Origin of the sequence: Sphingobacterium sp. UBA5670 (genome assembly GCF_002420705.1) — a bacterium.
Taxonomy (GTDB): domain Bacteria; phylum Bacteroidota; class Bacteroidia; order Sphingobacteriales; family Sphingobacteriaceae; genus Sphingobacterium.
On sequence record NZ_DIIM01000020.1, the window covers coordinates 131816 to 189486 of the forward strand.

49 protein-coding genes and 1 tRNA gene (1 of these 50 cut by a window edge) are annotated in these 57671 nt (G+C 38.9%); 29 read left to right on the top strand and 21 right to left on the bottom strand.

The features are described 5' to 3' along the window. The first annotated feature begins 66 nt into the window (after window positions 1-66). Window positions 67-678, top strand: coding sequence for an HAD family hydrolase (locus B3C94_RS17355; RefSeq protein ID WP_293905948.1), 612 nt, complete (start codon window positions 67-69; stop codon window positions 676-678). A gap of 111 nt (window positions 679-789) precedes the next feature. Here the strand turns inward: B3C94_RS17355 and B3C94_RS17360 are convergent, their stop codons facing one another. After that, a complete protein-coding gene (locus B3C94_RS17360; RefSeq protein ID WP_293905951.1) occupies window positions 790-2139 on the bottom strand; it encodes a hypothetical protein in 1350 nt (449 codons plus the stop codon). A 14-nt stretch (window positions 2140-2153) separates the two neighbouring features. Further along, on the bottom strand, window positions 2154-2759 hold the full coding sequence (locus B3C94_RS17365) for an RNA polymerase sigma factor (RefSeq protein ID WP_293905953.1): 606 nt from the start codon (window positions 2757-2759) through the stop codon (window positions 2154-2156). A 326-nt stretch (window positions 2760-3085) separates the two neighbouring features. Here B3C94_RS17365 and lysS point away from each other — a divergent pair, with 326 nt between their 5' ends. The 7 genes from lysS (at window position 3086) to coaA (ending at window position 9273) form a co-directional block, all read left to right on the top strand. Beyond that, window positions 3086-4804 carry a lysine--tRNA ligase gene (gene lysS, locus B3C94_RS17370; RefSeq protein WP_293905956.1) on the top strand — a complete coding sequence of 573 codons (1719 nt, stop codon included), beginning with the start codon at window positions 3086-3088 and terminating at the stop codon, window positions 4802-4804. 191 nt (window positions 4805-4995) lie between these two features. Continuing rightward, window positions 4996-5229: a patatin-like phospholipase family protein gene (locus tag B3C94_RS17375; protein WP_293905958.1), complete on the top strand. Its 234-nt coding sequence runs from the start codon at window positions 4996-4998 to the stop codon at window positions 5227-5229. A 71-nt stretch (window positions 5230-5300) separates the two neighbouring features. Continuing rightward, a complete protein-coding gene (locus B3C94_RS17380) occupies window positions 5301-6050 on the top strand; it encodes a patatin-like phospholipase family protein (RefSeq protein WP_349679144.1) in 750 nt (249 codons plus the stop codon). A gap of 31 nt (window positions 6051-6081) precedes the next feature. Beyond that, the gene (locus B3C94_RS17385) at window positions 6082-7314 is read left to right on the top strand and encodes a nucleoside recognition domain-containing protein (RefSeq protein WP_293905962.1); all 1233 of its coding nucleotides are present in this window, start codon (window positions 6082-6084) and stop codon (window positions 7312-7314) included. Between the two features lie 68 nt (window positions 7315-7382). After that, window positions 7383-7763 carry a methylglyoxal synthase gene (locus B3C94_RS17390; protein ID WP_293905964.1) on the top strand — a complete coding sequence of 127 codons (381 nt, stop codon included), beginning with the start codon at window positions 7383-7385 and terminating at the stop codon, window positions 7761-7763. A 12-nt stretch (window positions 7764-7775) separates the two neighbouring features. Next, window positions 7776-8177: an OsmC family protein gene (locus tag B3C94_RS17395; protein WP_293905966.1), complete on the top strand. Its 402-nt coding sequence runs from the start codon at window positions 7776-7778 to the stop codon at window positions 8175-8177. Window positions 8178-8313: 136 nt separating this feature from the next. Continuing rightward, on the top strand, window positions 8314-9273 hold the full coding sequence (gene coaA / locus B3C94_RS17400) for a type I pantothenate kinase (protein ID WP_293905969.1): 960 nt from the start codon (window positions 8314-8316) through the stop codon (window positions 9271-9273). Here coaA and B3C94_RS17405 read toward each other — a convergent pair. Next, window positions 9270-10118, bottom strand: coding sequence for a mechanosensitive ion channel family protein (locus B3C94_RS17405; RefSeq protein WP_293905971.1), 849 nt, complete (start codon window positions 10116-10118; stop codon window positions 9270-9272). The two genes, coaA and B3C94_RS17405, sit on opposite strands and share 4 nt — an antisense overlap. Before the next feature lie 177 nt (window positions 10119-10295). On the opposite strand from B3C94_RS17405, the gene B3C94_RS17410 reads away from it, so the two are divergent. From B3C94_RS17410 to B3C94_RS17425, 4 genes are all read left to right on the top strand, one after another. Next, window positions 10296-12395: a heavy metal translocating P-type ATPase gene (locus B3C94_RS17410; RefSeq protein WP_293905973.1), complete on the top strand. Its 2100-nt coding sequence runs from the start codon at window positions 10296-10298 to the stop codon at window positions 12393-12395. A 163-nt stretch (window positions 12396-12558) separates the two neighbouring features. Then, window positions 12559-15123: a DNA gyrase subunit A gene (gene gyrA / locus B3C94_RS17415; RefSeq protein WP_293905975.1), complete on the top strand. Its 2565-nt coding sequence runs from the start codon at window positions 12559-12561 to the stop codon at window positions 15121-15123. An 8-nt stretch (window positions 15124-15131) separates the two neighbouring features. Then, entirely contained in the window at window positions 15132-16232 is a 1101-nt protein-coding gene (locus B3C94_RS17420; RefSeq protein ID WP_293905977.1) for a tetratricopeptide repeat protein, read from the top strand. Between the two features lie 2 nt (window positions 16233-16234). After that, window positions 16235-17407 (top strand): tetratricopeptide repeat protein, encoded by a 1173-nt coding sequence (locus tag B3C94_RS17425; RefSeq protein WP_293905979.1) that lies wholly within the window; start codon window positions 16235-16237, stop codon window positions 17405-17407. Between the two features lie 72 nt (window positions 17408-17479). Here B3C94_RS17425 and B3C94_RS17430 read toward each other — a convergent pair whose 3' ends face one another. Continuing rightward, complete coding sequence (locus tag B3C94_RS17430) at window positions 17480-17917, bottom strand: FKBP-type peptidyl-prolyl cis-trans isomerase (protein WP_293905981.1); 438 nt, start codon at window positions 17915-17917, stop codon at window positions 17480-17482. 116 nt (window positions 17918-18033) lie between these two features. Further along, complete coding sequence (locus tag B3C94_RS17435; protein WP_293905983.1) at window positions 18034-18444, bottom strand: OsmC family protein; 411 nt, start codon at window positions 18442-18444, stop codon at window positions 18034-18036. A gap of 171 nt (window positions 18445-18615) precedes the next feature. Between B3C94_RS17435 and B3C94_RS17440 the strand changes: the two genes are divergently transcribed. Next, entirely contained in the window at window positions 18616-18867 is a 252-nt protein-coding gene (locus B3C94_RS17440) for a hypothetical protein (RefSeq protein WP_293905985.1), read from the top strand. A 53-nt stretch (window positions 18868-18920) separates the two neighbouring features. Next, a complete protein-coding gene (locus B3C94_RS17445; protein WP_293905987.1) occupies window positions 18921-20108 on the top strand; it encodes an MFS transporter in 1188 nt (395 codons plus the stop codon). Window positions 20109-20206: 98 nt separating this feature from the next. Here the strand turns inward: B3C94_RS17445 and fabV are convergent, their stop codons facing one another. Next, window positions 20207-21409: an enoyl-ACP reductase FabV gene (gene fabV, locus B3C94_RS17450; RefSeq protein WP_293905990.1), complete on the bottom strand. Its 1203-nt coding sequence runs from the start codon at window positions 21407-21409 to the stop codon at window positions 20207-20209. A 161-nt stretch (window positions 21410-21570) separates the two neighbouring features. Between fabV and B3C94_RS17455 the strand changes: the two genes are divergently transcribed. After that, window positions 21571-22509: a multidrug resistance efflux transporter family protein gene (locus B3C94_RS17455; RefSeq protein WP_293905992.1), complete on the top strand. Its 939-nt coding sequence runs from the start codon at window positions 21571-21573 to the stop codon at window positions 22507-22509. Window positions 22510-22518: 9 nt separating this feature from the next. Here the strand turns inward: B3C94_RS17455 and B3C94_RS17460 are convergent, their stop codons facing one another. The 3 genes from B3C94_RS17460 to B3C94_RS17470 all read right to left on the bottom strand — a co-directional run bounded on the left by B3C94_RS17460 (window position 22519) and on the right by B3C94_RS17470 (window position 25840). After that, window positions 22519-24309 carry an ABC transporter ATP-binding protein gene (locus tag B3C94_RS17460; protein WP_293905994.1) on the bottom strand — a complete coding sequence of 597 codons (1791 nt, stop codon included), beginning with the start codon at window positions 24307-24309 and terminating at the stop codon, window positions 22519-22521. A 152-nt stretch (window positions 24310-24461) separates the two neighbouring features. Next, window positions 24462-25256, bottom strand: a complete 795-nt coding sequence (locus B3C94_RS17465) for a S1/P1 nuclease (protein ID WP_293905996.1) — start codon at window positions 25254-25256, stop codon at window positions 24462-24464. Window positions 25257-25378: 122 nt separating this feature from the next. Then, the gene (locus tag B3C94_RS17470; RefSeq protein ID WP_293905998.1) at window positions 25379-25840 is read right to left on the bottom strand and encodes a DUF4268 domain-containing protein; all 462 of its coding nucleotides are present in this window, start codon (window positions 25838-25840) and stop codon (window positions 25379-25381) included. Between the two features lie 100 nt (window positions 25841-25940). Here B3C94_RS17470 and B3C94_RS17475 point away from each other — a divergent pair, with 100 nt between their 5' ends. Then, on the top strand, window positions 25941-26477 hold the full coding sequence (locus B3C94_RS17475; protein WP_293906000.1) for a lipocalin family protein: 537 nt from the start codon (window positions 25941-25943) through the stop codon (window positions 26475-26477). Here the strand turns inward: B3C94_RS17475 and B3C94_RS17480 are convergent. After that, the gene (locus B3C94_RS17480; RefSeq protein ID WP_293906002.1) at window positions 26474-26779 is read right to left on the bottom strand and encodes a hypothetical protein; all 306 of its coding nucleotides are present in this window, start codon (window positions 26777-26779) and stop codon (window positions 26474-26476) included. The two genes, B3C94_RS17475 and B3C94_RS17480, sit on opposite strands and share 4 nt — an antisense overlap. A gap of 151 nt (window positions 26780-26930) precedes the next feature. Further along, window positions 26931-28235: an ammonium transporter gene (locus B3C94_RS17485; RefSeq protein WP_293906004.1), complete on the bottom strand. Its 1305-nt coding sequence runs from the start codon at window positions 28233-28235 to the stop codon at window positions 26931-26933. A gap of 290 nt (window positions 28236-28525) precedes the next feature. On the opposite strand from B3C94_RS17485, the gene B3C94_RS17490 reads away from it, so the two are divergent. Next, window positions 28526-29578, top strand: a complete 1053-nt coding sequence (locus B3C94_RS17490) for an outer membrane beta-barrel protein (RefSeq protein WP_293906006.1) — start codon at window positions 28526-28528, stop codon at window positions 29576-29578. A 99-nt stretch (window positions 29579-29677) separates the two neighbouring features. On the opposite strand, the gene B3C94_RS17495 is transcribed toward B3C94_RS17490, so the two are convergent. Both B3C94_RS17495 and B3C94_RS17500 read right to left on the bottom strand, forming a co-directional pair. After that, window positions 29678-30997 (bottom strand): OmpA family protein, encoded by a 1320-nt coding sequence (locus tag B3C94_RS17495; protein WP_293906008.1) that lies wholly within the window; start codon window positions 30995-30997, stop codon window positions 29678-29680. Window positions 30998-31067: 70 nt separating this feature from the next. Continuing rightward, the gene (locus B3C94_RS17500; protein ID WP_293906010.1) at window positions 31068-31481 is read right to left on the bottom strand and encodes an NUDIX hydrolase; all 414 of its coding nucleotides are present in this window, start codon (window positions 31479-31481) and stop codon (window positions 31068-31070) included. 230 nt (window positions 31482-31711) lie between these two features. On the opposite strand from B3C94_RS17500, the gene B3C94_RS17505 reads away from it, so the two are divergent. Then, window positions 31712-32734, top strand: coding sequence for a L,D-transpeptidase (locus B3C94_RS17505; protein WP_293906012.1), 1023 nt, complete (start codon window positions 31712-31714; stop codon window positions 32732-32734). 82 nt (window positions 32735-32816) lie between these two features. Continuing rightward, window positions 32817-33578: a murein L,D-transpeptidase catalytic domain family protein gene (locus tag B3C94_RS17510; RefSeq protein ID WP_293906014.1), complete on the top strand. Its 762-nt coding sequence runs from the start codon at window positions 32817-32819 to the stop codon at window positions 33576-33578. A 66-nt stretch (window positions 33579-33644) separates the two neighbouring features. On the opposite strand, the gene B3C94_RS17515 is transcribed toward B3C94_RS17510, so the two are convergent. Further along, the gene (locus tag B3C94_RS17515) at window positions 33645-34343 is read right to left on the bottom strand and encodes a prolyl oligopeptidase family serine peptidase (protein WP_293906016.1); all 699 of its coding nucleotides are present in this window, start codon (window positions 34341-34343) and stop codon (window positions 33645-33647) included. Window positions 34344-34562: 219 nt separating this feature from the next. Between B3C94_RS17515 and B3C94_RS17520 the strand changes: the two genes are divergently transcribed. The 6 genes from B3C94_RS17520 to gap all read left to right on the top strand — a co-directional run bounded on the left by B3C94_RS17520 (window position 34563) and on the right by gap (window position 42379). Beyond that, window positions 34563-35768: a metallophosphoesterase family protein gene (locus tag B3C94_RS17520; protein WP_293906018.1), complete on the top strand. Its 1206-nt coding sequence runs from the start codon at window positions 34563-34565 to the stop codon at window positions 35766-35768. 4 nt (window positions 35769-35772) lie between these two features. Continuing rightward, window positions 35773-38811, top strand: a complete 3039-nt coding sequence (locus B3C94_RS17525; protein ID WP_293906020.1) for an AAA family ATPase — start codon at window positions 35773-35775, stop codon at window positions 38809-38811. Window positions 38812-38889: 78 nt separating this feature from the next. After that, window positions 38890-39087 carry a hypothetical protein gene (locus B3C94_RS17530; RefSeq protein WP_293906023.1) on the top strand — a complete coding sequence of 66 codons (198 nt, stop codon included), beginning with the start codon at window positions 38890-38892 and terminating at the stop codon, window positions 39085-39087. A 365-nt stretch (window positions 39088-39452) separates the two neighbouring features. Further along, entirely contained in the window at window positions 39453-40547 is a 1095-nt protein-coding gene (locus B3C94_RS17535; protein ID WP_293906025.1) for an AI-2E family transporter, read from the top strand. Between the two features lie 212 nt (window positions 40548-40759). Beyond that, complete coding sequence (locus B3C94_RS17540) at window positions 40760-41365, top strand: TlpA family protein disulfide reductase (protein WP_293906027.1); 606 nt, start codon at window positions 40760-40762, stop codon at window positions 41363-41365. Between the two features lie 6 nt (window positions 41366-41371). Further along, window positions 41372-42379, top strand: a complete 1008-nt coding sequence (gene gap, locus B3C94_RS17545) for a type I glyceraldehyde-3-phosphate dehydrogenase (protein ID WP_293906029.1) — start codon at window positions 41372-41374, stop codon at window positions 42377-42379. Window positions 42380-42761: 382 nt separating this feature from the next. Here the strand turns inward: gap and B3C94_RS17550 are convergent, their stop codons facing one another. Together B3C94_RS17550 and B3C94_RS17555 are read right to left on the bottom strand one after the other, a co-directional pair. After that, a complete protein-coding gene (locus tag B3C94_RS17550; RefSeq protein WP_293906031.1) occupies window positions 42762-43541 on the bottom strand; it encodes a TIGR02757 family protein in 780 nt (259 codons plus the stop codon). A gap of 8 nt (window positions 43542-43549) precedes the next feature. Beyond that, complete coding sequence (locus B3C94_RS17555) at window positions 43550-44584, bottom strand: quinone-dependent dihydroorotate dehydrogenase (RefSeq protein ID WP_293906033.1); 1035 nt, start codon at window positions 44582-44584, stop codon at window positions 43550-43552. A gap of 60 nt (window positions 44585-44644) precedes the next feature. Here B3C94_RS17555 and B3C94_RS17560 point away from each other — a divergent pair, with 60 nt between their 5' ends. From B3C94_RS17560 to B3C94_RS17575, 4 genes are all read left to right on the top strand, one after another. After that, a complete protein-coding gene (locus B3C94_RS17560) occupies window positions 44645-46564 on the top strand; it encodes an ABC-F family ATP-binding cassette domain-containing protein (protein ID WP_293906035.1) in 1920 nt (639 codons plus the stop codon). A gap of 131 nt (window positions 46565-46695) precedes the next feature. Then, a tRNA-Lys gene (locus B3C94_RS17565) sits at window positions 46696-46768 on the top strand. A gap of 216 nt (window positions 46769-46984) precedes the next feature. Next, window positions 46985-48388: a site-specific integrase gene (locus tag B3C94_RS17570; protein ID WP_293906037.1), complete on the top strand. Its 1404-nt coding sequence runs from the start codon at window positions 46985-46987 to the stop codon at window positions 48386-48388. Between the two features lie 3 nt (window positions 48389-48391). Next, window positions 48392-49144 (top strand): metallophosphoesterase, encoded by a 753-nt coding sequence (locus B3C94_RS17575; protein WP_293906040.1) that lies wholly within the window; start codon window positions 48392-48394, stop codon window positions 49142-49144. A 105-nt stretch (window positions 49145-49249) separates the two neighbouring features. Here B3C94_RS17575 and B3C94_RS17580 read toward each other — a convergent pair whose 3' ends face one another. The 5 genes from B3C94_RS17580 to B3C94_RS17600 all read right to left on the bottom strand — a co-directional run. Next, window positions 49250-50464 (bottom strand): GIY-YIG nuclease family protein, encoded by a 1215-nt coding sequence (locus B3C94_RS17580; protein ID WP_293906042.1) that lies wholly within the window; start codon window positions 50462-50464, stop codon window positions 49250-49252. Continuing rightward, window positions 50457-52424 (bottom strand): DEAD/DEAH box helicase, encoded by a 1968-nt coding sequence (locus B3C94_RS17585; RefSeq protein WP_293906044.1) that lies wholly within the window; start codon window positions 52422-52424, stop codon window positions 50457-50459. The genes B3C94_RS17580 and B3C94_RS17585 overlap by 8 nt, the downstream gene beginning before the upstream one ends. 90 nt (window positions 52425-52514) lie before the next feature. Further along, window positions 52515-55223 (bottom strand): class I SAM-dependent DNA methyltransferase, encoded by a 2709-nt coding sequence (locus tag B3C94_RS17590; RefSeq protein WP_293906047.1) that lies wholly within the window; start codon window positions 55221-55223, stop codon window positions 52515-52517. Window positions 55224-55648: 425 nt separating this feature from the next. Beyond that, window positions 55649-57592 (bottom strand): conjugal transfer protein MobC, encoded by a 1944-nt coding sequence (mobC, locus tag B3C94_RS17595; protein ID WP_293906050.1) that lies wholly within the window; start codon window positions 57590-57592, stop codon window positions 55649-55651. Between the two features lie 45 nt (window positions 57593-57637). After that, window positions 57638-57671 carry the final stretch of a relaxase/mobilization nuclease domain-containing protein gene (locus tag B3C94_RS17600; protein WP_293906052.1) on the bottom strand. Its footprint extends 1226 nt past the window's final position, so 34 of the gene's 1260 nt are visible here — the last part of the coding sequence; its start codon lies off the right edge, out of view — the gene reads right to left on this strand; the stop codon is at window positions 57638-57640.

The window sequence follows — 57671 nt, forward strand, 5'->3', positions numbered from 1 at the left end:
AAGGCTTCTTGCTTTTTGCTCTTCCAATTATATTTCTTTAATTTTACAGCTCACTATTAAACACATATGTCACCTGAATCACAACGCAAATTTGAACTTTTAAATCTTCTTGCCGAATCCTACGATGCGCTATTATTTGACGTCGATGGCACTTTGGCGGACAATATGGATGCCCACAAACAATCTTATAAAGCTGCTGCCAAACAATATGGTGTGGAACTGGATGTCAATCTGATTGATGAAACTGCTGGATGGCCAACGGTTGCTGTCGCGGAGGAGATCAGTAAACGTTATGGCGTGGATTTTGACTTCCAAGAATTCTCTACACTCAAATCCACCATATTTCGAGATGAATATGTTTTCAAGACCAAACCTGTGGATTACGTTGTTGAACATCTAAAATATCAAAAAGGAAAAAAGCATATTGCAGCGGTATCGGGAGGTACCCGCACAACCTTATCGATGACCTTAAACACCATTGGGGTATGGGATGATTTAGAAACATTAGTATGCGCAGGAGATACTGCAGAGGGCAAACCTTCACCTCAGCCTTTCCTTTTGGCGGCCTCTCAATTGAATATTGCCCCAGAAAGATGTTTGGTCTATGAAGATGGTATCCCAGGAGTAGAGGGTGCAAAAGCAGCTGGAATGGGCTGGGTTCGTATAGATGAACTATAATAGCAAACTGAAGGCTCTCTCGGACCAATACGATCAGACACTTTCATAAAAAAAGCCGCAATGCATGCTAACATCAATTGCGGCTTTTTTTGCGGTAAATATTTACCTGATTTAAAAACTGGTAATTATTTTCACCCCGCCATTGCTATAATTTAAATCGGATGATTTTAATCCGCCGATTGGAGCTTTGTAATAAGGTTCTACAGAAATGGACAATTTCCCAACTTTCTGTTTCCGTCCAACTGAAAAATTAATAAAACCGTTTACCCCCTTATCATCAACATTTTTATCCGTAGACTTCTGTTTATACTCCGTATTGTTTGTTTCATAAATCGTTGCACGTTCCTGATCCAAGACACCAACATAAGATACACCAACGGAGGTATAGAAATTCCTACTGATCGCATATCTCACATCTACTGGAATATCTACCGTTAAGATTTTACCCGAGACTCTTTCGTTGCTCTTCGCATCTTTTGCGTCCGCCGTCCGCATCACAAATGAATTGCTGACACTTGATTGTGAAATATAATTTGGAGCATCTGCACTAAAGGAATTCGATCCCATCGCCGGAGTGATAGGCGTACTTCCTGAAACAGCGCCATAATGTTGAATTGAGGCACCCGAACGAAGACTGACTTTGCTCGAAAGATTATAGGCAAGCGCCACACCCCCACCTAATGTGATACTCTCCGATGTCGAAGCAGGAGATACAAAAGCCCCCATCTCCCATTTCTTCTCTTGGCTTGTCTTATTGATGACAACACTATTTTTAACGTTTCCCTGCTGCGCTGCATATAGCTGTGAAAGCTTCGCCGCTTCGCGTTGGGTCTGCGTGCTGGAAGAAATATTGAATGGATTGGATTGAGCTCCAGCAATACGGCTTGCAGGAGCAACCGCTGCTTCCTCCGTTTCGTTTTCATTTAAGCTAATATGTGCAGAAAAGTTGGTATTTTTCAATTGCATCGACCTTAACTGTCCAACATCATTCGAAACACTTACATCATGTCCTTGCATCAATTGTCCAGAATTTAATGCGAGTTGATGCTTGTCCATCGCCTCACTGGAAGAAGTCTCCACGGTTGAATAGGTAAAGGGCTTTTTCAGGGATAGTATCTCTGAAGCGGCGCCATTATCCTGTGTAATCGCTGATAACGAACGCTGAATAGATTCTTTTAAGTCTTTATTATTTCCTAAGACCTCTGCACTTTCATGACGATGTTCCTTGACCACTGAAGGTGAATCAGTCTGTACATTATTTTTTAAACCCCAATATCCTGCACCAAAACATAATAATACAGCCGCCGCAGCACTCCAATACTTCCAATTGGAAGAACCACGGGACGCTACCCCATAATTTGAAGCAAACTTCTCCCAGGAACCTTCTTTATAAGGTAGTTCATGGTTTTTTAATTGTCCAATGATCTCTTCTATCAATTCCTTTTTCTTATTGTCTTTCATCGTAACAACAATATTTATCTTATTTCTTGAACAATACCTGTATAGTCCAAGTATAACTTTCTAAGCTTATGTTTCGCTCTTGTCAGATAAGTACGCGAAGTGCTATCCGGTATATTAAGCATCTCGGCTATTTCGTCATGCGAATACCCCTCGATTTCATAAAGATTAAAAATAGTTTTTTGAATCTCAGGAAGCAGGTCCAGCAAACGCATAATTTCATTGACTTCAAGATGACTGTCCAACTGAACAGCAGGTGTATGCGTATCCCCTTCTCCTAGATCTTCAAGCGAATAAAACTGCTTCTTACTTCGTAAAAAATCTATGGAAATATTTGCTGCAATACGCCCTATCCAGGATCTAAAAGATTTTTCTAGATTTTCATCGTCAATATCTTTGTTAAACGAATCCAATTTGCGAAATACCCGAACAAAGCTCTCATTCACCAGCTCTTCCGCATCCACATCCTGTTTTACATAACGTATGATAATAGCCATGAGGTAACCATAATACTTCTTATAAACAAAGGCCTTACCATCCTCACGATCACGCAAGCAAAGTTCTAAGGCATCATGTAAAGATGATAGCTTTCTGTTATAAAAATATGACTGAATTATACCCACTTAAACTATTTAATTATCAAGTTTCAAACTTAGACAAATTGCTTTTTATATGCAATAAATTGCAGCAGCTACGAAAACAACCTATCGAACGCTCCGCTTGCATTGTGAACCATTTTTTGTCGCGGAGATAACGAAATTAAAGTTATAAAACTTAAAATCAAATAGCCGAATGTCCCCTTGTAATATCACTATTTAACTATTTTTACTCCTTTAACGGAATACATTGTGTTTTTGCTACAGTGATTTCGAAAAAAATCCATAAAAAGAATTGAAAAAAAATGGCTATTTTTGCGTGATTTTCACATTTTAAATATTATTCATACCGAATGAGTACTGTATTATCCGAACAGGAACAACTTAGAAGACAAGCGATGCAATCGTTGTTGGATATGGGAATTGACCCTTTTCCAGCAAACGAATTTGTCGTCAATGCACATGCTGCTGATATTTTAGAAAATTACGATAGAGATAAATTGAATTATAAGAACATTACTCTTGCTGGACGGATCATGAGCCGTCGCGTGATGGGCAGTGCTTCTTTTTTTGAAATTCAAGATTCTACCGGACGTATTCAAGCCTATATTAAGCGCGATGACGTCTGTCCTGATGAAAATAAGGATCTTTACAACGTCGTTTTCAAAAAGCTCTTGGATATTGGGGATATCGTTGGTATCAAAGGCTATGTCTTCACGACCCAAACCGAGGCTATTGCAGTACACGTAGAAGAACTTACCGTTTTATCCAAATCACTTCGCCCCCTACCTGTCGTTAAATCTGCTGAAGGTAAAACTTTTGATGCCTTTACGGATCCGGAGCAACGCTATAGAATGCGTTATGTAGATTTGATCGTAAATCCAAGTAACAAAGATAAATTTATCAAGCGTACGAAGCTTTTCAATGCGATGCGTCAGTTCTTTAATGACGCCGGCTATATGGAAGTCGAAACACCTGTGCTACAATCCATTCCAGGCGGTGCTGCGGCACGTCCGTTTATCACACACCATAATGCGTTGGATATTCCATTATATCTTCGTATCGCCAATGAGCTTTATTTAAAAAGATTAATCGTTGGTGGATTTGATGGTGTATACGAGTTTTCTAAAAACTTCCGCAACGAAGGCATGGACCGCACCCACAATCCAGAATTCACCGTAATGGAAATTTATGTAGCTTATAAAGACTACAACTGGATGATGGAGTTTACAGAACGTCTGTTAGAACATTGTGCACTTGCTGTAAACGGTACGACTGAAGCTACCTTCGGTGAACATAAAATTAATTTTAGAGCGCCATTTAAACGAATTTCGATGACAGATTCCATTAAGGAATTCACTGGATTTGATATCACTGGGAAATCTGAAGAAGAAATCCGCATTGCGGCGAAAGGAATGGGCATCGATGTAAACGAAACCATGGGTAAAGGCAAACTGATTGATGAAATTTTCGGCGCAAAATGTGAAGGAAATTACATCCAGCCAACATTCATCACCGATTATCCCAAAGAAATGTCTCCTTTAACCAAGAAACATAGAGACAATCCGGATTTAACGGAACGCTTTGAACTGATGGTTTGCGGTAAGGAGATTGCCAATGCTTACTCTGAGCTGAATGACCCTATTGATCAGCGTGAACGATTTGAAGATCAATTGCGCCTTTCTGAAAAGGGTGACGACGAAGCGATGTTTATCGATCAGGATTTCCTACGCGCATTGGAATATGGTATGCCACCAACGTCGGGCCTTGGTATCGGAATGGATCGTTTAATCATGTTCCTGACAGATACTGCCTCGATTCAGGAAGTTCTTTTCTTCCCGCAAATGAGACCTGAAAAAGTCGCTAAAGTAGCGGAAGTAAAAGATTATGAAGAACAAGGCATTCCAGCTGCATGGGTTCCTGCCTTACAAAAAATGGGCTTCACAACGATTGAAACTTTAAAAGAAGCAAATCCGAACAAGGTTTTTAATGACCTTGGTGGTATGCGTAAAAAATTGAAGTTAGATATCAACATGCCAACCAAAGACGAAGTATTGGCTTGGTTCAATTAAATCGGCATCGACACTAGATAAAAAAAGCTGTCTCAGTAAAATCTGAGACAGCTTTTTTTGTTTAAACGTATTTGCAGCTAGCTGTCGAATTGCAAATCATAGCTCTATCCAATTGTCACCAATATATGACTCCTGCCAATTGTAGACATTTATTATATTTACATATTACAAACTAAATCAGCTTTCAGCATATGAAGAATATTCTTGCGCTTGACGGTGGTGGTATCCGCGGTATCATTCCGGCCATGGTTCTTGTGGCTTTGGAAGAGAAATTACAAAAGCAGACCATGGATCCCAATGCACGAATTGCCTCCTATTTTGACTTTATTGCGGGCACAAGTAGCGGTGGAATTCTGACAAGTATTCTTTTATATCCAGAAGAAGGCAATCCCTCCCATCCCAAATTTCTGCCCGGGATGCGTTAAACTTATTTGTCAATCATGGAACTGAAATCTTCACGGCCTCCAAATGGCGACGTTTTCTGAGTGGATTTGGGCTGGTCAGTGAACTCTATTCGTCCAACCCCTTGTCGAATGTGCTGGACCAATACTTCCAGAATGCACGACTGAGCCACCTGATCAAGCCCTGTATTATTACTGCTTACAACATCGAATTACGAAAAAATCACTTTTTCAGACAGCAAAAAGCAATTACCCATGGCGAAGCGCGGGATTTCTACCTCAAAGATGTCTGCAAGGCAACTTCGGCAGCACCAACTTTTTTTCCTGTTGCTGAGATCTATTCACTTTCAAAAACGAGATACCCTTTGATTGATGGCGGTGTATTCGCACAGAACCCTTCGATATGCGGTTTACTTGAAGTATTAAAGGCATTTAACAGCACACAGATAAACGATATGTTTATGGTGTCTTTGGGTACCGGTATGTCAAAAACGGCTTATAATTATGAACATTTCAAGAAAAAACTCGCCATTCAGATCGGTCCGGCTTTGGTCGACATCATGACGAGTGCATCGTCAGAAAGTACAGAGTTCTTTATTCGGCAACTGTTTCAAAATAATGGCAAGCAGCAAAATTATCTACGCATAGAACCGGCTAACCTTTCCAGTATCAATGCTTCACTCGATGCGGCTTCCCCCAATAATATACAGAAGCTCATCTCCTTATCGGATAAAATGATCAGCGAGCATGAGGATACACTAGATTATATCGTTGCACATTTAATTAAGGAAAAGAATCAGAATAAGAAGAAAAATCCATGGAGCAAGTTGATGGATAAGTTCTAAAAGATTACTTTTACGCATATTTTAAATCTATATGGCATTAAACTACGTTTGGGTTGCATTTTTCTTAATCACATTTGCCGTAGCCCTTGTAAAACTAATCTTTTTCGGAGATACAGAAATCTTCCAACAAATTGTAAATTCAATCTTTGACAGCGCAAAAACCGGGGCAGAAATCTCTTTAGGGCTGATCGGCATGATGAGTTTTGCGCTTGGGATTATGAAAATTGGTGAAAAAGGTGGTATGATCAATATTTTTGCAAAAATCGTAGGTCCTTTTTTCCATAAATTATTCCCAGAGATTCCCAAAAACCACCCCGCGCTCGGCTCTATTCTGATGAATTTCTCAGCTAATGCACTGGGCCTGGATAACGCCGCGACCCCATTGGGACTCAAAGCCATGAAAGAACTCCAGGAGCTTAATCCAGATAAGGAAACCGCGACCAATGCACAAATCATGTTTATTGTGCTCAATGCTTCCAGCTTAACCCTCTTGCCTATTTCCATAATGGCCTATCGAAAGGAAGCTGGTGCACCAGACCCCTCAGACGTATTTCTGCCAATTCTAATAGCGACGTTCTTTTCTACATTGGTTGCCTTAATCCTTGTTTCCATCTATCAAAAAATCAATCTGTTTAACCGTGTAATTCTAGGATATCTAGGTGCAATGGGATTATTTATTGGTGGACTGCTTTTTTACTTCTCGGGATTGCAGCAGGCCGAAATTGAAATATTCAGCAAGGTATTCGGTAACGTTATTTTATTTAGTTTATTCACCTCATTCATAGGTTTGGCTCTTTTACGTAAGGTAAATGTGTACGACTCTTTTATCGAAGGCGCCAAAGAGGGTTTCGAAGTCTCTGTAAAAATAATCCCTTACCTCGTCGCTATGCTGGTCGGTATTGCGGTATTTAGAGCCTCCGGCACAATGGATTATATGGTCGCTGGTATATCCAAGGGAATCGCACTCTGCGGTTTAGACACCTCCTTTGTAGACGCTTTGCCTGTAGCTTTTATGAAACCACTTAGCGGTTCGGGTGCGCGTGGATTAATGGTTGATCTGATGAATGCAAAAGGTCCGATGGACTTCGCGGCACGCGTTGCCTGTGTAATTCAGGGATCGACAGAAACTACCTTTTATGTCCTCGCAGTGTATTTTGGAGCAGTGGGTATCAAACGTACTAGGCATGCATTGCCCTGTGCATTATTAGCGGAATTGGCAGGTGTTATTGCAGCAATTATTATCTCCTACATATTCTTTAAATAACATACATATATTGCAGAAAAGGCCTGCGTTTATAACAGTGCCAAGGTATTTACAAATATTATATCGTGATGAAAAAAACAATTGCACTCATAGCCCACGACGGCAAAAAACCTGAAATGGTTGCCTTTGTCAAAGACCACCAAGAATTATTGGAACGCGCCAATATCATTGCCACAGGTACAACAGGCTCTTATGTCAGACAGACAGGTTTACCCGTCGAATTGAAATTGAGTGGACCAATGGGCGGAGATGCACAGATCGCGGCTTTAGCGGCCGAAAGAAAAGTAGATGGTATTATTTTCTTTCGCGACCCACTGGGAAAACATGCCCATGAACCGGACATCCAAATGCTTATGCGCGTGTGTGATCTTTACAATGTACCATTAGCGACAAATCCGGCTACGGGAAGCCTCATCATTGAAGGATTATTGGAAGATATTACCGAATAATTTAAACAGACCATGGACAATGAAGTAATCGTTTCAATAGGAAAAACACCTTATACTACGACGGTACAATACGGTAAACATCAAATAATTGTTGATGAGCCGGAGGATCTAGGCGGCAAGGATGAAGGCATAAATCCTACTCCCTTATTGCTTTCTTCTTTAGGCAGCTGTAAAGCAATTACAGTAAAAATGTATGCGGACCGCAAAAACTGGCCCCTGGAAGAAGTGGTGGTACGCTTGACACATGAGGTGCAGCAAAGTGAACAGCAGCAAACGACCTATATCCAATGCTTCCTAAGTTTTAAAGGGGATTTAGATGATATTCAAAAACAGCGGCTCTTTAAAATTGCTGAGAAATGCCCTGTGCACAAGATATTATCAAATCCTATTGTAATAACTTCAAATCATTTGTAATGTTTCTTGGGATAACGGACAACACTATTTATATTTGTCCGCGCAAAAAAGACCTTTAATAATCGTTATAACCGACGCGTAAAGGTTTGCTTGTCCCAGAGGAATACAGATACTTGAAATAAAAATAAAGCAAACGATGCAATTGGATCCACAAATAGCAATAGACTCGCCTTTTAGATCGATCAGACGGGAAGACTGGAAAAATCTAAATGGAAAAATATTGCACAACTTCAGTGTCGAAGATCTCGAAAATCTGCATGCCCTGAACGAGCCATTGACAAATCAGGAAATCGAAGAAGTCTATTTCCCACTAAGTCACTTACTCGAAATTCATATCGATCGTTTTCAAAGCCTTCATCAACGGACAAACCGCTTCTTTGGAAAGGAAGAAAGCAAACTGCCCTATATCATTGGGATTGCAGGTTCGGTTGCTGTAGGAAAAAGTACCACAGCCAGGGTATTGCAACGTGTACTGAGTCTGCTCCCATCCAAACCGAAGGTCGATTTGGTGACGACAGATGGCTTTCTTTACCCGAATCAACAGCTTATCGAACGTGGTATTCTAAACCGAAAAGGCTTTCCTGAAAGTTATGATGCCAAAAGATTGATCCATTTTCTTTCAGCCGTAAAATCAGGTGCTCCAAAAATCTCCGTTCCGGTATACAGCCACTTGGTATACGACGTATTACCCGACGAGCAGCAACAAGTGATCGAACAGCCAGATATTCTAATCGTAGAAGGGATTAATGTCTTACAGGTGAATTCTCAGCGGCCACGGAAAGGACACAGTGTATTCGTCTCCGATTTTTTTGATTATTCCATTTATGTACATGCCAGTGAAAAAAACCTGATTGAATGGTATACCAATCGATTTGAGTCACTCCGTGCAACAGCTTTTCAGAATTCAGCTTCTTTTTTCCATAAATATGCAAATATGACCGCTGACGAAAGCCAGGCTATGGCTGTAAATATCTGGAATGAGATCAATAAACCCAACTTAATCAAGAATATCTTGCCGACGAGGTATCGAGCCGATCTTATTCTTGAAAAAGGAAGCCACCATTTTGTTAAAAATGTAAAAGTAAGAAAGATTTAACCCCTTGCTCGCGTAAACTGCAAAACCTCATTTAATATCGTACTCTGCACTTGCTGATGAATTTTGTTACTGGAAGAAATCGTGCTTATCTCCACTTTATACTTGATATAATCTTTTGCAACATCGGCAACTTTAACCGTAAATCCCTGGGAGTGATCTAAATTTGGATTTTTTTGGAGTAATGGGCTTAAATACTGCTCCAATTCTGTCACAGCAACGGAGTGATCAATAGGCATTTCAAACTTCACGACAATTTTATTCGACTTTTGCGAGGTCTTATTCACTAAGGTCGCCGTAAACACCAAGTTGTTTGGAATCATTACGGCATCATCATCTTCATCCCGAACCACAAGATTGGCCAGTGTGATATCCACAATTTTCCCCTGATATTCACCTATTTTTATGCGATCTCCCACGGAGAACTGATCCGAAAACATAATAATTAAACCGGATATCATATTCGTGATATATTCTCTAAAAATCACGGCAATAGCCATAGCAACTATTGTCATGCTGGTGATAAAATCCTTTGGATTAATGCCCACAGCTATCATGAGACTGACAATAATGAAAAAGACATTCCCTACGGTAGCTACGCGGGTAATGCCCAGTACAAAATTTCCGCGGACAACCTGTTGCTCGTTTCTGCTATTGTATAATTTGACAAGGATAAAATGACCAATTGAGATCAAGACACTGGCTGTAAGAAAAGTGTTTAAGCCGTATGCCATATTTCGGATGATCTCGCGCTGCTGATAAAAGGTTTCAAATTGAACAAAGGATGCTGTTAATGCAATCAATAGTATTATCCGTACAATAAATGAAATTGAAATTGGTTTTGTCATATTTTACACAAGCTTAAGCTCTTTATCTAATCAAATTTAATGTTCTCCTATTCGCTATTCGTGATATTTAATATAAAATGGCTACAAACAGGCTTGCTAAACTAAACAATTTTACTTTACGTAAAAAGCATTATCAGGAAATACCTATCTTTGTCTAAAGATATTACATGCTATTAAATGAAGGACTCGAACGTGCAAACTGAACTTAACGTAAGCGGAATGCACTGTGCAAATTGTGCTATTTCAATTCACCAATACCTAGAAAACAACGGAGCCAAAGATATCTACGTCGATTTTGCCTCAGATGAGGTGAAATTTTCGGAGATCCCCCCGGAACAAATCCCTGTGCTAGTCAAAGGTATCGAGTCTTTGGGTTATAAAGTAATTGGGGACAAGGATAAGAAGCCTAGCTTTTGGAAATCTATTGAATTTAAGTTCCTTTGCTGCCTCATCTTTACCATACCCTTATGGAGCCACATGTTTACGGACTTATACGTCCTGCATGATCCCTATATCCAGCTTGCGCTATGTGCCCCAGTTTACCTGATTGGTTTTTCTTATTTTGGAGTCAGTGCGTTTCGCTCCATCTGGAATAAAATGCCCAATATGGATGTGCTCATCTTAATTGGATCTACAGCCGCATTTATCTATAGCCTGATCGGAACTTACTATCATCTTGGACATGATTATCAGTTCTATGAAACATGTGCGACAATTATTACACTGGTCTTCTTGGGGAATGTTCTGGAAAAAAGAGCTGTCACCAAAACCACATCAGCAATCAAAGAGTTGGTTAAATATCAAGATCTACCTGCTATTAAAATTGAAGACGACCAAGAAGTAGAAATACTAGCTCGAGAAATTAAATCAGGTGACATTTTAAAGGTAAATTCTGGAAATCAGATACCTGCTGATGGCGATATTTTGGAAGGACAGGCTTGGGTGGACGAATCGATGTTAACCGGAGAAAGTGTGCCTGTAGAAAAAGTAAAATATAGCTCCGTCATCGGCGGTACCCTTCTGACGGAAGGCAACATCCGAATTGTTGCTACGAAAGTTGGATCAAAAAGTGTACTGTATCAAATTATCCAGCTAATTAAGGATGCGCAGAGCAAAAAACCACCTATCCAGAAATTCGGCGATAAGGTAGCTGCTTATTTTGTTCCCATTGTCGTCACGATCTCGTTTTTCACCTTTTTCATTACATATTTTATTGCCCAATTACCCTTGCAGCAATCGTTAATGAATGCCATAGCAACACTTGTTGTATCTTGCCCATGTGCGATGGGATTAGCGACGCCAACAGCTGTTATGGTTGGTTTGGGAAGGGCAGCAAAAAAAGGGATATTGATCAAAGGCGGAAGCACAATTGAGGAAATGTCAGACCTCAAGCAGATGGTGTTCGACAAAACAGGCACCTTAACCACAGGAGATTTCAATATCAAGGCGATTCAGACATTCGGTATCGAACAATCCCAGGTAGAATCTATCATAGCGCAGCTTGAAAGCTATTCGAGTCATCCGATTGCGAAATCAATCCGGAAACAACTCAAAGAAATCAAGTCTTACCGCATTATCTTCCAGGAAGTCAACGAAGTACGAGGGAAAGGAATATTTGCAACAGATACAAACGGAAACAGCTATTCCATTTGCAATGCCAAACTTGGCGAAAAAGATTACTCTAACCGTTATGACCTTACTTTAACCATCAATGGCGTTGTCATTGCTGGCATTGTGCTGGAAGATCAGATTAAACCTTATGCAAGGGAACTCATACAATACCTGAAAGACAAAGGCATACGTCCTATTCTTTTAAGTGGAGACAGACAGAGTAAATGCGAGCGAACCGCTCAAAAACTTGGCATTGCAGATGTCTATTGGGACAAATCGCCAGAAGAAAAACTAGAAATCTTGTTCAAGCTCAAAAAGAATGGCCCTACCGCAATGGTGGGTGATGGCATCAACGACGCTCCGGCACTTACCGCTGCGGATGTAGGTATTTCGCTTGGAGACTCAACGCACATCGCTATCCAGTCAGCAAAGGTTGTTTTGTTAAACAACGATCTGCGCTCGATCGAAAAGCTGCTAAAGATTGGCAATCATACCTTATTGACTATCAAACAAAATTTATTTTGGGCTTTTGCATACAATATTGTTGCTATACCGCTTGCCGCCACTGGATTTCTTGGACCGATGTTAGCAGCCCTAAGCATGGCCTTTTCAGACCTCGTTGTGATCGGCAACTCCATACGTTTGCGCTTTAAGAAAATGAAATAAATACCCTACTCCATAAGTACCAAGACAATCCATAAAAGATTGTCTTTTTTGTGTATATTAGGGCTTGAATCATTCGCTTTTGAGGTTAAATTTTTGTAACTTCGCATGCGTGACAAGCCAATTTAAGGGGCTTGTCTACTAGTTTTATTGAAACCAAATTCATATGGCTGAAGAAACAGAAAACGACAACAATCTTGTTCCGGCAAACGACCGGATTATCCCAATCAATATCGAGGATCAGATGAAGTCTGCGTACATTGACTACTCCATGTCTGTCATTGTATCAAGGGCGCTTCCTGATGCACGTGATGGTATGAAACCAGTACACAGACGTGTTCTTTATGGTATGCTGGACTTAGGGGTTACCAGTGGCAAGCCGTATAAGAAGTCTGCCCGTATCGTTGGTGACGTATTAGGTAAATATCACCCACATGGTGATTCATCCGTTTATGACACCATGGTCCGTATGGCTCAAGATTGGAGTTTACGCTATCCGTTGGTAGATGGTCAAGGTAACTACGGTTCCATTGATGGAGATCCTCCTGCGGCGATGCGTTATACAGAGGCAAGATTAAAGAAAATTGCTGAAGAAATGCTATCCGACATCAACAAAGATACTGTTGATTTCCAAAATAACTTTGACGATTCCCTGCAAGAACCAACGGTATTACCTACCCGTATTCCTAATCTCCTTGTCAACGGAGCATCCGGTATTGCCGTAGGTATGGCGACAAATATGGCTCCGCATAACCTTTCTGAGGTTATTGATGGTACAATCGCTTTTATTGACAACCGTGATATCGAAGTTGCTGAACTCATGCAGCATATCAAAGGTCCAGACTTCCCTACCGGTGCATTGATCTATGGTTATGCTGGGGTACAGGATGCCTGCAATACAGGCCGTGGCCGTATCGTGATGCGTGCTAAGGCTGAAATCGAAACAACCAAGTCTGGAAAAGAGCAGATTATCGTTACGGAGATTCCTTATCAGGTGAATAAGGCCAATATGATCGAGCGTACAGCCGAGTTGGTCAACGAAAAGAAACTGGAGGGCATTTCTGCCATCCGTGATGAATCGGATCGTACAGGTATGCGTGTTGTATACGATATCAAACGCGATGCCAATGCCAATGTTGTTCTAAACAATCTATTTAAATACACTGCACTACAAACCTCTTTTTCAGTCAATAACATTGCACTAGTTAAAGGAAGGCCTGTTCTGATGAATCTGAAAGATATGATTCATGAGTTTGTAGAACATAGACACGATGTCATTGTCAGACGTACACGTTACGAACTCGCAGAGGCTGAAAAACGTGCCCATATTTTAGAGGGGTATTTGATTGCACTAGACCATTTGGATGAAGTGATCAAGTTAATCCGTAATTCGGATACACCAGAAGATGCACGTGTTGGCTTAATGGAACAATTTGGTTTGTCCGATCTTCAAGCCCGTGCGATCCTCGATATGACTTTGCGCCGTTTAACTGGACTGGAACGTGATAAGATCAAAGAAGAGTATGCTGAATTAATGAAAACAATTGACTATTTGAAATCTGTATTGGCAGATGAAGAACTTCGTATGAAGATCATCAAGGATGAGTTGATTGAGATCAAAGAAAAATTTGGTGATGAACGTAGATCGCAAATCGTCCACTCTGCGGAAGATATGCGTATGGAGGATTTTATTGATGATGAAGAAATCGTGATCACAATCTCCCACAATAGCTACGTAAAACGTACGCCGTTATCTGAATACAAACGTCAAGGTCGCGGTGGCCGTGGATCAATTGGTACAAATACACGTGAAGAAGATTTTACGGAACATATCATCACAGCTTCAGCGCACAACTATATGCTGCTATTTACGGAAGCTGGCCGTTGCTTCTGGTTACGAGCATTTGAAATCCCTGAAGGAAGCCGTACCTCACGCGGACGGGCACTTCAAAACATCATCAATGTTCCAAAAGAAGAAAAAATAAAGGCCTTCATCTTAGTGAAGAACTTGAAAGATCAAGAATATCTTGAAAACAACTTCATTATTATGTGTACCAAAAAAGGTACGATTAAGAAAACGTCATTAGAGGCCTATTCCCGTCCAAGAGCAAACGGTATCAATGCGATCAATATTAATGATGGCGATCAATTAATTGAGGCTTGTTTGACTACTGGAAGCAGTGAAATTGTCATGGCTCTCCGTTCTGGTCGAGCAATTCGTTTCAATGAATCTACGGTTCGTCCAATGGGCAGAACAGCAACAGGGGTACGTGGTATCACCTTAGGGACTGAAAGTGACGAAGTGATTGGCATGATTAGTGTGAATGATTCAGAAACTACCGTGTTGGTCGTTTCTGAAAAAGGATATGGAAAACGTACAGATATCGAGGATTATCGCGTAACTAATCGTGGTGGTAAGGGTGTGAAAACAATCAATGTCACCGATAAGACAGGCGAACTCGTTGCGATAAAAGGCGTTACAGACAACGAAGATTTAATGATCATTAACAAGTCTGGTATTGTTATCCGTATTGCTGTAGAAGAATTGAGAGTAATGGGACGTGCAACACAAGGTGTAAGACTCATTAATCTAAAAGATAACGACGAGATCGCTTCTATTACAAAAGTCGATCGTGAAGAAGAATCTGAAGAGGAGTCTGATCTTGTCGAAGGCTCTACAGACAACGATGATTCGACTTCTGAAGAAAACACGGAATCAAACGAAGAATAAATAGTCTAATGAAAAACTTACTGATATCATTGTTAATATCTGCAAGTAGTTTAACTGTTGCTGCCCAATCTAATTTGAAAGAGGGTAGCAACAGTTTTGCTTTATATACCAAAACTGGCGATTTTAAAAATCTTGAAAATGCGCGAAAATTCGCCGATGCTGCTTTTCAATCTAAAAAGGATTCAGCTTCAGTGAATAACAATCTTTTAAGAGCCCTGGTATATAGCTCCTTAGCAGTTGCAGATTCAACAAGAAAACAGCAATACAAAATGGACCCTATTGACGTGTCTATTAAGTCGCTCAAGCTGTTGGATGCAAAAAAAGCCCGTCGAAACTTTCCTGCGGAGATGGACTATATTCGTCAAAACCTTGCTGGAGCCATCTCCTATCAAGGCGGATTGGCTTTAAAGGATGGTAAATTTGACAAAGCCTATAAATCCTATCTCCGCATAGACTCACTGGGTTTTAAAAATAATGATCTAAAATATAATCTGGCTGTACTCGCCGGTAAGAATAAAGATTATATGAACTCAATCAAATATTATGATGAGCTCATTAAAGGCGAACAGCCTAAGCCAAATTACTTTCTCGAATTAGCACATATTTATACACTTGGAGGTACTAAACAGGATGTCTTAAACGTTCTTGAAAAAGGACATGCTATATTTCCTGAAAATAAACAGATACTTTTCAGATTAATTGATGTGTATTCGGCAAATCATTCGTATGATGCGATCTTAAACGTAATTGCCGATGCGATACGCCTGGAGCCTGAAAATGTCGAATTAAATTATATTGCAGGTTATTCCTATGAAAATGCGAATGACGTCAAAAAAGCGAAAGAGTACTATAACAATGTATTGCGTCTAGATCCAAATAATTATGAATCTAATCTGGCATTAGGTTTAATCAATCTGGAGACTTTATTGAAGGAGCCTTCCAATCAAGATATACAAGAATTAACGATCGAATATCTGTTGAAAGCGAATGAAATAAAACCCTACGATGTCAATGCACTTAAAGCTTTAGCAAAATATTATACGCTTATTGATGATGCATCACAATTAGACAGAGTGAATTTATTATTGAATCAATTAACAGTTAAATAGATATGAATTTAAAATCTCTATTATTATTAGCAGCAATAGGTACTGTATCTACCTCAGTTTCTTTTGCGCAAACCGGTAATATCAAAAAAGCAAAAACTGGCCTGGCTAAATTTCAAGAATTGAAAGATGCTGGCACAGTTCAATTGGGTATCCCAAATCTGAAATCAGCAAAAGAAGCTATTGATGCTGCTGTTATCAATGACAAAACAAAAGATAACGCTGAAGCATGGACCGTATATGCCTTAGTAAATGCAAACCTATCAACGATAGATAAATCATCCGAATTAGCAAAATTAGCTGAAGATGGAATTGCTAAAGCAAAACAGCTGGATACAGATGGTGCTAATAAAGCGAATATTACTGTAGCAGAACAAATCTTGGGACAATATAACTTCAATTTAGGTGCTGAAGAATATCAAGCTCAAAAATATGCCGATTCATACAGTTCTTTTACAAAAGCATTGACATATCTTCCTGGTGATACATTGGTTACTTATTATAGCGGTGTTGCAGCATTGTCTAACAAAGATTATAAAAATGCGATCGAGCGTTACAAGGAACTAATCCCAAGAAAAGATTTCTCTTCGCATAAAACAATTATGGTCGATCTGCCAAAATTGTACCTTTCTATGCAAGATACCACATCAGCGCTTGAATATGCAAAAAAAGCAGCTGAAGCATATCCGGATGATAATGCAGCAATGACTCAAAACATTGAATTGAATTTGATTACAGGTCATGAAAAAGAAACAATTGATGCCATTACTGCGCAATTAGCAAAAGATCCAAATAATAAGAGCTTAAATTATTATTTAGGTATTGCACAATCATCTGCAAAAAATGAAGACGCAGCTGTTGCAGCTTATAAAAAAGCATTGGAAATCGATCCTAACTTTTTCGAAGCAAATACCAACTTGGCGATCACTTTGATGAACAAAACGCGTGAAAAATTAAATGTTGTCAATAACAACAGAAAATTGACGCAAGCTCAATATGACGCAGAATTAAATAAAATTAAAGCAGAATTGAAACCAGTACTTCCTTACCTAGAGAAAGCGGTTTCTTTACAGCCAAAAAATGTAGACGCTTTAACTAACTTAAAGAACTACTATATCTTTATGCAAGATGAAGCTAAAACCGCTGAAATCAATGCAAAAATCAAAGAAGTAGAATAATCGACTTCTTCAAGAAACGAAAAGCCCGCATAACAAGTTATGCGGGCTTTTTCTTTTTGCTGCCCCTTTAAACTAGGATAAAATTGCGATTAACTCAATCTGAAAGATCAATGTGCATTCGCCACCTTTTCTGGGAAGCAACTCTTCTTTTCCATACGCTAAATTCGGCGGCAGACATACTTCCCAAATTGATCCAACAGGCATTTTCGAAATAGCCTCTTGCCAACCGATAATGAGTTCATTAATATAAAAAGTTTCGGGACGTTTGCGTTTGTAGGAACTGTCGAACACCGTTCCATCCAAAAGCTCGCCTTTATAATGGCAGATTACCTTGGAAGATTTTTTTGGAATCTTACCAGCTCCCGGCGTTAATACCTTATACTGCAAACCTGATGCACAAACCACCACGCCCTCCTTGTGCGCATTTTCCTCCAAAAATATTCTTCCTGCTTCGCGATTCCTTTCCAGAAGTGCGCCTGAATTTGCTTTATTTTTCTTTTTCTGAACCAAAACCAAATTGATTAAATTGCTAAAATGCCAATTATTTATTTCATCCTCAAAATAACAGCTTTTTATCCTTTTAATAAAAAAAATCGGTTTTTTTGTTCTTTAAAGAGGCTTTAATATTACAGCAAAGTAGCTTGCAGCGTTTTTTCGAAGCTAAATGCCTTGCTAACGGGACAATTTTCTTTTGCCTTATTCGCTATTGTCTGGAATTCAGATTCACTGATTGTAGGGACACTAGCTTTTAGTTCAAGTTCAGATCGAACTATTGAACCATTTTCAAAAACGATTGTTGATACGGTCGTCAACTCATCGGGAACAAAGCCTGCCTCAGACAGGAAGGCGCTCAGCTGCATGGTAAAACAGCCAGCATGTGCTGCCGCCAGTAATTCTTCTGGATTTGTTCCGACACCGTTTTCAAAGCGGGTCGAAAATGAATATTGCGTATGATCCAACGCTGTACTATCGGTAGTCAGGCTACCTTTCCCCTCTTTAAGATTGCCATTCCATTGGGCAGTTGCTTTTCTTCTCATGATTTTATTATCTGTTATCAATTTTAATTTTTATCCATTCAGCTTTTGTGACAAAGTTCCCCTGCCACCATTCATAAAACAATTTTTGGATAAAAAAGTTGTGCCCTAAGTATAAATTAATGTCGCGATCCCTCCTGCCGCTACGTTAGCTATTTTATTAAAACTAAACTCATGAACAAAGTAATATACCTTTTCATTGCTGTAACGGCATTTGTTTCCTGTAAAACCAACCAACTGAAGGATCAGGCCCTGATACAAGACTGTCCCGAAGAGAAAATTGTCAACAAAATACCCGGCCCTCCGGTAAAGGGAGAAACCGAAAAGATTTATTACATCTATCAAGGCAAAAAGATTTCACCAAAACAATTTGATCAGGAGTGGTTAAAAAATAATTGTGATATTAAAGAGACAGTAGTCTATTGATTTTATTTCAAAAAACAAGCCTAAAGACGTAATTTTGCCTAAAATTTTTTAAAATGACAGTTTCTCTTCGGGAGGTCAATCAAAAGATTTTAGGCTATGTATCTTTAACTTTCCTTGGTTATTTCACGATCGGCCTATCGCTTGCAACCCTCCCCATTTTTATCCACCAGACCTTAGGATTTAACACCATCATTGCTGGCCTGGTCATCAGCGTTCAATATATTGCGACATTTATGCTCCGCGGTTATGCCGGAAAAATTGTTGACACCAAGGGGCCCAAGGTCTCTGTTTTACGCAGCATGTTATTTTTTGCATTATCGGGCCTGCTTCTCCTCCTCGTATTTTTATTCAAGTCTCTGCCCTTTATAAGTTTGGGCCTCCTGCTGATTACCCGATTACTGACCGGAATCGGCGAAGGCCTCGTCGGTGCCAGTCCTATAAACTGGGCATTGATGGAGCTGGGGGATGAACACGCGGCCAAGGCAATCTCTTTCAATGGGATAGCCAGTTATGGAGCATTAGCTATCGGAGCTCCATTAGGTGTATTGATGGTAGACCATGTCAGCTATGAAACCTTAGCTTTTCTGACAATTGCTGTCGGCATACTCGGCTACCTATACTGCCGCTCAAAAACACCTTATCGGGTAAGTCGTGAAAAAACTGAAACAGTAAGTTTTAAACGTGTGCTGCTTTTAGTAGCTCCTTTTGGAATCTGCCTCGCTTTAGGTGGGCTTGGATTTGGAAGCATTTCCACTTTTATGACCCTTTATTATGAGCACTTCAACTGGCAGAATGGCGCGGCTTGTTTAACCGTATTTGGGATCTTCTTTATTTTGACACGCTTAGTATTCAATAAGGTCATTGACCAATATGGGGGACTGAAAGTTGCCTTGGTAAGTCTCTTCGTTGAAACACTGGGCCTGATGGTTATCGCGACTGCTATCCATCCCCTATGGACACTCTTGGGGGCCGCTTTAACAGGCCTTGGCTTCTCTCTGGTATTTCCGGCACTCGGTGTGGAAGCAATCAAAAGGGTTGATCAAAATCAACAGGGTGCTGCTTTAGCAGCATATGGTTTATTTATCGACATATCCCTAGGTATCACAGGACCTTTAATCGGATTTGTTGCCAATAACATGGGTATGACAGCTATATACCCTTTTAGCACCATAATGGTTTCTATCGGTTTTGCTGTCGTTGGAAATATTCTTTATAATAAACGGAAAGCGCTGGCAAAATAGTCCACTGCAATAGAAATAGGGACTTGTCAAATCGTTTAATACAACAAAGAGCGGCAGTGTATACACTGCCGCTCTTTGTTGTAGTTAACTCCTTTATGTTAGCCTTCAATACTAGGTACACCAACAACTTCATTGGTATCCGCATTGTAGTCGATGCCATCAAAATTGAAACCGAATAAATTGAAAAACTCATTACGGTAACCTTCAATATCTGAAATTTCAGCTAAGTTTTCGGTTGTCGCTTTTTCCCACAACGCTGCAACTTCAGCTTGAACATCTTCACGCATTTCTAAATCGTCCACACGGATACGACCTTTATCGTCAAGCAATACCTTTCCGTCGGCTGTATAGAGACGCTCAGCAAACAAACGTTGCATTTGTTCGATTGTACCTTCATGAATTCCTTTCTCTTTCATTACTTTATACAATAGAGAAATGTATAAAGGAACCACAGGAATAGCAGAACTCGATTGTGTAACCAAGGCTTTATTAACAGATACATAAGATACACCATGAATATCGCTCAAAATAGCGTTTATCGCAGGCACCGTTCCTTCTAAATCATCTTTAGCACGACCAATAGTACCATTACGATAAATCGGATAAGTAAGCTCAGGGCCTATATAAGAATAAGCAACTGTTTTAGCGCCATCGGCCAATACACCAGCAGCTTTCAGATCTTCGATCCAAAATTTCCAATCCTCTCCACCCATTACAGCTACCGTATTTGCAATATCCTCTTCATTTTCTACCGGCTGAATGGTAATATCTGAAATTACACCGGTATGAAAATCTACAGTTTTATTGGTAAACGGTTCGTGTATTGGTTTCAAAACAGAAGCGTGTGCCACGCCAGTCTTTGGATGCGTACGACGCGGTGAGGCCAAACTATAAACCACTAAATCAACCTGTCCCAAATCTTTTTTAATAAGCTCAATGGTTTGTTTTTTCACTTCGTCGGAAAACGCATCACCATTAATACTTTTGGCATATAATCCCGCTTCATGGGCTTCTTTTTCAAAAGCTGCGGAGTTGTACCATCCAGCAGTTCCTGGCTTGCCTTCTGCTGCAGGTTTTTCAAAAAATACACCGATTGTAGCAGCTCCAGAACCAAATGCTGCAGAAATCCGAGATGCAATACCAAATCCTGTAGAAGCACCGATCACCAATACTTTCTTCGGACCATTCGCGATCTCACCTTTGGATTTCACGTATTCAATTTGATTTTTAATGTTTTGCGCAGCCCCTTGTGGATGCGAGGTTAAACAAATAAAACCTCTAGTTCTTGGTTGTATAATCATCTTGATTAATTTTCTTACTACTTGTTTTATTGATTAGGCAAAATAAGGAATTTTAAATGAGAAAATCGTGATAAAAATCAATTAGTTTTTGTTTCATTTTCAATTGAACGGGCATTTGCTTACTTTCACAAAGTTAAGTTTACATCCTATTCATCTTATGTATGCCAGTCCAATTTACAATAAAAAACAATAAAAATAATGCACTCCTCCTCGGAACTTTAGCCGCTTTATTTTTTGCCAGCACTTTTGTTCTCAATCGCATCATGGCTGTATCGGGTGGAAGCTGGCAATGGACAGCCTCTTTACGTTTTATCTGGATGCTTCCAATCTTGATCCTTATTGTTGCTATTCGAGGAAATCTCGTCGGTTTACTCAAAGAAATTAAATCCAATCTGCTTCAATGGCTATTGTGGAGTACCATCGGATTCGGAGTATTCTATGCGACGCTTACGTATGGCGCAAATTATGGCCCATCCTGGCTGGTTGCGAGCACCTTCGAATTCACCATTATTGCCGGGATGTTTATTGGGCCCCTGCTCGAAAAAAAAGGACATCGAAAAGGCTTATCCAAAGCCTCTCTCCTCTTTTCCATTATTATTTTTTGCGGGATCCTGCTCATGCAGATCTCCGAAGCTCGATCGACTTCCCTGAAGGCCATGTTATTAGGAACCATCCCCGTATTAATCGGCGCAATTGCCTATCCCTTAGGCAACCGTAAAATGATGAAAATTTCTGGCAATAAACTGGATGCTTTTCAGCGTACCCTGGGAATGACATTATGCAGCATGCCATTTTGGATTGTGCTTAGTCTGTTTGGATATGCAGAAAATGGACTGCCTACAGATAGTCAGCTCTTCCAGACATTCCTGGTTGCTTTATGTTCGGGGGTGATAGCAACACTGCTGTTTTTCACAGCTACCGACCTGGTCCATCATGATCATAAGGCCCTTGCCGCAGTCGAAGCAACACAGGCCATGGAGGTTATTTTTACGTTAATCGGTGAAATCCTTATTCTGCATGCCGCGCTCCCAACAATGTATTCTTGTCTCGGTATTCTCATGGTGGTCATCGGGATGATACTGCATAGCCGATCAAGCTAACCGCTTTATTCATCGTTCATCGGATTGCAATGTCCTGCTTATTTTATTTAAATTCAAACTGTTGGCCATGGCAGAAAAAATATCGTAGTAGGTACCTTTATTTGCATAAAGATCTTCGTGCTGACCTTTCTCTACAACACGGCCTTTTTCCATGACCACAATCGCATTGGAATCAATGATCTGAGATATGCTATGAGAAACGATGATAACTGTACGATCTTTTTTGATCGCATCTAAGCTATTTTTGATCTGTTCGGTCGCAATGGCATCCAGATTAGCTGTAGGTTCATCGAGAAAGATAATGGGAGGATTTTTCAAAAACAAACGGGCGATGGCAATCCGCTGCTGCTGCCCGCCAGACAACGACTGCGCATCGGCATCGTACCCTTTAGGAAGCTCCATGATCTGTTCGTGAATGTAAGCTTTTTTTGCTGCCTCGATAACCTCTTCCCGCGAGCTGCCCATTTTACCATATTCGATATTCTCAAAAATAGTTCCTTTAAAAATATGGTTACGCTGCAGTACCATTCCGATATGCTGACGGAGAAAAGCCGTATCGTAACTGGCCAGATCTACGCCATCCAAAAAGATCTGCCCATGACTAGGTTCGTAAAACTTGTCCAGTAGATTGATAATCGTGCTCTTTCCAGCACCACTCAAACCAACCAAAGCTGTTATTTCATTCGGTTTAATAGCAAAGCTCACATTCTTCAGGGCAACTGTACCATTGGGATATTCAAAAGATACATGCCTCAATTCCAGATCGCCGTGTATGTGAGCAGGCTTATAATTACCTTTGGATTCAATCTGCTCATCGGATTCTAAAATCTCAAAAAAGGATTCTGAATAAATCAAAGCATCGTTTACTTCATCATATATACGGTGCAGCTGGCGTATAGGCGCCGAGACGTTATTGAACAACATGATATGAAACATAATGGCGCCAATAGTAATCTGACCAGAAAGCACAAGATAGGCCGTCAATACGATGATCATGACGACAGCTATCTGTTCAACAAAATTTTTAATGCTGTCGTAAAGGAAACTTGTTTTACGGGTTGCCATTTGATTTTCGGTCATTTCATATTGGATCTTCTCATGGCGCTTAGCCTCTTCCGGCTCACGGACAAAAGATTTAATAACCAAAATCGAATCGATCAAACTTATAATCCGGTTATTTTTTGATTCCCGATAATTGCGCATCTGTCGCCGAAAACCTGTTAATTTTGACGCTTGAGCCTGACCGATATAGAGATACAAAGGAATCACAGCTACACCGACCAAACCTACGTATACATTTGCGTAGAACATGCAGATGAGCGCAATAATTGCGTTTGCAAACAATGGAAGAATATCAATAAAAAAATTCTGTACCAACCGGGTCAATGAACTAATTCCTGCATCAATCCGGGTAGCCAATTTTCCGCTTTCATTATCTGCTGAGGTATAGAAGGCCAGCCTATACGTTAAAATACGGTTAACAATTGACTGGGAGAAGTCACGGGCAATATAGATCCGGAGTTTTTCGCCATAAAACTTCTGCCCAAACTGAACCAATGCATAAATAATTTCCTTCGCCAATAAGACCATACTGATCATACCAACGAGATACATGCCTTTGGACAACGGTTCTTTGGCAACCATCAGCACATTAATTTGGTCTACAGTATAGCGTAAGATAAAAGCATTGATCTGCGCGGCAAAGGAACCGACTACGGTCAATAGCAAGGTATAAATAATCAGTCTACGGTAGGGTTTGGCAAAAGGAACAATTTTTTTAAATAATTGCGGAATAGTCATTGAAATCAATTTTATTACAGGACAAACAAATAATCTGACGACATTGTTTAAAGCTAAGTATAAAATCGGGAAGATCACAACGGGAGAATAGGACTAAAAAAAGGCGTATCACCATGTGATACGCCCTTCTAAGCGTGCTTTAACGGCTCTGATTATCCGAAGATCCGGTTCAGTACTTTCGCCAGACGCAAACCACCTTTCAGCATGCATTGTTCCATGATATCTTTATTTTGATAGACATAAGAATAAGACAAGTTGGCATTATTCGCTACATCGGCATAAATCTTTTCAGCCAATTGATTCGATTCGTACAACCAATTGGAAAGCTCGCCCGCAGCCAGCTGCGCATTCTCTTGCTTATTATTTACATCCAGAACAGTTGCATACTCGGTATAGCTATACTTTTCATTATCCACCAGATCACTATCCCAAACACGGTGAATATTGGATTTCTTTCCAAACCAACTTACTTCAATCTTGTTCCCACCCTGGTCTTCGGCACGGCTAACGTGCATGGGCTGGTGTGCATCGCCCAGAATGTGGATCAGAAAATACAGGTTTTGCTTTTGTTGATCCATCGGAACTGTCTTATCTGCAAACGACTTTTCGATACGAATCGCGGTCTTATATAAATTCTCATCTGCCGAGTTTTCCAGCCCCAGTTGAAATTCAGCCCAAGGTAAATTTGAATTTAAATTTATAAAATGTGAATTACCGAGCTTTTTAAACTCAGGATTAGGGTCTGACTTGATAAAATCGCCCCAATTGGCCCAGTAGGCCAGCTTTTGCTGTCCAATGATTTTTCCAATATTCTTTTTAGCCTTTTTAGTTAAATGACGTTCCGCAATTTCAGCGACTACACGATGCCCCGTAGTTCCCCATGCAAATACCGATGAAAGCTGAAAACACAATGCCACCGCCAGCAAACCCTTAATCATTTTTTTCATTTGATTGTTTGTTTTAAATGATGATAAGACTCTTACATGCTAACGCATTTGACTCCACACAAGTGATTGTAAACGCCGATTCAAACTTGTAATAGTCCATCTTAGTATATATTGAATTTTAATTATTTGAAAATATCGAAAGCATATTTTGCGGAGGACCAAAACTCATCCAGCGCCATCATCCGTGGTTTGAAAAAAGAGATCAGCTCAGGCCAATCTTCTTCTTTAAAAACACTATAACCTTCCAGACATGCATAGATCTGGCAAATAGGCTTGCCATATTCATCCCTGCCGTCCATATCCCATATCCATTCTTCACCCAAAAGATCATGTAATAAAGCCTTATATTGAAGAAATTGTTCGGCCATTAAAGCTCGGATACCAGCATCGGACTGAGACCATTGTATCGCAATTTTGGCCACTTTTTTATCTGCATCCATTTTGAAGAATAAATGCTTTATGCCTGTTTTGTAATTAATCCAATTGGCCTTCTCACCGTCTGCAGATAAATGTAAAGCCATAAACTGACCAAACTTAGTCCAGAACACCTGTTTTAATTGCTTTATCTCTTCCCTTGAATACACTGATACAACTTTTAAGTCAGCAAAATTAACAAAATAGCTCGGTATGTCTAAACCTTATTGGTATCAAAATTGTTGTTTTACTAACAAACAAATTCGAAAGATGAACTTAGATAAAAAAAAATCACTCTTACTTTTGGCTGCGGCTGCAATTGGAGCGGTAGCCTACAACGCTTTGAAGCCTGTCATCTCCCGTCCCGATGTCGTGGATCCTTTTGATTTAGATAAGTACCTTGGAAAATGGTATGAGATCGCCCGGCTCGATTTCCATTGGGAAAGAGGATTAAGTCAGGTCTCTGCCGAATACAGCAAAAATAAAAATGGTACAATACGCGTCAATAACCAGGGCTATTCAGAAGACAAAGAACGATGGAAACAATCTATCGGAAAAGCCAAATTTGTCAATGGTTCGCATGAAGGCGCACTTAAAGTATCGTTCTTTGGTCCGTTCTACAGTGGGTATAATGTTGTAAAAATAACGCCGGATTATAAATACGCACTCGTTTTTGGTGACAATCTAGACTATATGTGGATTTTGGGTCGCGAAACGGAAATTCCGGATAAAATCAGAAATGAATTTTTAACCTACGCCCTACAATGTGGTTATAAGACCGGCGATCTTGTATGGACCAAACATTAGTCGAAGATCGGAGCTAATAGCTGGTAGTTTAATGTCTTATCCTGGGTAAGGACATCAGCTATTTCCTCAATATCCTCTGGGCTAATAGCATTTCTGATACCTGCATTATAGAGATTAGCTAGAAACAGTGCTCCCGCTCGCTTTTCATTGAGCGGCAAAATTGAACTCCCGACATAGAAATTCAATACGGATACCGCATAGTCGCCAAACAGATTAAAACCGAAATCACCATTTTTCTGTAGGCAATAGCGCATCATTTTTTCAAAATCAGAACGCAAAGTATCTTTAATCTCAGTAGTCATGAAAATCTTTTTTAGGGCATAGAAGCAAAGATATAAGGTATAAGCGTACACTTTCCTGCTAGGCCTGACAAAAATGCAAAAAATATCCCAAACAATGTACCGTTAAACAGTAGATTGTTTGGGATAAACTATGCGTTATGTCGCGACTCGTTTACAAAGCTTCAGCATGTTGAGAAACATCCAAACCAAGTTCTTCGTCCGTTTCTTCGACGCGCAATGGTGCGATAAGATCTGTGATCTTCAGGAGAACCAATGAACCAACGAAGGCGAAAAATGATACTGCAAATAATGCAACCATGTGCACAAAGAACAACTTCGTTTCGCCAAAAAACAAACCATTGTCCGCAACAATAGGATTAATATTATGATGGGCAAATACACCAGTAAGCACCATACCAACCATACCACCTACGCCATGGCAAGGGAATACGTCCAATGTATCATCGATACTCGTTTTACTTCTTAGGTATACAACCAGATTACTAACCAAAGCGCCAACCAAACCAATGATCATTGCATGTGGAATACTAACAAAACCAGCTGCTGGTGTAATCGCAACCAAACCCACAACGGCACCGATACATGCCCCCATTGCCGAAGGTTTCTTTCCGCGTATGATATCTACAAATATCCAAGCCATAGCGGCCATGGCTGAAGCTGTAGTCGTGGTCGCAAAAGCGTAAGCTGCCAAAGAATTTGCACCGCCGGCAGAACCAGCATTAAATCCAAACCAGCCAAACCACAAAAGTGCAGTACCCAATATCACGTAGCTTATACGAGCGGGATTATGAATCTGTGTTTTACGGCCTTTTAAATAAATCGCTGCCGCCAAAGCCGCCCAACCTGCCGACATGTGTACAACGGTACCACCAGCAAAATCCAGAACACCAAACTTTGCCAATATCCCTTCAGGGTGCCAAGTTGCATGTGCTAGTGGCATATAAATAAAAATGCTGAACAGAATAATAAATAACATAAATGAATTGAATCGGATACGCTCTGCAAAAGCACCAGTGATTAACGCTGGTGTTATAATTGCAAACTTAAGCTGAAACATGGCAAATAAAACCAAAGGTATAGTGGGAAGCGCACCCCAAGCAACATTCCCTAATGTACCTTTCATCATAAAAAATGTACGCGGATCACCAACAATACCACCGATATCATCGCCAAAAGCCAAGCTGAAGCCAACAATGACCCAGAGGATGGTCATCAAACACATACATATAAAACTTTGCATCATCGTTGAGATTACATTCTTCTTGCTAACCATACCGCCATAAAAAAAGGCAAGCCCAGGTGTCATAATCAACACCAATGCAGAGGAAGTTAACAACCAGGCCGTATCTCCCGTATCAAATTCTGCCTTGTTTAAGTCAGACAAGTCAATGGATGGAAATACAAGTCCCAATACTCCTAAAAGAACTAGAACAATGAGTGGAATAATTTTTTTCATTTGTTTAAACTGATTAGTGTTTCAATACATTAAATAAAATTGTTAAAAAAATACGAGAACAAAACAAAAACCGACTTTCCCTTATAATTTTTTCAAATATAAAGTCTTTTTGTTAAAAAAATACCATGTTATTATATTTTTTATGATTTTTTTTACATAATTTCACAAAAACAAATACAAAAACCACAATAAACCACTTATTAACTTAACAAAAACACGTACAAAACAGACAAACCAAACAAAAATGATCACAAAAACCTCAAACAAATCAAACTTAAACCATAAAAAACATGAAAAAACTTCTAACAACAATTATTTTATCAGTATTTCTAATAAAAACAGCCACATCACAAGAAGAAACTAAAGAAAAAGGAATAGAAATATCCGGATCAGTGGATACCTATTGGAAATATGACTTTCAAAACAAACCTAATATCAACACCTATTTTACCGAAGACAACAACTCCGTCTCTATTGGCATGGTGGATCTGGCTGTAAAAAAGAAGTTTAAAAAAGCATCATTTGTCGGAGAATTATCTTTTGGTCCCCGGGGTCAATACCGATCAATTATGAATGGCGATGGCCAAGCGGGTGATGACAAAAATAGTTTCCATATCCAAAACCTGTATGTAGGCTTTGATGTAACCGAAAAACTGAATCTTACAGCAGGTTTCATGGGTACATTTGTAGGCTTCGAGGTCATATCGCCTACTTACAATTTTCATTATTCGACTTCCTACTTATTCGGCGCCGGCCCATTTCAAGACGCAGGTTTAAAAGCTACCTATAGTTTCTCAGACAAAGTGGCTTTAATGGTCGGAATATTCAATGACTGGAATGTGTACCAAGATATGAACGGGGTTTCCCATGTAGGCTCCCAACTGGCTTATACACCCAACGATAAAAGCAGCTTCTATCTTAACTTCCTGACTGGTTCATCCGCAGGTGGCAAATCAAATTATAGTTCCGGCACTTTAGTTGATCTTGTTGCTAACTATGATTTTACCCCTAAATTTTTTCTAGGTTTAAATGCGACAAATTATAAAAAGAGAGACGGTGGTGGCTACTCTGGCGTAGCACTTTACCCAAGGGTTCATTTTTCAGAAAATTTTGGACTGGGACTGCGTGAAGAATTTTTCCAAACACATAAAGAAGAGGAAAACGGAATTCCAAGTACCAACATCCTCGCAACCACATTAACCGCCGAATACAGTTATCATGGATTCAAATTTATTCCCGAGATCAGAATTGATAAAGGGAATACCGAACGGTTCATCAAGAATGACCTCAGTCCGACGAAATCCGCAGGACAGTTTCTATTAGCATGTGTTTATAGCTTCTAAACATGCACCTAAAATAAGAATAGCTGGTCTATCTATTGACCAGCTATTCTTCTGTTTTTTCATCTATCATTTCCTATTGACAGTACCGCCAGGATCTACCTACCGAACACTCACAGAAACGTGCCGATCTAATATGCGATCGGTTTCAGGTGCATCCGCATTATACTTTGCAAATTGTGAGCCATAGCCTTCTGCCCCTGTTACCTGTTTGGAAAGTCCATCTTTACCTAAATAATCCTTTACAGCCATAGCCCGTTCAAGTGACAACTTTTTATTAAATTCCTCATTGCCTGTTTTGTCGGTGTATCCTCCAATCTTAATATTTGCGGCAGGAAAAGCCTTTAATATCGCTGCAAGATTACTCAATTGCACCTGACTTTCAGGTAAGACCTCGGCTGTACCCGTTTTAAAATTTAGATTATCAAAATCAAACCAGGTATTTTTCAAGGAATCTTCACCAAGGGATTTATAGTCGGACTTTAAAAATTGAACTAACTGATCCTCTATCCCACCTTTAAAAGCAGCCAGTTTGACGCCATTTGGTAAAACCACATCCGTACGTTCCCGCTCAACCACACTGCCCCCAGCCTCAGTTTTCATGGCGCTTGAATCAACCTTTGTGCTATTTACACTGGTATCAGTAGCACCTTCTTGCTTACTACCGCTGCAGCCTTTTCCAAATAGAAACCAGAGTGCGGCCAATACGATTAAAGCAACTAAAATTTTCCACCAGCCGCCACCAGAACCACTTCCCGCGGTCGCAGCCCTAGAATCCTCAGCCCTGGGTAATGACAATGGCTCCTTATGCGCTTCCAACTCATTTGAAGGAGTAATGGGAGTTGTTTGATGTATACCAGAAAAATGCCCACCATCAAACAGCTTCCCAAAGGCACCTAATCCTAATCCCGCCGGGACAGCGGCCGCAAAAGCTGTTTTATTGTCCTGTAATAAACGGCCAATATGCGTAAAATCCCAATTTTGTCCCTTATTGGTTAAACTGGAAAATATTGCCGGCAATGAAAAATTCATTAATTTTTCAATAGAGCGACCATCAATACCAAGATATCCGGAAACGGTTGTCAACACAGTCTCCAGTCCGTCACCGAAGATAGATCCCAGTATCCCCTGAGATTTCCCTTCCTCTGCCGAACCATGTACTGCAGGCTCATTCGTGTGATCTGCTCCTCCTAAAAGGCTCTGCAGATCGAAATTAGAGAAATGTTGCTTCGCCTTTTCCAAAATCCCAGCAATTCCACCATTTGGATCGGACTGCTGGCTTAAGCCCAAAAACAAAGCTGGAATTGTTACATTCAAGCCCTGTTTCACCTGTTCTTTATCCTGATTTAAAACTTGTCCTATTTGAGCAACGGACTCCTCATCAAAAAAGTCCCGCGCCCCTTTTAAAAGCTGATTTTCCATAATCTTCGTTTATTTTTAGTTTATATAAAACTTTAACAAACAAAGGTTTAATTTGTTCACTATGTGCAGCTTATTCATCAAAATCACCCGAAAGCCACTTCGGGATCACAAATTCAGACGCGAGATGTGCCAATCGGTAACTTTTCCAGTCATGGCGCGAAATCCAAACCACCTCTTCCAATTCTTCGTAAGCAGCAAAAGGCCGGCGTTCAGTCAAATTAATTAAAAAAATATGGCCTTCTACCACTGTATTTAGCTCATTTACAGCCTGGGTAGTATGGCTTCCAATGAACCTGGTCCCTATTTCACTTACATCAAATTGAAGTTCTTCTTTTAATTCTCGAACTAAAGTTTGCTCTCGATTCTCTCCCGGTCCCATTTTTCCGCCAGGCAATTGAAAATAGGAAGATCCTTTTTTTCGGACCATCAGCAAATCTCCCTCCGGATTAAGCAGTGCTGCAGAGCAAATAACAATTTTATCCATAATAGTATTTCAGACCACAAAACTAACCTTTTATTAATCATGTAAAAAAATCCAATTCCTCCAATTCGCATTCTAAAGGACGAATGATCGAAAACATATTGGATGACTGAAACCAAACAGACAAGAAAAAATCTAAGGGTAAATTGCTTTCGCTCAGCCCGAATAAAATTGCAAATAATAAACAAATTATCTAAGTTTAAAGAATAAAGCAATAATCTATAAATCCATATATGAATCGAAGATTAACCTGTTTAATATTAAGCATATTATTTCTAACGCTCGGGTGTCAGCAAAACAAGAAAGGCACAACAGCTGATAAAGAAGCCGCTAAGCCACAAAAAACAGCTCCTTCGCCTAAAAAACAGGAGGAAAAACCCAAGGTATTCACCGCTGCGGACATTAGCATAAAAAAGGAGCTGCTTTATACGAAATATACGCTGGAAGACAGCTACCCTTACAAAGATACCACCCGCGGCTTTCAATGGGACAAAATCAAGGAAAGACTTGCTTTCGTAGAAAATTTCCAACAAACACCTTCCCTATATGGGGTTCTTCAAAATTATCAAAATGAAAAAGGTGAAGCGCCGACAATACAGGATTATAAACGTGACTCCTACAAACGCGTCTCTGACAGTTTCAATGTCGAACGATATCAAGCTGCCCCCTTGTATGATCTCAATACCGCCAAAGCTGTTCGCTACGGCCGCGATGGCTGGCTTGTCAGGCTTCAAGGCCCGGATAGCTTAGCGAGAATTCCGATTGAAGGTATCTCATTTGAAGGAAAATACACCGTTCCAAAAAAATATCTACGCATGGTGAGCGACACAGTGAAATTTAAGATCATTAACGTCGTCGATGTTACAAACCAAAATATCTGCACCTTAGAAAAAGTAGGAAATGAATGGCTTGTCAGGAGCATGAATCCCGTAACAAGCGGCAGGCACAAGCCTCCGCACGCCCAAGAAACTCCAACGGGACTTTTTGTGGTGCAAGAACATAAATCCAAGATGTTCTATTATGAAGATGGCACCAAAACGTATGGTGGATTTGCCCCTTATGCCACCCGATTCACGGCGGGAGCATATATACACGGTGTTCCGGTTAACAATCCCAACGGAAGCATCATCGAATACAGCGAAAGCCTTGGCACCACACCTAAGTCACATATGTGCGTCAGAAATGCGTCATCTCATGCCCAATTTGTCTATAAACGGTCAAAAGACTTTGCCTCGTTGGTTATTGTTATTGATTAACAATATTTAACATTCTGTAAATCAAATATGTATTAACTTTAATAATTAATTTTGTAAACATCTACACAGAAAAGGGAGAAGAATGGGAAATACGTTTATGTTTCTTTTGATGGCACTTAACACCGCATTGTCGTCACAAGAAGAATTAAAAACAACAGATCAACAAACCAACAGTACACATCGTATTAATGTCGAACGTCAACGCACCGAAGTTGACTCCTTATATGATGAAATGAATCTAGGCCAAGTATTGAAATACGAAGCGTTTCGTCAAGCAATGGAAGGCAGAAAAGAGCTTCCAATCCACAACAAAGATATCATGACCGTCATCGACTTTTCATTGGCATCAACAGAAAAGAGACTTGTGGTGCTCGACCTTGCGCATAAAAAAGTACTTTTCAATACGCTGGTATCGCACGGAAAAAATAGTGGAGAAAACTACGCCGTAAACTTTTCAAATCAACAGGAGTCATTAAAAAGCTCTTTGGGATTTTTTACGACAGAGAACACGTACAATGGTGAAAATGGCTACTCTTTGGTATTAAATGGTCTTGAAGAAGGTATAAATGATAATGCAAAAGCAAGGTATGTCGTGATGCATGGTGCTGATTATTGCAGCACAGGAACAATCGCGAGCTTAGGCAGACTGGGAAAAAGCTATGGCTGCCCTGCAGTCCCTAGAGAATTTGCAGGCCCGATTATCAACACCATCAAAGATGGCACTTTATTGTTTATCTATGCCGACAATCCGGACTATCTGGCAAAATCGCATTTGATCCATCAGCCGAATATTCTAATGGCTCAATTTCAAAAAAGACAGCCTGCCACGAACCATGAAGGATAAAAGAAAAGCCTGATGAAAATTCATCAGGCTTTTTTTATGATTTCAAACTGTCATCTGCAATACAAACTATGATTTATGCTTTTTCTTAAATTTTAACATCCAATTGTAAATTGCATCATCATGAAACAGACGCTCGACACTTCCGTGTGTACCACCTTTAATGACATTTAAGCTCACGTTTGCATCCGGATCCTCTTTTTTAATTGCATTCATAATCTTTCTGGATTCCGAAATGGGCACAGCACGATCAGCTGTACCATGATGCAGCCAAATGGGCACCTGCGTCAAATTGGATGCATACTGACTTGAGCCCCCACCGCATATCGCCACGGCCGCAGCTACCCTTTCCGGATATTTCCCAGCGACATCCATCGTACCATAGCCGCCCATACTCATGCCACAAACATAAACACGGTCGGGATCCGCATGGTAATGTTCGATAACATAATCCACAATTTCGATGACTTTATCGGGATCCCAGCCGCCACGCGACTGCGGAGCAACGATAATTCCCGGCACCTCCTGCCCCTTATTAATCGCGTATAGAACCCCATAACGTTTTACACGATCCAGATTTGTCCCCGACAGGCTTCTCCCGTGCAAAAACACAAATACGGGCTGCTTCTCTGATTCCGACGAATCAGGAGCCGCTTCTTTCAGTAAAAAAGGATAAGCAGTTTCCCCTTTTATAGCCTGTATCTCTTGTGCTTGAGCACGCGTTAACAGCATAAAGAAAAAACATACATACAGATAAACTTTTTGCATAATACTTGTCTATGACTATTTAGCTTAATTTTGGAGCACTAAAAATACAATTAAATGACTTTTACGAGAGGCGTTTAACAACTTTTAACATTTCAAAAAACAATTTCCGTTTAATAAAGAGAAAAGTACCCATTTGTAAGATTCAATTCAATTATAATTGCATTTCATGGCAAATTTATCTTAGTTTGTACTGTTGACGCAAAACACCCAAGCTCTCACATGAAAATATTGCATACCGCCGACTGGCATTTAGGAAAACGATTGGACAGTTTCTCTCGGATAGAAGAACAGGTACAGGTCATGGATGAGATCGTTGAAATCGCAGATCGGGAAAGTGTGGACCTCGTTATTATTGCAGGAGATCTTTTCGATGCTTTCAATCCAGGCGTGGAGGCCATTGAATTATTCTATCGGACCATCAAACGCCTTACCAGAAACGGCATGCGGCCTGTAATTGCTATTGCAGGTAACCACGATTCACCGCATTTGATTGATGCTCCTGACCCGTTGGCAAGAGCGTCGGGAATCATCCTCATTGGCCATCCAAATGCTGTGGTTACCCCATTTTCTACAGAAGGCTTTACTGTTCTCCGTTCAGATGCAGGTTTTATTGAAATAAGTTTACCACAATTTGAGTACCCAATCCGTATACTGCATACTGCTTATGCAAATGAAATTCGTCTGAAACAATATTTAGGAGAAGAGAAAGAAAGTAAATTAAATGAGGTTCTGGCAACAAATTGGCAAGCTATCGCAAATGCTTATTGTGATGATAAAGGGGTAAATATTCTAACAGCCCATCTGTATATGAACAAAATGGGCAGTCCGCTTTTAGAAGAACCTGACGGCGAAAAACCTGTCAGAATCGGAAATGCCGATTTGATTTATTCGCAATCCATCCCACCCCAGATACAATACACTGCATTGGGGCACCTCCATGGGTATAGAAATATTGGTTCTACCGAGAAACCAGCAGTGTATGCATCATCCCCATTATGTTATAGTTTTTCGGAGGCCGGACAAACCAAATATGTCGCGCTAGTCGATATAGCTGCAGGCAGCCAGGCGAAGGTGGAGCGAATTCCTTTAACAGCGGGCAAACCTTTAATCCGCAAATCATTTGACGATATGGAATGCTGTATATCCTGGCTGTCCGAAAACCCTAATGCGCTGGTTGAACTTACCTTAAAATCAGACACATTCCTGAAAGCAGCGGACCGCAAAAGGATCTATCAGGCACATTCGGGTATAATTTATCTTATTCCTGTCGTTCAACAAAACAAAGAAGGAATCCCGGATAACACAGAAATCAACCTTACAGAAGACATGTCTACTTTATTTAAAGATTACTTTAAATCAAAGAATGGAAACCAGACACCTAATGATGATATCCTCGACCTTTTTCGCGAAATACTAAATTCTTAATCCCATGATTCCATTAAAGCTCATATTAGAAGGTATATACTCCTATCAGGATCGTCAGACGATCGATTTTGCCGCATTGTCAGAAGGGGGGCTTTTTGGTATCTTTGGAGCCGTGGGTTCCGGTAAATCGTCTATATTAGAAGCGATTACCTATGCCCTATTCGGAGAAACTGAGCGTTTAAATGCGCGCGACAAACGCGCTTATAACATGATGAATCTCAAGTCAAATAGATCTTATATCGAACTTGATTTTATCAATTTTGAAGATCGTACCTTCAGAATCACACGGGAGTTCAAACGGAATTCCAAAAATTTTGATGATGTAAAATCGCCTACTGTTGTCTTATACGAGCTCATAAATGAACAATGGATTCCCTTAGAAAGCAGCAACACCCAGCATATCATCGGCCTGAGCTATGAAAACTTCAAAAGAACTATCATCATTCCACAAGGACAGTTCAAAGAATTTATCGAACTAGGTGCCAAAGAACGCACGGATATGATGAAAGAGATTTTTCAGCTGCATCGATTCGACCTCCAGGATAAAGTTTCTAATCTCTATAAAAAAAACCAGTCCGAACTGGATCACCTCAATGGCCAGTTGATCGGATTTGAAGATGTTACAGCCGAACATATCGAAACGACGGAAACCAATCTGCACGCCGCGTTAGCGTCCTTTGCCACGATTGAATCTGTACATAAGCTTCATCATGAAAAATTTCTGAATCTAAAAAAACTCAAAGAGGATTTTTTGGAATTGCACAAGATGAGGTCGGCCTTTGCGCAATTGCTTGAACAGAAAACCGAAAAAGAGAATTTACGGATCGCGCTGAATAAGTTTGAGGAAGCACAGACCAACTTTTCACATCCTCTTAGGTCCAAGGAAAAATTGGAGCAAGAAGGCGTAACCGAGGAAAAAAAACTGGAAATCGAAAAAATAAGACAGGCGGAAATTCAACAGCTCCTTCAGGAACTTTCCGCAGGTCTAAATCAGCTGAAGCCCCAGTATGAACGACTACCGCAACTCCGTATTCAGGAATTAGACCTCGAACTAATAGGCCAGTTGATTACTTTTTCAAATGAAATTAAGAGTTTACAGGAACGCGCGCAAAAAGGCCGGAATGTTGTTCAGGAAACAAAAGAACAACAGCTCCATTATAAAGCCAAAATCCAAGAAAATGAAACTCAGATCGCTGCTTTAAAACTGTCAAAACCTTCTGCGCATGAATTGATGGAGCTAGGTCAATGGTACACGAAACAGCAAGGGATAGCACAACAGGAAAGCGATCTTAATAGACAGCATATTGACCTAGCAAAGAATATTAGTCAACTGAAGCAAGATCTATATGCTGTCCATCCTGATCCTGAAAAATTCCAATCAGCCCACCGTACCGAGATGGGAGAACTGGAACAAATGCTTCAGACACTCCAGGATGAGAAGTCTCACCTCCTTTTACAGCAAAGGCTGACCCATTATGCAGAAAACCTGAAAGAAGGTTCCCCCTGCCCGCTCTGTGGAGCATTGGAACATCCCGCAATCAACCAGGGACAAGATATTTCCCAGGAAATTATCGCCAACGAAAAAAGGATTGCTGAGACGAATGATACGCTCAGATACAAACAGGATCAAAAATTCCAGGTGGAAAAACTGCTTCTTCGTTTACAATCATTGACCGAACAGCAACATGATTTAAATACGAAAATCGAGCATAACGCATCCAGCAAAATTGAACATTTAAATCAGTTTATATGGAGCGGTTATAGCAGCACAGACGAATCCAGCTATTCATCAAAAAAACAGGAACTTTCGAAAATCGAAGGGCAGATTATAATGATGGAGCAACAGCTTGCAACAGATCAGGCAGCATTAGCTACGATAGATGAAAAGTTGGACAAATACAACAAAGCATTGCATCAATTTGAGCGCGATGAGGCAAGCAAGCAAGCGCAGATTAACCAAAATAAGGGAAACCTGAAAGAATTGAACTGGTCCGATTATATAACGCAGGAAGCTGAAAGTGTCAACCGGGAATATACTGCTTTGAAAAAATCAAATCTTGAGATTGAACGAGATTACAGTGCATTAACGGAACGATTTAACAAATTGAACAGTCAATTCGCCGCGCAAAATAGCTTGGTACAGACAATCGCTGAACGTCTGGAAACGATCAAACGTGAACAGCTTGAAGTCGACAGCACAATTCAGCAGCTGCTTGCCGGTTCATCTTTCGGCACATTGGCGGAGATCAGACAAATCTTAGCCGAGAATCTATCTATACAACAGATCCGGCAGCAACTTGAGCAATTTCAAATACAATTTGAGACTGTCAAAGCACAGATTGGCCAGCTGGAAAAGAAACTTGCCGACCAGGTACACGACGAAAACATATATACTGAGCAGGAAAAAGTCCTGGAAGAAAGCTCCCAACAGTTAAAAGAAAGCACAGAAAACGTCGCCCGGCTCCGGCAGGAACTCAATCAATTACAATTAGCCTATGCCAAAAAGGAAAATCTCCTGCAACAACAGGTCAAATTAAATTTGCGCAATGAAAATTTAAAACAGCTTTATAACCTGTTTAAAGGCGCGGGATTTGTACAATATGTGTCTTCGATTTATCTCCGTCAACTGTGTGACCACGCCAATATCCGCTTCCACCGTATGACCCGAAATCAGCTTAGTCTACAGATAAATGACAACAATGAGTTTGAGATAATAGATTATTTGAATGAAGGAAAAAGCCGCAGTGTAAAGACGCTGTCCGGAGGACAAGCCTTTCAGGTATCCTTAAGCTTGGCTTTGGCCCTGGCTGAAAGTGTCCAGTCAAATACACGGGCAGCCAAAAATTTCTTTTTTATCGATGAAGGCTTTGGAACACAAGATATCACCTCTGTCAACATCGTTTTTGAAACGCTCTTGGATCTGCATAAAGAAAACCGGATCGTCGGCATTATTTCACACGTTGAAGAGCTCAAAGAACGTATTCCGGTATCACTTTCGATCGAAAAGGACGAAGAGCATGGCAGCCAAATTTTTAGCAATTAAATCCAATTTATTTTGTATATTAGTTATAGCGGTCTAACTCACTTGGTGTGACCGCTATAACCAATAAAATAAAAGATTATGGGCTTATTTTCAAACCATAAAAAAGGAAAAGGGTCTCATCCTTTTTTTCACAAGGGGGCCAAAACAACGGGCCATGCAAACACATCAGATCGCGGATCCGATTCTGTAAGGACAGCGCAATCTATGCTTTTTGTCAAACAGTACGATATCCTAAGTATTTTCAAGGAGATTCTCATGCCACAGAACCAAAACTAAAATTTAGTTAAAATGCTTATCTTTCCATGCTAAAGTGAGGAAATGGTTTGAAGCAGCTAATTTTTAGTCCATTTATTCGTATTGATAAAAACGGCTCATCGTAACCATACATGCTGACCCTGCAATTGACTTTTTCCGCCATACAGCACGCTTTGTCCCTACGTCAAGCTAGGTTACCTGGGATTGAGCAGATACATAAGCAATTAATAACTATCTCATCGAAACCGGCATAAGGTTAGAAAAAGAAATTTAAAAAATCATTGAAATTATAAAAAAGGAAGTTTAATTTAACATTATAAAACTTTTCCAAAAAAATATTGTCATACGGTAAATAATAATCCATAGACAGTACATTTGTCAGCTATATGAAGTATAAACAAATCAACAACAATTCCATCAATCAAATCATGCTTATCGTCATTATTCTGGCGATCTGTATATTGATTTTTACGAGCTTATTTTATTATCTACCGGGTTTTCTTGGCGCCATTACACTGTATGTTCTTTTTAGAAAAGTCAACTGGAAACTGACAGAAGAAAAAAAATGGAATAAATCTTTTACAAGTATTCTATTGATATTGCTGACAATCATATTCCTGGTAGGTCCGCTCTACCTGTTAATCAACTACATGGTGCCGCAGGTCACAGAGGTTATCAGCAACAAAGATGAACTTGTGCAAAAGTTCGACTCGATCAAAACCTATTTCAAGGACAGCCCCTATCTGAGCAATATAGATCTTTCAGATACCGCGTTAATGGACACCCTTCAAAAAGCGGCTAAATTTATACCCAGCATTCTGAATTCCGTTGCTGAAGTCGGTGTCAATATACTTGTTGCCTTATTTGTTTTATATTTTATGCTAGTAAGCAGCAAAAAATTGGAGCAGACCATTTATCAGGCAATCCCTTTCACCAAAACAAGCAAAACCGAGTTATGGAAAGAGTTTGATATGATGGTGAAATCCAATGCAATCGGTATCCCTATCTTAGCGATGTGCCAAGGTGTCGTAGCGGGCCTGGGTTATTGGTTCTTTGGGCTGGAAAATCCTATCTTTCTGGGTATACTCACTGCAGTTTCTACTATAATCCCTATTCTGGGGACCATGGTTGTGTATCTACCAGCAGCTCTTTTTCTTCTTGCCAATGGACAATCTGGCAATGCAATAGGTCTTGCCCTGTATGGTATCATTATCATTGGAAGCATTGATAATGTGCTACGTTTTACCATATTAAAAAGACTGGGCGACGTACACCCCCTGATCACTGTATTTGGGGTATTGCTTGGGTTAAATTTATTTGGAATGCTTGGATTAATATTCGGTCCACTAATCCTATCTTGTGTCGGTGTACTCTTGAAAGTATACAGCATTGAATTTGGAAGAAGCACGCCTGAAATCATTCAATCTACATCTTTAACCAATCCCAACTCGCCGCATGATACACCGGACATCATTGAATAAGAGTACTCCAGCGATTCAGACTGAAATGAACGGAATATCCAGTAAACTGTCATAAATGAGATTGAAAGGTTGATAATCCCTTTTTTTTCCTAGTTTTGGTCATTAATTCAATAGGTTCTTCCATACTTTCTACGCAAAGTGCGACCAATCTATCGAGCATAAACATTAAAACGATAAAATCATTAAAACTGATTTAAAAGCAAACGTAGTCTATGAATAAAAAAATAATTTTAGGGGTATCAGCGATATTGACTGCAGGAATCCTTTACTCATGCGACAATAACAGTAAACCGAAAACAGATAATACGGCAACTACCAGCCAGGAAGCCAGCCCTGAAAATCATGACCATGCCGGCCATGACCATAGTCAAGCTGCACCCACACAATCTTCAGAGCCAGCAGCTATCCTTCCTAATTTCACATTTTATCAGCTTCGCTCGGGCATCCGTATTACACAGGAAAACCTTGCGAAGGATAAGAATACTGTTTTTATTCTATTTGACCCAGGCTGCAGTCACTGTCAGCATGAAGCTACCGAGCTTGAAAAAAATATCGATCGCTTGAAAGACGTCAACATCTATTATATTTCTATGAATGATCCGGCATTAGTATTGGGCTTTTTTGACACATTTGCACCTAAATTGTCCAAAGCATCCAACGTCGAGGTATTAATCGATAAGGATCAGACATTTATTCAAACGATCCATGTGCCGTCACAATTTCCAGCAAATTATGTCTATGGCGCTGATGGAAAGTTGAAAGCACATTGGGAAGGTGAAAAAAACATTAACGAAGCAATCAGCCAAATTCATAAATAATCTGAAATGCTAAACATAGCAATCAATGGATTCGGACGTATCGGCAGAAATACCTTGCGTAATATTTTTCTGCGGGGGGCTACCGATGAACTGCAGGTCATTGCCATCAATGATCTCACTGACACCAAGACTTTGGCCCATCTTTTTAAATATGATTCTGTACACGGTCCTTTTCCGGGCACCGTAACACATGATGACACACATATTATTGTCAACGGCAATTCGATTCTGGTCACTAATAAACAAGATCCTGCAGCATTACCGTGGCGGGACCTGGCTATTGATGTTGTCATTGAATCCACGGGATATTTTACCAGTCGTGCCAAGGCTGCTTTGCATTTAGAAGCTGGTGCAAAAAAGGTGATCATCTCCGCACCTGCACAAGATAAAGATATACCTACTGTTGTGTTAGGCATTAATGACAGCACAATTGATCTTGCGGCTTCCATCCTATCCAATGCATCCTGTACGACAAACAATGTCGCTCCACTGGTTAAGATATTGGATGAAAATTGGGGTATCAAAGATGGGTATATTACAACGGTACACTCCATGACGGGTGATCAAAATCTTCACGACGCCCCACATAAAGACTTAAGGAGAGCTCGGGCAGCGTCTTCATCCATTATCCCGACCACTACAGGTGCCGCTAAAGCGATTACCAATGTTTTTCCGCATCTACAGAATAAACTTGGAGGAGCAGGTATACGTGTACCCGTACTCAATGGCTCATTGACGGACTTTACCTGCACCCTTGAAAAAGGGACTACGGTAGAAGAAATCAACAAGGCCTTTAAATGGGCTGCCGAAAATGAATTAAAAGAAGTACTTTTTTATACAGAAGATCCGATCGTTTCTGTCGATATTATTAACAACCCCTATTCATGCGTATTTGATGCTCAGCTTACATCCATTGTAGGCGGATTGGTTAAAGTGGTTGGCTGGTATGATAACGAATTTGGTTATTCCAATCGGCTGGTAGACCTACTGATCAAGATCGATAGGCTCGTATAATTTAGCTGAACCAGTGGCATCATACAACAGCTACTGACATATAAAAAAAAGCGTCCTTGTCAGCTAATTCTGACAAGGACGCTTTTTTTCGGTATCTTTTTCCTTTATTAGCAATAGACCCTAAGGCGAATAAAGTATAGCTAAAACACGAAAGAAGTACTTATCCCCTTTTTTAATATCCATCTATGTCAACTGGGGCATCGCCGTTTATTCTGAATTGTTAAAAGCTCATATCAACAAGTCTACTGCCTAGGTTCACTGCTAGGCGTATGCCTTGTTGCTAAGGTAACAGTACCGCAGTAGTACCTTATCCGTGCCGAAGTGGTAGGAAAGCAAGGGCGTTGAAGGGACTTGAGGGGAGTTGAAGGGACTTGAGGGGACATTAGAGTTCTCTTTCTACGCCTAAGCCAAAAAGTGCAAAGTCATACTTTACCGGGTCATTGGAATCTAGTAACCGTAGATTAGCGGTTAACTCCTGTGCTGTTTTCCAATTCACCTTGTCGAGCGTAATCAAACCCAATTTACGTGCCACACGCTCCACATGAACATCACATGGACAGATCAGGTCTTTTGGCGACAGGCGATTCCAGACACCAAAGTCTACACCTTTTGTATCTTTTCTGACCATCCAGCGCAAAAACATATTGATCCGCTTGACGGTAGATTTCTGTGCTGGGCTACTGATGTGCTTACGTGTACGAACAGGGTAGTCAGGCAATGAAAAGAAATATGTTTTAAAGGCATTAAGTGCCATTTCCAGATCAATCTCTTTGCTAGCCTCCTGCCCCATTAGAAACGCGTCTTCCAACGACTCAAAATGCTGATAATGCTGTTTAAAAAAAGACACAAAATAAAGTATATCAGTATCATTGAAGGTTCGATGCTTAAATCCCAATAAACTCTTTAAGTCATGCTCCTGGTGGTTCATGATATATTCATAGGGTGCGCCATCCATTCGCGTTATGAGCTCGTTGCATTTATTGATAATGGTCTTTCTTTGTCCCCAGGCCATAATAGAGGCCAGGAAACCCATGATTTCAATATCCTGCTTTGCAGAAAATTGATGCGGTATCGATATGGGATCATTTGGGATAAAACCCGGTTGATTATATTCATCAACTTTTTTATCCAAGAAATCTTTCAAATCAAAATCAACTGCCATTGTAATCCTTATCTTCCTGTCTGCAGTATACCCTTACAAATCTTAGCAATCAAGCCTGGTCCTTCGTAGATAAAACCTGTATAAACCTGTACTAGACTAGCCCCTGCATCTAACTTCTCAATAGCATCTTTGGCCGAATGGATCCCGCCTACTCCGATTATCGGAAATGCCTTATTGGACTTTTCACTTAGATAGCGAATAACTTCTGTTGAACGCTTGGTTAAAGGACGTCCACTTACTCCACCCGCTTCTTGCGTCAGTGCTGGCTGACTTTTTAATCCCGCTCTGGAAATGGTCGTATTTGTCGCAATGACACCTGCGATCTGTGTTTCCATAACGATTTCAACAATATCATCCAGCTGACTATCTGTCAAATCAGGCGCTATTTTAAGCAAGATCGGCTTCGGCGCCGCTTTCTCAACATTCAGACGCTGTAAAGTGTTCAGTATATGTTTTAGCGGTTCCTTTTCCTGTAAATCCCGTAATCCAGGAGTATTTGGAGAACTCACATTAACAACAAAATAATCTACGTAATCAAACAAGGCATTGAAGCAATAAATGTAATCATTGACGGCTTCTTCGTTGGGTGTGATCTTATTCTTGCCAATATTGCCTCCTATCAATAAACCTTTTCGATCCTTCAAATTTTTCAATCTCGTCGCAGCAACATCTGCGCCTTGATTATTAAAACCCATTCTATTGATCAAAGCTTCATCGGGGACAAGCCGAAACATCCTGGGCTTATCATTTCCCGGCTGAGGCTTGGGAGTCACGGTTCCAATTTCGATAAAACCAAAGCCCAAATTAGTCATATCTGCAATATATTCCGCGTTTTTATCAAAGCCAGCAGCTAGGCCTACCGGATTTTTGAACTTTAATCCAAAAACCTCGCGTTCCAAACGTGGATCTTCCACGGTAAAAAAAGCGTTCAATAATTGCTTGGCACCCCAAATTTTTGAGAAGACATTCAATCCGCCGGTCACTTTATGGTGTGCCGTCTCCGGATTCATTGTAAAGAATATAGGTTTGACTAATTTATACATAATCGCAAAGTTACTCAAAGAAGAAGAAATATTCATTACTTTTGTACTTTTGCAGTTGAAATGATATCAATAAATAATTTAACATTTGAAATAGGATCTCGCGCCTTATATGACGAAGCGAACTGGCACATCAAGCCGGGTGATAAAGTTGGCTTAATCGGTGCCAATGGTACAGGTAAATCGACTTTACTTCGACTTATTGTCGGTCAATACACGCCCACATCAGGAACGATTTCCATGGCGAAGGACCTTAAGATTGGTTATTTAAACCAGGACTTACTGTCTTACCATTCAGACAAAAGCATTCTGCATGTTGCGATGGAAGCTTTTGAACGCCAAAATCAGTTACATGCCGAAATCGAGGATTTACTCCATAAACTAGAAACCGATTATTCAGATGACATCCTGAATAAACTAAGTGATAAACAAGTAGAATTCGAAGCCCTTGATGGTTATAATATCGAATTTAAGGCCCATGAAATCCTTGCTGGTCTAGGCTTTTCGGAAGAAGAACAGAAAAGACCACTGGCGACTTTCTCTGGAGGCTGGCGTATGCGGGTCATGCTTGCCCGAATCTTATTGCAGACTCCAGATATTCTATTGCTGGATGAGCCTACCAACCACATGGACTTACCTTCTATCAAATGGCTTGAAAACTATTTACAAGCCTTTGATGGTGCCATTGTTATTGTTTCCCACGATCGATATTTCCTCGACCGCATCATCAAGAAAACAGTAGAATCGCGTAAAGGGAAATTAACGCTTTACGCAGGTAATTACAGTTTCTATCTTGAAGAGAAGGAGCTTAGAAATGAATTGCAAGCCAATCAGTTTAAAAACCAGCAAGCGAAGATAAAACAGGAAGAACGTTTAATTGAGCGTTTTCGCGCGAAGGCCTCCAAAGCAAAAATGGCTCAATCACGGATCAAGGCCCTGGATCGCCTGGAAAGAATAGACGATGTGGATGATGACAATCCTACGGTAAACTTTAGTTTCAAATTTTCAAAACCTTCCGGCCGCCATGTTGTGACCCTGGAAAATATCTCCAAGTCCTACCCCAACCTGGAAATCCTAAAAAATACCTCGGCAATTATAGAAAAAGGCGATAAAATTGCCTTAATCGGTGCCAATGGTAAAGGTAAATCTACCCTCCTACGCATTGTAGCAACGGCAGACAACGAGTTTGAAGGGAAAGCTGAACAGGGGCACAATGTTTCGCAAACATTTTTTGCACAGCATCAGCTCGAGGCACTGCACTTGGAAAATTCTATCCTTGCGGAGTTACAGGCTTTTGCACCAAAACATACAGAGACCGAGCTACGCTCCATTCTTGGATGTTTTCTATTCACAGGTGACGATGCATTCAAAAAGATCAAAGTCCTTTCCGGTGGGGAGAAATCACGTGTAGCTCTCGCGAAAGCATTAACAGCGGATGCCAACTTTCTTGCACTCGATGAGCCGACCAACCACCTGGATATGCAGTCTGTTAACATTTTGATCCAAGCCTTACAGCAATACGAAGGCACATTCATCGTTGTATCCCACGACCGTTATTTCTTGGACAATGTAGCCAACAAAATATGGTACATTGAAGATAAACAGATCAAAGAATACCCTGGCACTTATCAGGAGTATGAAGAATGGGCTGCAAAACGCGTCGTTAAAACGGAAGTAAAAACGGACAAGAAAGTCAAGGAAGAGCCCAAAGTAAAGAAAGAAAAGCAACCACTTACCGAGGATAAAACGCGTTTGCTGAGCAAAAAAAATAAGGAGCTAACTTCTTTTGAACAAAAGATCGAAGAGCAGGAAATTTTGGTTAAAAACCTGGAGGCTAAACTTGCCGACGAAGCGGTGTACTCGGATGCGACTAAGTTACAGGAAACTACGCGTTCTTACAACTCCGCAAAGGCGCTGTTAACGCAATTCCAGGAGAGCTGGGAACAGTTGGCAGAAGAAATTATGGAATTGGAAAACAATTAATTTTTTTGGCTTAAAATCAGCTTATTAACCATTTAAGCGTGATTTTAAGCCAAAATTATTTGCAGAAATAGGATTAAAGCCCTACTTTTGCATCACTTCAAACAAGGAACGGTAGTTCAAAAAAGAAGTATGATTCCGTAGCTCAGCTGGTAGAGCAATACACTTTTAATGTATGGGTCCTGGGTTCGAATCCCAGCGGGATCACAAAGGCACACTTAGGTGTGCCTTTTTTAGTTTATTCTATATCTAAACTCCCTCAAAGTACTAATTTAAAGGTTATTTAAATTCATCATAATCCATTTCATATGGTGGCCATTGTAGTGGTCATCAATATGATATACATTTGACCACCACGAATTTGATTTACGTGAGAATGGCTGATAAGGCTTAGCAATTTTTGTTAACTCTAAATGTGTAGAAATGGAAAAAATCAAACATGAGCTGGATTTGCTTCCTATGGTTTTAAGAACTAAAGCAAGAAAGACAACTGGAAAAGCTCCACTAACAATTCGAATTACCCTTAAAGATCAAAAACCAAAGGAGGTACCCGTAGGTACGACTATTCTACCAGAGAATTGGGATGTTGAAAGCAAAACAGTATCAAAATCTGAATCTAATCACCGCGCTATAAATAATAAAATTAAAGGAATGTTAGTCGATCTTAATAGGATCTACGATAAACTCTTTTTTGAACATAATATTATTACTCCTGAAATGATCAAACGGGTTTATTTTAATAAGCCTATAGTTGAAGAATCAATAATTGAAGATCCTACGCTGCCTCCTACCCTCCTTGAAGTTTTCGATGAATTCATTGAAAAGTTTCAAAAAATGGTTGAAAAAGATGATCGGTCACCGTTTACAAAAACTCAATTAAAAACTACAAAGAAGAAACTACAAACATTTCTTCAGGTAAAGTACAAAAAGGATGATATAGATTTTAAGGAAATTTCGCCTGAGTTCGGAGACGAAATTTTTGATTTTCTCACCCTAGACGTGCCCAAACCTTTAAGTGAGGGTACGGCTAAAAAGCATATAAAGAAGATTAAACAAATCATCAAAATTGGGGTAAAGAAAAGAATTATACTTACAAATCCCATAGAGGATTTTGTATGTGGTGGCGATCAAAAAGAAATACCTCCTTTAGAGTATGACCAAGTGCTAAAAATTTTTTATAAAGATTTTGGAATTGATAGGTTGAATGAAGTTAGAGATGCATTTATTTTTCAAACTTTCACAGGATTTGCATTCCAGGACATTTATAATTTAACATCTGAAAATATAATATTAGTAGGACAAAATAAAGAACGATGGTTAGCCAAACATAGGGGAAAAACAGATGTCTATGAAATTGTACCAATGCTACCTTTAGTTGAGCAATTAATAGATAGATATAAGGATCATCCCAAATGTGTTTTAAAAGGCGTATTAATGCCCGTAAACTCAAATACAAGGTATAACGGCTATCTAAAAGAAATTGCTGAGATTTGCAACATAAATAGGAAATTAACAACACATCTTGCTCGTCACACATTCGCAGATATAATGTTGAACCTAGGTATGCCTATGGAGGATGTAGGAAAAATGCTTGGACATAGATCAATTAGAACAACTCAAAGGTATTGTAGAGTGAGCATAAGACGTCTCCAAAAGAATTTCAACGAATTTATCCGACCAGTATTAAGTATGAATACTACTATGAAAATACTAACAGCAAATCCACAAGATTCGAACGATTCACAAATTCTTAAATCGAAGGTTGTACCTTTCAGCACTTTCTGCTCAACAGGAACAGTGAATTTCAGTTATTCTATAGCAAAATAAAATATGGGAAAGCTGGAAAATAGAATATTTGTGATGGGAGATATACACGGTGCATATGAGCAATTACTTCAGTGCCTAAGACGTTCAAACTTTAATTATGAAAAAGACATCTTAATTCAATTGGGTGATGTGGTGGATGGTAACCCTTATGTATTTGAATGCGTTGAAGAGCTATTAAAAATTAAAAATTTAATTGCTATAAAAGGAAATCACGACGCTTGGTTTCAACATTTTTTAGATACGGATTACCACCCTCAATCATGGAATCACGGAGGGATTGCCACTCTTGAATCCTATTTAAAGCATTGCCAGCCGAACGGTAAAATAATTAAAACTGCCAAAGGCTATAAGTCCTCACTGAATGCTGGCGATATTCCTGAAAATCATAAAACCTTTTTTAAGAGACAGAAATTATATTATGTAGATGAGAAAAACCGTTGCTTTGTTCATGCCGGTTTTGATCAAAAAAAACCATTTTATGCACAAGAAGAAGAGAATTACTACTTTGATCGGAGATTATGGAAAGATGCTTTAGATCAACAAAAACTTGGTTCTATTATTCCATTGACAAAATTTAGTCAAATATTTATTGGCCATTCTGCAACAACTAGGTGGAAAACAACAGAGCCAATGAATGCTTTTGAAATAACTAACTTGGATACTGGAGCTGGACATCAAGGCAAACTAACAATTATGAATATTTACACAAAAAAAATTTGGCAATCTGATTTTAATATCCACCATTATTTAAAATAAAAAGCTTCCGAATATTCAATGCCAAATCTAGCAATAATGTAATGATATGAAGCAATAGATTCATACCATTACATTATATATTTAAACAGAATACTCGATAAATTTCTATTTTAATTTTATTCTTTTTGTCACAGGGTCATATTTGTAGTTCACAATGCTTTCATTTAAAATCAATTGGATTGTTTCTTCGATTACGTCAAATGGAACTACAAACCATTCTCTTGGATTTAATCTTTGCCCTTTTTCATTAAACATATCAATGTCTAAACAAGAGTTGGCAAAAAATCTATGCAAAAGGCCTTCAAGTTTGTCAGCATTTCTATTATATACTTTGTAAGTTGCAACCTTCATAACATCTGCAAACAAATATGTAGCTTCATTCTTAGCATTTTTTATCCTCTCATCTACTGAATTTCTCGCAAAACCAACTTTGAATAAGTCTTTAATATTGGCGATTTGTGGATTACTCGATTTTGATTTCAGAATATAAATCCAACCGGAGTGTATATCATCCTCATTTAGAAGTCCAGTATTGACAAACAAGTCATGTTCTATTTGCTCATAAGTATTAGTGATGAGTTTTCCGCTTTTTTGAATTTGCTTACCTAGCGAACGAAAAAGCATATTGCTATATGTTCCATTTTCAAAAACCGTTCTCGTACGACCTTCCGTTCGCACCCTGTTTCCCGAATCTAGTTCTTTTTCTTCAACCTTCAAATTCGCAGACTCCAAATACAGCATGATGCCATCCATTAAATAAAAATCTCCAACATGTAGATTTTTTTCAATGTTTTTAAATGGCATAATTTTTCTTTTCCCTTCTTTAATTTCCTGATGCACTTTAAGGAACATTATTTCATATTTCTCAAACTCTTTATCTTTAATCGGCTTTCTCTGTGCAACAAAATCAGTTTCTGCTCTATCTCCTGGTTTGGGGGTATGTTTGAATTTGAAAATATCCAAATCCTTATCTGAATCTAATAAATTAAATTCATCATCATCATCATTAAGAATGTCTTCAATTGTAGTTGTTTTCAATTCTACATAACCCAAAAGATTGTGTCTATCAAATGGTTTTAAAATTTTCTTTTGGGCCTCATTTTCCCTAAAATTTTTCAATTTTGCCATCAAACCATATTCAGACATACTTGAACTATTTGGTTCCCTTTTATTATTATCAAAGAATGAGTTTATTTCTTCAAATGAATCAATAAGTCTTTCCTCTTCCGTTTTTACAGAAGAAGATTTAGCTTTAGAATCTAGTAATCCAAATTCGTCATCAACAAAAATATCGTCAATTGTCAATTTCTTTTTAGCCATTTGCCAATGCTTTTTTTCGTTTTAATTCCCTTAAAAAGACCAGCGCTTCTGCCATTCTTTTTTCCTTCTGATCAAAGGCATGAATATTTGGCTGTTCACCATTGTTTTTTTTAACCCACTCTTTAATTTTCGGCCATAACAAAATTGCTTCTTCTTCAGTCATCTCAAATTTAGTAGATTGAATATGTTCGTCAATCAATTTTAAAACTTGAGTGGTTACCGATTTAGATAATATTTCAAATGCTTTTTGAAAAGGATTTATTTGATCTATCAAATCGATATGGATATCATCAATATTTACAAAACTGCCCGCCATTCTTATAAACTTCTTATCTCCTTGTTCTTCAATCGTGCTGTTTTTTATAACAGAATCAGCAACAACATGTTGTCTAACGGATTCAATATCATTATCACTTAAATCAGGATATATTTCTCGGATAATTTTAGGAATTAGAATAGTATTGATCACTTCTGGTTCAACATTGCCCGGCAATGCTTTGAGCATTTTGGGGTCTTGTAATATTTTTGCTTTTAAATCATTCAGATCTGTCTCAATAATGTCTTTCGCTCTTTGTGAAGTAGGTAATTTAAAACCTCTTATTTTGATGGTATTATCATCATCTTCTTCATATTCTTCCTCTTCATCATCTTTCTTTAGTTTGAATTTAAAGTTTGGAGCTAAAACTTGTTCCATAAGCAAAGATGCAGTAACGGCTTTAAGCATGTTATTTACAGACAATTTTACTTCTTCATCTTGAGCATCGGGTTGGGCAATGAGGTTGGTAAACTGTGCATGAGATTTGTTGTTACTATCTCTAGTTGCACGACCAATAATCTGGATAATTTCTGTTAACGAGCCCCGATAACCAATAGTTAAAGCATGCTGGCAATAAGGCCAATCAAAACCCTCTTTAGCCATTCCCAAAGCAATAATAATATCAATATCGTCAGCTGAGTTTACTTCTCTTAGATATGTAGTAATTTTATCCCTAGATTTTGGATTGTCCTGAACTAAATCGGCAACTTTTAAAATTTTGTTTGTTTTTCGACTCTTAATGTGTATTACTCCAGTGTTTTCATCTTGATATTCTATTGTTCCCAAAACCTCAATAATATGGTCAACTTCATCATGTTTAAGCCTTGATGATTCTGCAGAATTTACATTTGGAATATGAATAATCGTTTTTTGGTTCTCATCTAGTATTTCTGCTAATGCCGAAATCCCGGTTTCAAGGTTCTTCTTAAAATATTTACCTGTATAAAAATGATACCCAATCCCTAACGACTTCAAAAACTCATAACCATTTAATTGTTGGTAGTATGTGTATGTAACCTTAGTAAATTTTGCTTCATCTTCGGGCATTAACACCGGTATATTATCACCTCTAAAGTATGAGCCAGTCATTGCCACTATGTGAGCATTTGAATTTGCCATAATGCTTTTTAGAACTTGCCCTAGGATATTGTCCCCTTCAGCTGATACGTGGTGAAACTCATCAATAGCGACCAAAGTATCATCCAATTGTTTTGCGTCCAAACCATCAAATGCAAAACGCAAAGTGGCGTGTGTGCATACTAATATCTGTTCGTCGGATCTTAAAAAGTTTAGGAATGCATTGACTTTACTTTTCTCTTCCCCAGGAGTACAAAGGTTGTAACGCGGATTGGGATTCCAATCAGCAAAAAAGCCGGACTTTTTCAATTCTGTTGTGCCAAAAGATGCTCCGATAGATTTTTCAGGAACAGCAACAATAACTTTTTTAATGCCTTGGTTTTTTAATTTATCCAAAGCAATAAACATTAATGCTCGCGATTTTCCAGAAGCTGGAGGCGCTTTTAGTAGTAAGTATTGAGCGGTCCTTCCCTCATATGCTTTTTCCTGCATTTCCCGCATTCCCAAAGCATTAATACTTTTACTCTTTCCAGTTTGATTGTATGTTACATTTACTAAATTTGGCATTGGTAATTCTTTTTCTTGTATATATTCCCTTACAACTAATCAAATTGATAACAATAATTCTAATTATAAATGATACAAAATGCATCAAACTTAATTAATTATGTTTTTTTTTAATTTCTTATGATTTGCAAATAGCGTATCTTTCTTTAACATTTCTTCATACTGTTTAAACAAATATTCCAGTCGCTCAGTATCATTTTTAAAAGGTTGCAAACGGTAACATTGTTCAATGGCAACATCTAATTCTTTATGTGCTTGTAACAGACCTTTGGGCATAGTGCCTGGATTATACAATTGCGCCATCGTTTTGCTTGGGTGTTTTGCTCTTTCATCTAAAATTGCAAAAACATATAAGTTTAAATTTTCCTTTTGCTTGTTTGTGATTTCTGGAAATGGAAATGTATTGTAGCAAAGAGTATTTGAATATTGCATATCCATTTTTAATCTTCCAGCAACAGCCTTTACCCAAACTATATGCATTTTTGAAGATATAACACCGAAAAGCCAAGGTTGCACTTTATATATTATTCTTGTTGCGTTAGAAGGCACATAAGCGTCGTCAAAATATCCAATTGGAATATAATTTCTTCTTTCTGAACCTGTTTGAGGCACTAAAATAAATTCTCCTTCTTGATGCTTATCCTCGTCAAAAAAGTGTGGAGTTGCTGCTTTCTTTTTTGTAGCTGCTTTTTTACTGTTTAACCTAAAAATTTCAACTTTTTCAAAACGCTCTGCAAGTTCTTTAATTTTATATGCATCAGAAACCGTATTATCTGTTATATAAATGCAATATCTGTTTGTTCCGTTTATAAACTCAGAGGCTCCAATAAACTTCTTTATAAATTTTGAAACAGATGTATTTTGTGCTATAATTTTGTCTTTTTCTTCTTGATCCAAAAGTAAATTGCCATTGTCACTAATCTTACTGCCAATAATCATTTCAGGAAAATTTGAAATAGCCTTATTTCTAGCAGTAACAATTAGATTACCAGTGTTAGTTAAATATGGACTAATATTCTTTACACTTTGCTGAAGATTATTATTGTAAATAAACTTTTCTGTGCCGTCTATATTTCTAATCCCTATAATGACAACAGCAACTTTGGCATTGCCTTTGGCATTATTAATCCATTTAAAAGATTGATGGGCAAAGTGAATTTCTTGTCCTTTATTCAAAATTAATGGCCATAATAATGCTACTTGTTCACCTTGTGTTATAGAGTTGGTGGTTACAAATGCATATTTAGCTTTTGTATTTTGAATATAAAGAGTAGCTTTATAAAACCAACATGCTATATAATCGAGTTTTTTATAGTTTTTTACTTGAGAAAAAACTATTTTCATATCCTCCTTCTGAATTCCATCTTGTCGGCTATAACCTAGATATGGAGGGTTCCCAATTACAAATACTTCGTCCGTTATAGAAATTGGACAAACCACATTCCAATCTAATCTTGTTGCATTCCCTTGCTTAATCTGTCCTGCTTCTTTCAAGGGTAAAATAGGTCTCGATTTTCCATAATCAAACAATCGTTCTTCAAACACCTTGTTCATTTGGTGTTCAGCCAACCAAAGAGAAAGTATTGCCATTTCATGGGCAAAATCATCTATTTCTATACCGTAAAATTGTGAAAGCTGTATTGCAGTCCATTTAATCGTTGGAGCACTGCCTTCTAAATCAGTGAGTTTTTCTAAAATTAGTATTTCAAGTAAACGTATTTCTTTGTATGTAATAATTAAGAAATTTCCGCTACCACACGCTGGGTCAAAGAATTTAATATTTGAAATTCTTTTTATAAGCGCTTTCAAATGGTTAATTGTCGTTGCATTTTCAAAAGCTTCATAGAGCTCATCAAGAAACAAAGGTTTTATCAGTTTAAGAATGTTCTCTACAGAAGTGTAATGCATTCCCAAATCATTACGATATTCAGGAATAACTACTGCTTGTATCATTGACCCAAAAATATCTGGGTTAATATCTTTCCATTGTAATTCACCTAACTCAATAAGTGTCTTTCTTGCTTTTGCAGTAAATAGTGGAGAGTATATTTTCTGATTAAACAGTCCACCATTTACATAAGGGAATTTGGTTAAAAAGTCTGGAAATCCTTCATCATTTTCACTATCCAATCGGTCGAATAAATTATCTAAAAATGTATGCGTATCTTTTCCGTTCTCGGCTGTATGTTGAGCTAATGTATTGGTAAAAATGCTGTCTTTCTCAAATATTTCAGTATCTTCTGCAAAGAAACAAAATAACAAGCGGGACAAGAAGATATTGAGATTGTGAATACTTTCTTTCGAATTGTATATAGCCGGATTTTCGTCAATTAACAAATCATACAAAGATGCCATTTTGTATGAAGCATTTCTATCCGCCTCATTATTATTTGTTGCATTATAAACTTCGCTACCTGCTAATGGCAAAAAGAAATCAAAATATTTTGGTAAATCCTTTAACTGAATATCTAAGTTCTTACCTAATTTAAGGTCTTTTGCAACTAATTGTTCATAGTCGGTAATAATTGCAAATCTAGGTTGGTGTTTTAAAATTCGTTCTTTTTTGGCAAACTCCTCAATGCTACTAAGAAGCTGGTTGGTGGCTTCTACTTTAAAAAATATTTTCTTTTTGTATAGTATTTCGCCCTCAATTTTTGATAAATTGTAGTCCCCCTTTTTTAGTCTTGTTACCGAAGCTTTAGAAATTCCGTATGCAACCAGCAAATCAAAAACAAATTCTTCTTTCGAAAAATCGTCAAATATTGTCTGTACGTTTTGTTGTATTTCAGTGGATTTCATTTTTAATTTATACAGTCTTTTGAAATAAGAAACTTTTTCACGGTTTTGTCCAAATTCTCTGCAATTGACAACAAGATATCAAATTGTGATTATTGTTTGATTTGAGAAAGCATTAAGCATACTGAATCTGTTTTCAAGTGTTTCAGCTTAACCAAATGTAAAACACCATTTTTTGTCAACAGTTCCTTAATTATTTTTTGGAAATTCGACATACTGTTAAGAAGGTCAATTTGAATTGCTTTCATTATTTCAACCGTTAGTTTGTCTGCCGCTAAATTAATGAAATTATTTAATGGTATCTGGAAAAAAAGTATATAAAAGTGGTAATATTGTAATAATGCGATAGACCAAGTTATTTGCATTATTAATCAATCAAAAAGAATAAAATAGATAAATGAGTATATTTAATTATATGTAACTAATTTTTATATCAACTTTTGAATCTCTATGTCAATAATATTTTTGATTTCTTCGCGAATCATACTATAAATCTTTATCACTAATTCTTGTTCAACTTTTGAAATAATAGGAATTGGCTTATAACCATCCTCTTCCCTTTTGAGCTCTTCGTGATCATTTTGAATCTCACAATGAAAGGCTTTCAAAGCAATCTTCTGGTCAGGCGTATCGGCCACCATTCCAACAAACTCACCACTGGATAATGACGCAATTTTAGACGCTGGGACAGCTGCTTCCAGCTGCTTGGATTTACTAATGGACGTATCATTTCGGTTAATAGAAAGGCTTTGGCGGTCTTGCATTATCCGTCCGATCCGTTCTGATAAAAGCTTGGCAGTGTCTCCTGTTACTTGCCCAGAAATAATATTACCAACAATCCCAATGATCACATCGGCTTGCTCCTTTCCATAATCCATTCTTAATTGCGAAAGGTCTTGTATTCCTAATGTTGTAGAAACCTTATTACTCCTTGCCGTTGCGATTAAACTATCCATTCGGTTAAGGTAGATGGTTGGAAACTCGTCAAAGATCAGGCTTGATTTAAGTTTACCTTTCTCGTTAACAATCTTGATAAGTCGATTTACGAACAGTGACAGAACTGCCCCATATATCTGTATTTTTTTTGGGTTGTTACCCATACAAACGATCTTTGGATGATCAGGATCATTGATGTCCAAAGTAAAATCATTGCCACTTAATACGTAATATAATTGAGGTGATGACAGCCTGGCAAGGGCAATTTTTGCAGATCCAATCTGTCCTTCAAGTTGCTCCATTGCTCCATTTTGGAAGGCATTTATAAAGGGATTGATCAATACCTCTATCTCCGATTCTGTTCGTAGCACACTAAATAATTTATCATAGGGCACCTGTAAAAGTTCCAGCACATGGGGTAAGGTACAAAACTCACCATCCTGGTATTTACGAAGAAACCAGATCAGTGCCGTCAGGAAATTAATTGGTGACTCAATAAAAAAATCCCCTTGTTTGGTTTGCCATTGGCGATTTAATCCTAATAAAATAGTACGTGCTGATTCAGCAGCATCAGTAATATCATTCATACCTAACGGGTCTAAAGGATTACATCTGTGCGATCTGGAAAGGTCATCAAAATTGATAAAGAAGCATTGGCTTTTTTCTCCATATTTATCCTTGTTTTTTAACCAGGTATTATATGCAATAATGGAAAGATCCGGCATTTTAAAATCATAAACGAACATGGTAAACCCTTTTCTTATGTGCTGAGTTATAACATGCCGAATAGCGAAATAACTTTTCCCGGCACCTGGAGTTCCTAAAACAAGTAGTCCTCTTTGAGGAGAAATTACATTGATCCAGCTTCTCCTTTTCTTATTTTTTAGTTGGTAAATTGCGGGAAGATTAATACTAAATTCATTCTCGATCAGTCGTTCCTCCTGTGGAAAGGTCTCATTCTCTTCATTGAATATATCATCGGATAAGGCATCGCGAATGATACGACTTAGGTAGGTTCCCCCTGTTATGAGTAATATGATCCCGACAAAAGTAATACTAATGTAGGCCCAGGTCAGTAAACCCAGAGGGAGATATAACTTAAACAAAAAATACCCGATAAAATATAGTAACAAGCCAGTAAAAATATAGGTTGCGACCAGCTTGTCTTGGATTTTTTCACTCTTTTTACCTTTTACCCCTACCAGCGATAAGACCAAAAAGAACAGCGCAATGAGCTTTGATTTATGAAATGAGCTAAACAATCCTGCTTTCAAAATAATATTTAGAATCTTGTCTGTGAATGACCCGGATAGCCCGATACTTGAAAAATATTGATACAAATAATAGTAAAAATGGAGCAGCAAAATAATGATTGCTATCCATCTCGTCATGTCGATTATCTTTCTCAACGCTTGTTCATTTTCTCCTGTTGACATGTTTTTTGGTATTTAATTGTGATACATTTAATTCTTAAAATGGTGCTATTTTCGCTTCTTCCGCTTCTTTTTCTTCCAT

What these genes read in the sequence shown, in the direction of transcription:
- fabV (WP_293905990.1), bottom strand. Translation starts at nt 21,409, where the DNA reads ATGATTATACAACCAAGAACTAGAGGTTTTATTTGTTTAACCTCGCAT.
- B3C94_RS17520 (WP_293906018.1), top strand. Translation starts at nt 34,563, where the DNA reads ATGAAAATATTGCATACCGCCGACTGGCATTTAGGAAAACGATTGGAC.
- B3C94_RS17525 (WP_293906020.1), top strand. Translation starts at nt 35,773, where the DNA reads ATGATTCCATTAAAGCTCATATTAGAAGGTATATACTCCTATCAGGAT.
- B3C94_RS17495 (WP_293906008.1), bottom strand. Translation starts at nt 30,997, where the DNA reads ATGGAAAATCAGCTTTTAAAAGGGGCGCGGGACTTTTTTGATGAGGAG.
- mobC (WP_293906050.1), bottom strand. Translation starts at nt 57,592, where the DNA reads ATGTCAACAGGAGAAAATGAACAAGCGTTGAGAAAGATAATCGACATG.
- B3C94_RS17435 (WP_293905983.1), bottom strand. Translation starts at nt 18,444, where the DNA reads ATGAGAAGAAAAGCAACTGCCCAATGGAATGGCAATCTTAAAGAGGGG.
- B3C94_RS17585 (WP_293906044.1), bottom strand. Translation starts at nt 52,424, where the DNA reads ATGCCAAATTTAGTAAATGTAACATACAATCAAACTGGAAAGAGTAAA.
- B3C94_RS17385 (WP_293905962.1), top strand. Translation starts at nt 6,082, where the DNA reads ATGGCATTAAACTACGTTTGGGTTGCATTTTTCTTAATCACATTTGCC.
- B3C94_RS17490 (WP_293906006.1), top strand. Translation starts at nt 28,526, where the DNA reads ATGAAAAAACTTCTAACAACAATTATTTTATCAGTATTTCTAATAAAA.
- B3C94_RS17515 (WP_293906016.1), bottom strand. Translation starts at nt 34,343, where the DNA reads ATGCAAAAAGTTTATCTGTATGTATGTTTTTTCTTTATGCTGTTAACG.
- B3C94_RS17375 (WP_293905958.1), top strand. Translation starts at nt 4,996, where the DNA reads ATGAAGAATATTCTTGCGCTTGACGGTGGTGGTATCCGCGGTATCATT.
- B3C94_RS17555 (WP_293906033.1), bottom strand. Translation starts at nt 44,584, where the DNA reads ATGTATAAATTAGTCAAACCTATATTCTTTACAATGAATCCGGAGACG.
- B3C94_RS17455 (WP_293905992.1), top strand. Translation starts at nt 21,571, where the DNA reads ATGCCAGTCCAATTTACAATAAAAAACAATAAAAATAATGCACTCCTC.
- coaA (WP_293905969.1), top strand. Translation starts at nt 8,314, where the DNA reads ATGCAATTGGATCCACAAATAGCAATAGACTCGCCTTTTAGATCGATC.
- B3C94_RS17500 (WP_293906010.1), bottom strand. Translation starts at nt 31,481, where the DNA reads ATGGATAAAATTGTTATTTGCTCTGCAGCACTGCTTAATCCGGAGGGA.
- B3C94_RS17580 (WP_293906042.1), bottom strand. Translation starts at nt 50,464, where the DNA reads ATGGCTAAAAAGAAATTGACAATTGACGATATTTTTGTTGATGACGAA.
- B3C94_RS17440 (WP_293905985.1), top strand. Translation starts at nt 18,616, where the DNA reads ATGAACAAAGTAATATACCTTTTCATTGCTGTAACGGCATTTGTTTCC.
- B3C94_RS17360 (WP_293905951.1), bottom strand. Translation starts at nt 2,139, where the DNA reads ATGAAAGACAATAAGAAAAAGGAATTGATAGAAGAGATCATTGGACAA.
- B3C94_RS17590 (WP_293906047.1), bottom strand. Translation starts at nt 55,223, where the DNA reads ATGAAATCCACTGAAATACAACAAAACGTACAGACAATATTTGACGAT.
- B3C94_RS17485 (WP_293906004.1), bottom strand. Translation starts at nt 28,235, where the DNA reads ATGAAAAAAATTATTCCACTCATTGTTCTAGTTCTTTTAGGAGTATTG.
- B3C94_RS17570 (WP_293906037.1), top strand. Translation starts at nt 46,985, where the DNA reads ATGGAAAAAATCAAACATGAGCTGGATTTGCTTCCTATGGTTTTAAGA.
- B3C94_RS17395 (WP_293905966.1), top strand. Translation starts at nt 7,776, where the DNA reads ATGGACAATGAAGTAATCGTTTCAATAGGAAAAACACCTTATACTACG.
- B3C94_RS17475 (WP_293906000.1), top strand. Translation starts at nt 25,941, where the DNA reads ATGAACTTAGATAAAAAAAAATCACTCTTACTTTTGGCTGCGGCTGCA.
- B3C94_RS17530 (WP_293906023.1), top strand. Translation starts at nt 38,890, where the DNA reads ATGGGCTTATTTTCAAACCATAAAAAAGGAAAAGGGTCTCATCCTTTT.
- B3C94_RS17535 (WP_293906025.1), top strand. Translation starts at nt 39,453, where the DNA reads ATGAAGTATAAACAAATCAACAACAATTCCATCAATCAAATCATGCTT.
- B3C94_RS17355 (WP_293905948.1), top strand. Translation starts at nt 67, where the DNA reads ATGTCACCTGAATCACAACGCAAATTTGAACTTTTAAATCTTCTTGCC.
- B3C94_RS17505 (WP_293906012.1), top strand. Translation starts at nt 31,712, where the DNA reads ATGAATCGAAGATTAACCTGTTTAATATTAAGCATATTATTTCTAACG.
- lysS (WP_293905956.1), top strand. Translation starts at nt 3,086, where the DNA reads ATGAGTACTGTATTATCCGAACAGGAACAACTTAGAAGACAAGCGATG.
- B3C94_RS17420 (WP_293905977.1), top strand. Translation starts at nt 15,132, where the DNA reads ATGAAAAACTTACTGATATCATTGTTAATATCTGCAAGTAGTTTAACT.
- B3C94_RS17425 (WP_293905979.1), top strand. Translation starts at nt 16,235, where the DNA reads ATGAATTTAAAATCTCTATTATTATTAGCAGCAATAGGTACTGTATCT.
- B3C94_RS17550 (WP_293906031.1), bottom strand. Translation starts at nt 43,541, where the DNA reads ATGGCAGTTGATTTTGATTTGAAAGATTTCTTGGATAAAAAAGTTGAT.
- B3C94_RS17410 (WP_293905973.1), top strand. Translation starts at nt 10,296, where the DNA reads ATGAAGGACTCGAACGTGCAAACTGAACTTAACGTAAGCGGAATGCAC.
- gap (WP_293906029.1), top strand. Translation starts at nt 41,372, where the DNA reads ATGCTAAACATAGCAATCAATGGATTCGGACGTATCGGCAGAAATACC.
- B3C94_RS17445 (WP_293905987.1), top strand. Translation starts at nt 18,921, where the DNA reads ATGACAGTTTCTCTTCGGGAGGTCAATCAAAAGATTTTAGGCTATGTA.
- B3C94_RS17390 (WP_293905964.1), top strand. Translation starts at nt 7,383, where the DNA reads ATGAAAAAAACAATTGCACTCATAGCCCACGACGGCAAAAAACCTGAA.
- gyrA (WP_293905975.1), top strand. Translation starts at nt 12,559, where the DNA reads ATGGCTGAAGAAACAGAAAACGACAACAATCTTGTTCCGGCAAACGAC.
- B3C94_RS17575 (WP_293906040.1), top strand. Translation starts at nt 48,392, where the DNA reads ATGGGAAAGCTGGAAAATAGAATATTTGTGATGGGAGATATACACGGT.
- B3C94_RS17405 (WP_293905971.1), bottom strand. Translation starts at nt 10,118, where the DNA reads ATGACAAAACCAATTTCAATTTCATTTATTGTACGGATAATACTATTG.
- B3C94_RS17480 (WP_293906002.1), bottom strand. Translation starts at nt 26,779, where the DNA reads ATGACTACTGAGATTAAAGATACTTTGCGTTCTGATTTTGAAAAAATG.
- B3C94_RS17560 (WP_293906035.1), top strand. Translation starts at nt 44,645, where the DNA reads ATGATATCAATAAATAATTTAACATTTGAAATAGGATCTCGCGCCTTA.
- B3C94_RS17540 (WP_293906027.1), top strand. Translation starts at nt 40,760, where the DNA reads ATGAATAAAAAAATAATTTTAGGGGTATCAGCGATATTGACTGCAGGA.
- B3C94_RS17460 (WP_293905994.1), bottom strand. Translation starts at nt 24,309, where the DNA reads ATGACTATTCCGCAATTATTTAAAAAAATTGTTCCTTTTGCCAAACCC.
- B3C94_RS17510 (WP_293906014.1), top strand. Translation starts at nt 32,817, where the DNA reads ATGGGAAATACGTTTATGTTTCTTTTGATGGCACTTAACACCGCATTG.
- B3C94_RS17465 (WP_293905996.1), bottom strand. Translation starts at nt 25,256, where the DNA reads ATGAAAAAAATGATTAAGGGTTTGCTGGCGGTGGCATTGTGTTTTCAG.